At 59.9% G+C, this 43531-nt stretch carries 39 protein-coding genes and 1 pseudogene; 17 read left to right on the top strand and 23 right to left on the bottom strand.

From position 1 onward, the window contains the following. Window positions 1–131: 131 nt before the first annotated feature. The gene (locus AA309_RS32505) at window positions 132–2609 is read right to left on the bottom strand and encodes a helicase-related protein (protein ID WP_084731624.1); all 2478 of its coding nucleotides are present in this window, start codon (window positions 2607–2609) and stop codon (window positions 132–134) included. Window positions 2610–2925: 316 nt separating this feature from the next. Next, window positions 2926–5106, bottom strand: coding sequence for an SF1B family DNA helicase RecD2 (gene recD2 / locus AA309_RS24990; RefSeq protein ID WP_425286902.1), 2181 nt, complete (start codon window positions 5104–5106; stop codon window positions 2926–2928). A 320-nt stretch (window positions 5107–5426) separates the two neighbouring features. Between recD2 and AA309_RS24985 the strand changes: the two genes are divergently transcribed. Beyond that, on the top strand, window positions 5427–5771 hold the full coding sequence (locus tag AA309_RS24985; protein ID WP_150117741.1) for a hypothetical protein: 345 nt from the start codon (window positions 5427–5429) through the stop codon (window positions 5769–5771). Window positions 5772–5849: 78 nt separating this feature from the next. Continuing rightward, window positions 5850–6317, top strand: coding sequence for a cupin domain-containing protein (locus AA309_RS24980; RefSeq protein ID WP_047191740.1), 468 nt, complete (start codon window positions 5850–5852; stop codon window positions 6315–6317). 56 nt (window positions 6318–6373) lie between these two features. On the opposite strand, the gene AA309_RS24975 is transcribed toward AA309_RS24980, so the two are convergent. Next, window positions 6374–7708, bottom strand: a complete 1335-nt coding sequence (locus AA309_RS24975; protein WP_047191739.1) for a hypothetical protein — start codon at window positions 7706–7708, stop codon at window positions 6374–6376. A 651-nt stretch (window positions 7709–8359) separates the two neighbouring features. Here AA309_RS24975 and AA309_RS37850 point away from each other — a divergent pair. Next, on the top strand, window positions 8360–8617 hold the full coding sequence (locus tag AA309_RS37850) for a DUF6894 family protein (protein WP_047191738.1): 258 nt from the start codon (window positions 8360–8362) through the stop codon (window positions 8615–8617). 93 nt (window positions 8618–8710) lie between these two features. On the opposite strand, the gene AA309_RS34645 is transcribed toward AA309_RS37850, so the two are convergent. The 6 genes from AA309_RS34645 to AA309_RS24940 all read right to left on the bottom strand — a co-directional run bounded on the left by AA309_RS34645 (window position 8711) and on the right by AA309_RS24940 (window position 14374). Further along, window positions 8711–8959 carry a hypothetical protein gene (locus AA309_RS34645; RefSeq protein WP_150117740.1) on the bottom strand — a complete coding sequence of 83 codons (249 nt, stop codon included), beginning with the start codon at window positions 8957–8959 and terminating at the stop codon, window positions 8711–8713. 731 nt (window positions 8960–9690) lie between these two features. After that, window positions 9691–11217, bottom strand: a complete 1527-nt coding sequence (locus AA309_RS24960) for a tripartite tricarboxylate transporter permease (protein WP_047191736.1) — start codon at window positions 11215–11217, stop codon at window positions 9691–9693. Window positions 11218–11232: 15 nt separating this feature from the next. Next, window positions 11233–11706 carry a tripartite tricarboxylate transporter TctB family protein gene (locus AA309_RS32500; RefSeq protein ID WP_052954981.1) on the bottom strand — a complete coding sequence of 158 codons (474 nt, stop codon included), beginning with the start codon at window positions 11704–11706 and terminating at the stop codon, window positions 11233–11235. Beyond that, window positions 11703–12689 carry a Bug family tripartite tricarboxylate transporter substrate binding protein gene (locus AA309_RS32495; RefSeq protein WP_084731622.1) on the bottom strand — a complete coding sequence of 329 codons (987 nt, stop codon included), beginning with the start codon at window positions 12687–12689 and terminating at the stop codon, window positions 11703–11705. The genes AA309_RS32500 and AA309_RS32495 overlap by 4 nt, the downstream gene beginning before the upstream one ends. A gap of 96 nt (window positions 12690–12785) precedes the next feature. Next, window positions 12786–14159 (bottom strand): amidase, encoded by a 1374-nt coding sequence (locus AA309_RS24945; protein WP_047191735.1) that lies wholly within the window; start codon window positions 14157–14159, stop codon window positions 12786–12788. Further along, window positions 14156–14374 carry a hypothetical protein gene (locus AA309_RS24940; protein WP_047191734.1) on the bottom strand — a complete coding sequence of 73 codons (219 nt, stop codon included), beginning with the start codon at window positions 14372–14374 and terminating at the stop codon, window positions 14156–14158. The genes AA309_RS24945 and AA309_RS24940 overlap by 4 nt, the downstream gene beginning before the upstream one ends. 345 nt (window positions 14375–14719) lie before the next feature. Between AA309_RS24940 and AA309_RS24935 the strand changes: the two genes are divergently transcribed. After that, the gene (locus AA309_RS24935; RefSeq protein WP_047191733.1) at window positions 14720–15478 is read left to right on the top strand and encodes a sulfite exporter TauE/SafE family protein; all 759 of its coding nucleotides are present in this window, start codon (window positions 14720–14722) and stop codon (window positions 15476–15478) included. Window positions 15479–15508: 30 nt separating this feature from the next. On the opposite strand, the gene AA309_RS24930 is transcribed toward AA309_RS24935, so the two are convergent. From AA309_RS24930 to AA309_RS34640, 4 genes are all read right to left on the bottom strand, one after another. Beyond that, on the bottom strand, window positions 15509–16153 hold the full coding sequence (locus AA309_RS24930; RefSeq protein ID WP_052954979.1) for a flavin reductase family protein: 645 nt from the start codon (window positions 16151–16153) through the stop codon (window positions 15509–15511). A 108-nt stretch (window positions 16154–16261) separates the two neighbouring features. Beyond that, the gene (locus AA309_RS24925; protein WP_052954978.1) at window positions 16262–17158 is read right to left on the bottom strand and encodes a polysaccharide deacetylase family protein; all 897 of its coding nucleotides are present in this window, start codon (window positions 17156–17158) and stop codon (window positions 16262–16264) included. Window positions 17159–17209: 51 nt separating this feature from the next. Continuing rightward, window positions 17210–18658 carry an amidase gene (locus AA309_RS24920; RefSeq protein ID WP_047191730.1) on the bottom strand — a complete coding sequence of 483 codons (1449 nt, stop codon included), beginning with the start codon at window positions 18656–18658 and terminating at the stop codon, window positions 17210–17212. Next, window positions 18651–18908, bottom strand: a complete 258-nt coding sequence (locus tag AA309_RS34640) for a hypothetical protein (protein ID WP_150117739.1) — start codon at window positions 18906–18908, stop codon at window positions 18651–18653. The genes AA309_RS24920 and AA309_RS34640 overlap by 8 nt, the downstream gene beginning before the upstream one ends. A gap of 284 nt (window positions 18909–19192) precedes the next feature. Between AA309_RS34640 and AA309_RS24910 the strand changes: the two genes are divergently transcribed. Genes AA309_RS24910 through AA309_RS24895 form a run of 4 tightly spaced genes read left to right on the top strand, consistent with a single transcriptional unit; the run spans window position 19193 to window position 22972 of the window. Further along, a complete protein-coding gene (locus tag AA309_RS24910; RefSeq protein ID WP_047191728.1) occupies window positions 19193–20623 on the top strand; it encodes an amidohydrolase family protein in 1431 nt (476 codons plus the stop codon). After that, window positions 20614–20964: a hypothetical protein gene (locus AA309_RS35460; protein WP_047191727.1), complete on the top strand. Its 351-nt coding sequence runs from the start codon at window positions 20614–20616 to the stop codon at window positions 20962–20964. Before AA309_RS24910 ends, AA309_RS35460 begins: the two co-directional genes overlap by 10 nt. After that, entirely contained in the window at window positions 20961–21962 is a 1002-nt protein-coding gene (locus tag AA309_RS24900) for a CobW family GTP-binding protein (RefSeq protein WP_047191726.1), read from the top strand. The genes AA309_RS35460 and AA309_RS24900 overlap by 4 nt, the downstream gene beginning before the upstream one ends. Window positions 21963–21973: 11 nt before the next feature. Further along, complete coding sequence (locus tag AA309_RS24895) at window positions 21974–22972, top strand: asparaginase (protein ID WP_047191725.1); 999 nt, start codon at window positions 21974–21976, stop codon at window positions 22970–22972. A 74-nt stretch (window positions 22973–23046) separates the two neighbouring features. Here AA309_RS24895 and AA309_RS24890 read toward each other — a convergent pair whose 3' ends face one another. The 5 genes from AA309_RS24890 to AA309_RS24870 all read right to left on the bottom strand — a co-directional run bounded on the left by AA309_RS24890 (window position 23047) and on the right by AA309_RS24870 (window position 28885). Further along, window positions 23047–24459: a dihydroorotase gene (locus AA309_RS24890; protein ID WP_047191724.1), complete on the bottom strand. Its 1413-nt coding sequence runs from the start codon at window positions 24457–24459 to the stop codon at window positions 23047–23049. Between the two features lie 12 nt (window positions 24460–24471). Continuing rightward, on the bottom strand, window positions 24472–25839 hold the full coding sequence (locus tag AA309_RS24885) for an FAD-dependent oxidoreductase (protein ID WP_047191723.1): 1368 nt from the start codon (window positions 25837–25839) through the stop codon (window positions 24472–24474). Next, window positions 25836–27254 (bottom strand): MmgE/PrpD family protein, encoded by a 1419-nt coding sequence (locus AA309_RS24880; RefSeq protein ID WP_052954977.1) that lies wholly within the window; start codon window positions 27252–27254, stop codon window positions 25836–25838. The genes AA309_RS24885 and AA309_RS24880 overlap by 4 nt, the downstream gene beginning before the upstream one ends. A gap of 70 nt (window positions 27255–27324) precedes the next feature. Next, window positions 27325–28005, bottom strand: a complete 681-nt coding sequence (locus AA309_RS24875) for an isochorismatase family protein (protein ID WP_047191747.1) — start codon at window positions 28003–28005, stop codon at window positions 27325–27327. A 10-nt stretch (window positions 28006–28015) separates the two neighbouring features. Next, window positions 28016–28885 (bottom strand): isocitrate lyase/PEP mutase family protein, encoded by an 870-nt coding sequence (locus AA309_RS24870; protein WP_047191722.1) that lies wholly within the window; start codon window positions 28883–28885, stop codon window positions 28016–28018. A 242-nt stretch (window positions 28886–29127) separates the two neighbouring features. On the opposite strand from AA309_RS24870, the pseudogene AA309_RS36825 reads away from it, so the two are divergent. Together AA309_RS36825 and AA309_RS24865 are read left to right on the top strand one after the other, a co-directional pair. After that, window positions 29128–29541 (top strand): annotated as a pseudogene (locus AA309_RS36825) (transposase); the annotation flags it as partial. Between the two features lie 18 nt (window positions 29542–29559). Further along, window positions 29560–30513, top strand: coding sequence for a polysaccharide deacetylase family protein (locus tag AA309_RS24865; protein ID WP_244470488.1), 954 nt, complete (start codon window positions 29560–29562; stop codon window positions 30511–30513). A 62-nt stretch (window positions 30514–30575) separates the two neighbouring features. Here the strand turns inward: AA309_RS24865 and AA309_RS24860 are convergent, their stop codons facing one another. From AA309_RS24860 to AA309_RS24840, 5 genes are all read right to left on the bottom strand, one after another. Continuing rightward, complete coding sequence (locus AA309_RS24860; protein WP_047191721.1) at window positions 30576–31286, bottom strand: ABC transporter ATP-binding protein; 711 nt, start codon at window positions 31284–31286, stop codon at window positions 30576–30578. Next, window positions 31273–32046 (bottom strand): ABC transporter ATP-binding protein, encoded by a 774-nt coding sequence (locus tag AA309_RS24855; protein WP_047191720.1) that lies wholly within the window; start codon window positions 32044–32046, stop codon window positions 31273–31275. The genes AA309_RS24860 and AA309_RS24855 overlap by 14 nt, the downstream gene beginning before the upstream one ends. Further along, on the bottom strand, window positions 32043–33047 hold the full coding sequence (locus AA309_RS24850; RefSeq protein WP_084731614.1) for a branched-chain amino acid ABC transporter permease: 1005 nt from the start codon (window positions 33045–33047) through the stop codon (window positions 32043–32045). The genes AA309_RS24855 and AA309_RS24850 overlap by 4 nt, the downstream gene beginning before the upstream one ends. 32 nt (window positions 33048–33079) lie before the next feature. Further along, window positions 33080–33949 (bottom strand): branched-chain amino acid ABC transporter permease, encoded by an 870-nt coding sequence (locus tag AA309_RS24845; protein WP_047191744.1) that lies wholly within the window; start codon window positions 33947–33949, stop codon window positions 33080–33082. 82 nt (window positions 33950–34031) lie between these two features. Further along, window positions 34032–35213, bottom strand: a complete 1182-nt coding sequence (locus AA309_RS24840; protein ID WP_047191719.1) for an ABC transporter substrate-binding protein — start codon at window positions 35211–35213, stop codon at window positions 34032–34034. A gap of 174 nt (window positions 35214–35387) precedes the next feature. Here AA309_RS24840 and AA309_RS24835 point away from each other — a divergent pair, with 174 nt between their 5' ends. The 7 genes from AA309_RS24835 (at window position 35388) to AA309_RS24805 (ending at window position 43504) form a co-directional block, all read left to right on the top strand. Next, the gene (locus AA309_RS24835; RefSeq protein WP_047191718.1) at window positions 35388–36761 is read left to right on the top strand and encodes a nitroreductase family protein; all 1374 of its coding nucleotides are present in this window, start codon (window positions 35388–35390) and stop codon (window positions 36759–36761) included. Next, a complete protein-coding gene (locus AA309_RS24830) occupies window positions 36758–37690 on the top strand; it encodes a polysaccharide deacetylase family protein (protein WP_084731612.1) in 933 nt (310 codons plus the stop codon). The genes AA309_RS24835 and AA309_RS24830 overlap by 4 nt, the downstream gene beginning before the upstream one ends. Beyond that, the gene (locus AA309_RS24825) at window positions 37687–38646 is read left to right on the top strand and encodes a polysaccharide deacetylase family protein (RefSeq protein WP_047191716.1); all 960 of its coding nucleotides are present in this window, start codon (window positions 37687–37689) and stop codon (window positions 38644–38646) included. Before AA309_RS24830 ends, AA309_RS24825 begins: the two co-directional genes overlap by 4 nt. 11 nt (window positions 38647–38657) lie before the next feature. Further along, on the top strand, window positions 38658–40001 hold the full coding sequence (locus AA309_RS24820; protein ID WP_052954973.1) for an acyclic terpene utilization AtuA family protein: 1344 nt from the start codon (window positions 38658–38660) through the stop codon (window positions 39999–40001). Then, complete coding sequence (locus AA309_RS24815) at window positions 40001–40324, top strand: DUF4387 domain-containing protein (RefSeq protein ID WP_047191715.1); 324 nt, start codon at window positions 40001–40003, stop codon at window positions 40322–40324. Before AA309_RS24820 ends, AA309_RS24815 begins: the two co-directional genes overlap by 1 nt. 146 nt (window positions 40325–40470) lie before the next feature. After that, a complete protein-coding gene (locus tag AA309_RS24810; RefSeq protein WP_047191714.1) occupies window positions 40471–41784 on the top strand; it encodes an amidase in 1314 nt (437 codons plus the stop codon). Between the two features lie 328 nt (window positions 41785–42112). Next, the gene (locus tag AA309_RS24805) at window positions 42113–43504 is read left to right on the top strand and encodes an Asp-tRNA(Asn)/Glu-tRNA(Gln) amidotransferase GatCAB subunit A (protein ID WP_047191713.1); all 1392 of its coding nucleotides are present in this window, start codon (window positions 42113–42115) and stop codon (window positions 43502–43504) included. Window positions 43505–43531: the final 27 nt, after the last annotated feature.

The raw sequence follows: 43531 nt of genomic DNA, 5'->3' as shown, positions 1-43531 counted from the left end.
CAAATCCTGTCCCCGCAACCAACGACACTTGATGTCAATACTGAGGCCCCTCGCTCGGAAACTCCAGCGGGGGTTTTCGTCGTTCAAGGCCATGAAAAGCACGCTCCGTGGCGGGTTTGTGCGTTCGGCGGTTAGACCCGAGAGCGTTCTCGGCGTTCCTCGGTCTTGGAGCGGTTCTGCTTGTGTCGATCTTTCTTCAGCTCCGGCCTTCGGCCTTTGTGCTGCCGTTGCTTTTCATTCGCTCTCTTCCGGCGAGCGATCGAGGTCGCAGTCAGCTTCTCCTCGATCTTAGAATTCAGATCTGATCGCAAGTTGATGACGGATTCAACATCTTCGTAGACATGCGGATAACGCTGCGCTAGCCAAAGCCAAGTCGTTGCGATTTTCACCCTGGCCTCAAGCTTCAGAAGATCAGTGTGCAAACCGAAGTTTGGCGGTTGAACAAAACCATTCACAGCGTGCTGCCTGGCCCATTCGAGAAGAAGTTCGACAGCCATGCGCTCCCGGACTTCGACGGGAGCCATCGCATAGGATAGGCGATCCAGAATTGGCATATCCACCGTATCGAGGAGAAGCGCGAGCTCGATCATCTCCCCCATATCGGCCATGCGAAGGTCTGGATGGCCGGCCACGAGAGTGTCATTCAAGTGACGAAGAATGTGGCCGAGCCGGTCGGTCTGGAGAACCTCGCTCGCAGACATGACCGTCTCCTGATTAGGGCGCACATAGGCCTTGCCGCGAAGCTTTGCGCCCTCTCCTGTCAGTGCATTCGAGATGATACCTTCGGCACGTCCATAAGAGCCAGCCTCGGGAAGCGCAGTGACCAGTCCTTCGTCATGATGGCCGAAGCGCCCTGCTCTACCGGCAATCTGCTTGATCTCCATCGAAGTAAGCTGTCGTTCCTGGACACCATCGAACTTGCGGAGTGTCGAGAAAACAATTCTTCGAAGTGGACCGATATTGAGGCCCATTCCGATTGCATCTGTTGCGACGAGGATTTCCGCTTCGCCGTTGCGGAAGCGTGCAGCCTCGGCTCTGCGGACTTCCGGACCAAGGGCACCATAAACGGTCGCTACCGAGCGTCCTGACTGAACGAGCCGGGCGCGGAGTTCATGGACATTCGCACGCGAGAAGGCGATGACCGCGTCGCCCCTGGACAGCTTGCTGAGTTCGACAGGAGCACGCTCCACATGAAGCGGTCCCTTTCGTTTGAGGATCCTGATATCCAACGACTCTCCCGTCATTGCCAGGAGATGCTCGACGAGGGGGATCGCCTCAGGAGCTCCGGTCAGAACGACGAGGTGGGCCGGAGCCCCAACAACGGCCTGCGTCCACGCCCATCCTCGATTGGGATCACTGAGCATTTGCACCTCATCGATCACGCAGACATCGACGACCCGGTGCAGGTCCAGGGTCTCAATGGTACGGGCGACATGTGTCGCACCTTCGGGAAGAATGCGCTCTTCACCGGTGACCATACCGGCCGAGAAATCGCCCTCGCTCAAGCGCTCGTAATGCTCAAGCGCAAGGAGCCTCAAGGGTGAGAGGATCTCGGCTGTCTGAGCCTCTCCGGCCAATCGGAGAGCCTCGTGGGTCTTGCCTGAATTGGTCGGCCCGGCGAGGAAAACGAACTTGCGCTCCAGGGATCGGGCGACTGGGAAGATCGTGGCGTACCGCTCGTAACCGGACGCCTCCCGAATCTGAGCCTCACGCATGTGCCGGAGCCGCTTGGCGGAGGCTCTGGATCGGATGTCATCAAGTTTCTGACGGAGCCTGCGCCCGGCACCCGCAGGTCCGTGCTTGTCGGATCCATGGATCCGGTCGAGTTTTTCGAGGGCCGAACGGATGCCCCCAAGGATGGCTTGTCGCTCTTGGTCATCCTGATAGGCGGCCAGATAGGTATCGAGTTCGTCCCGCCAGCTCGCAACCTCCTGCTCGCATGCCTCATGCGTCGCATACCGCAATTCAGCCAACCGAGCCTCGAGGGCTTCGGCCGCGATCTTGATCTCGGTTGGCCCGACCCGGGCCGGCGACAGAACGACAGCAGCAACCTCCGGCGGCTCGGCAAAAGCGAACTCGACCAAAATCTCAGCCGGACCGCCATCTGGCAGGATCTGGATGTCCTTGCTGAAGACGGCTCGATAGCCGACAAATGCACGGTCAGACCCTGGTCCGGGGTTCCGCTGCTGTCGCTCCGTATCACGGTTGTTGCGATCGAGCCTGCGGATATCCTCGACGATATAAATCCCCGTATTCTTCCGAATGGGCGCCAGGATGCTCTGCCGACGCCGGTGGGAGATATCATCGACAGGGTTCACCAGCCTGCTCTCGTAATCTGCATCATTCCGGGCTTGCGCAGCGTTGCCGCGCCGGTCGTGCATATGGGCTTCATCCCGAGTCCGCCATGCAGGAACCTCCACCGCCAGCTTGGCGATGACCTCCGGGTCGAACATTCGAGTCTCGTATGTGCGCCCCGACTTTCGATATGTCTCCCGTCCTGCAATCGGGACAAGCCCAGCCTCGATCCACCTCTCGCATTCAGCGGCGCTGGCGAGAAGAAGCCCAGGTAGGTGATTGATGGTGACGAGATCTTTCGATTTCTTGGACATTCACAGATCCGACGGAAACGATCGGAACCGGGAGACGATACCCATACCTCGGCTCGCGGGGCGTAGCGCCGTCTCCCGGTTCCAGATTTGTCCTAGGACAAGAAGGGCGGAATAGGGACAGTTGGGAGATAACCACCTGCAGGTCCTGTTGTTCGATCAGAGCTGGAACCCTGTGCAAAGGGCGACTTTATGGAAAGAGCGGCTTCGGGCCAAGAAGCGCTCCCCTATCCCCAATAAGAGCTGATAACAGGTGCTGCCCCATGGGGCTTTGAGAGAACGGATACTTTGACGATCGGCGGCCTGCCCCTTGAGCCTGTCAGGCTGCTGCTATCCACTCCCGCAGTTTCGTCCAGCGCCTCTTCATCTGCCCGCCCCTTACCGCCATTGCCACAGCTTTCTTTTGGCCGACCAATACGACCAGACGTTTGCCTCGCGTAACGCCGGTGTAGAGCAGGTTGCGGGCCAGCATCGTGAAGTGCTGCGTGACGACAGGAATGATGACGGCGGGATACTCCGAGCCTTGCGACTTGTGGATCGTGGTCGCATACGCGGGCACCAGCGTGTCGAGTTCGCCAAACGGATATGAGACCTCCCGACCATCGAACGCCGCGATCAGCGCTCCCTCTTCGTCGTCGATCCGTACCACTGTCCCCAGATCGCCGTTGAAGACCTCCCGGTCATAGTCGTTCTGAGTTTCCATCACCCGATCTCCCGGCGAGAAGCGCCAGCCAAACCGCTCCACCCTGGACGCAGGATTGGGGTTGAGCACCTCCTGAAGCTGGATGTTGAGGTTGCGGGCACCGAGGACACCCCGATTCATCGGGCACAGCACCTGAATGTCCTTCATCGGATCAAGGCCGAAGCGGCGCGGAATTCGCTCCTTGATCATTTGGATGATCTTCGGCACACCTTCTTTGGGATCGTCGATTTCGACGAAGTAAAAGTCGCTCTCCTCGCCTGCCTTCGGCGGCTCGGGCATCTGACCTTTGTTGATGCGGTGTGCGTTCACCACGATCCGACTCTCGGCGGCCTGGCGGAAGACTTCTGTAAGCCGGGCAACCGGGATGCGATCCGAGCCGATGATGTCGGCCAGGACCTGCCCTGATCCAACGGACGGCAACTGGTCCACATCTCCCACCATGAGCAACCCGGCATGCGCTGGAATGGCCTTGGTCAGGGCATTCATGAGCGGGACATCCACCATGGAGGTCTCGTCCACCACGAGCAGATCGCAGTCGAGCGGGCTCTCCTCATTACGCGAGAAGCCGCCGTGTTCGGGGGCGATCTCCAGAAGGCGGTGGATGGTCTTCGCGTCCAGTCCGGTCTGCTCCGTCATCCGCTTCGCCGCCCGCCCGGTAGGGGCCGCCAACGCCACCTTGACGCCCTTCGCGACCAGGAGGCGCAGGATCGTATCCAGAAGGGTCGTCTTGCCGACTCCGGGACCGCCCGTCACGACTGCCACCTTGGAGCCGAGGACCAGCCTTAGAGCCTCCCGCTGTGAGGCCGCCAGGGTCTTGCCCGTGCGACCCTCCACCCATGGAATGGCACGTTCAAGGTCGATCTCGGGCCATGGGGGTGGACCGGACGCCCGCTCGATCAGCCGGGAGGCAATGGCCTGTTCGGCCAAGTAAAGCCCCCTCAGGAAAAGGCAGGTTTCAGTGCCGATCGTATCCGAGACGATCTCTCCCGTGGCAAGCTCCTCGACAATTGCCGTCCGGATCAGTTCTTGGTCAACATCAAGCAGTTGTCCTGCCAGCCGGGCCAGAGCCTCGATCGGCAGAGCGCAGTGTCCCTCGTCCGTGGCGGTCTGAAGTGCAAACGAGATACCGGCCCGGATGCGCTGTGAAGCCGTCTTCTCCATTCCGAGCTTGGCTGCAATGGCGTCGGCCGTTCTGAAGCCTATTCCCCGCACGTCCTTTGCGAGACGATACGGGTCCTCGGTCATGACCTGGACGGCGTCAAAGCCATAGGTCTTGAAGATGCGCACCGCTCGCGCCGTGCCGACGCCATGCGCGTGCAGGAAGATCATGATCTCCCGCACCGCCTTCTGCTCGGCCCAGCCTGCCACGATGCGGGAGGCCCGCAAAGGACCGATCCCCTGCACCTCGATCAGACGATCAGGACTGGCCTCTATGATCTCGAAGGTGTCCTTGCCAAAGGCTGCCACGATCCGCTTTGCCATCGCTGGTCCGATCCCGCGCATTTGTCCCGAGGCAAGATACTTCTCGATACCTTCGACGCCAGTTGGCGGGGTTGTCTTGAGCACCTCGGCCTTGAATTGAAGCCCGTGGGTGCGGTCGCTGATCCAAAGGCCGCTCGCCGTGATCCATTCTCCTGCCGAAACCGCAGGGGTGTGGCCGACCACTGTCACGAGGTCCCGCTTGCCTCGTGTATGTACCTTCAGGACAGCAAAGCCGTTTTCTGCATTGTGGAAGGTGACACGTTCGACCGAGCCCGCGAGGGTCTCCAAAACAGGTTTCTGATCAGCCTGTGGCATTCGGAACATCTGATGCATGCTGCTTGCTAGGGGGTCCCCAGCCTCTTCAAGTTGATCCGTGCACGATCTTGCTGACGAGGTGCTCTCCTCCGCTCACTCTTCCCCGCTTGGATGAGCCAGCACGGGCTCCGGGACCGTTCAGGGGGAGCCAGAGATAAGCAGCAAAATCGTGCAATTCCTTGACGTCCCTTATGTTCTATGTTTGTTCTTTTTGCGACAATCGTACAGGAGAGGCTAACCGGACCGTGATGAGTACAGGAACAAGGCGAAAGCTCACAGAGCCCAGCGCGACTGAGCAAGAGTTGAAGGATATGCAGCGGATGCTCGCGAAAGCCGAGCAGAAAATCAGAACGCTGCAAAACAAGATAGCTGGCCAGCAGCGAGAAATTCGTGATTTACGGGCGCAGGTTAAGCGCGAGGAGAACCTCATCGCCGAGCGGAGCGAACTCAAGGCCGAAATCACCGACCTTCGGATCGAGAACAAGGAACTGACCCGCGCCAACCGAGAGCACGTCGAGAGAAACGAAGCTCTGCAGGCTGAGAAAGAGAGGTTGAAAGCCGAAGCGAGGGCCCGGAGGTCGAATAGCCTGAGCGCAGGTGCGAGCCTTGGGAGAATCCCGCAGTCGTCAGTGACTCGACCTCTCCTTAAGCAGCAGACCTCCTGATCCCCGGAATTTCCCTTGTTCGCTGTCGGAGCGCCGCTACGCTGGGCTCTCCTGTATACTGCGGGGGAGAGCATAGACATGGACGACGGCGCTACTGACCATCGAAGCCTGTGGTTTCTTAACACCCACGTCACCATCCGCCTTTCGGCGCAGGAAGGTTCGGACGGCATCTCTGTGCTTGAGCATCGGGCTTCACAGGGAGACTCACCGCCTCTGCACATCCACCATGATGAGGACGAGATCTTCCACGTGCTCGAAGGAGACGTGCGCTACCGCGTGGGCGACCAGGAGCGCCGGGCCGGAGCGGGTGAGACGCTGCTTGCGCCCAAGGGCATTCCCCACACCTACAGGGTCGAGTCGGCTGAGGCCTGCATGCTCACGATCACGCGAGGCGAGTTCGAGAACTTCATCCGTGCGTTTGGACGGCCTGCCGAGCGAGAGGGACTGCCGGATCCATCTGGCCCTCCCACTCCTGAGCAGGCAGAGGCTCTTGCCCGCGCCTGTCGGCAATTTGGGATAGAACTCGTCGGCCCGCCCCTGTCGTGAGAAACGGGCGCATGTTCTTCCACCAGCGAGCCTCGGATGAAGCATGTCCTGCTTCATCATGCAGCCACATCCAAGGAGATGCCGCGGGCCTCTGCGAAAGCAATGAGAGCAGATTCGCCGTCGATACGACGACGCTGGTCGATGACCCAACCGTCGCCGTCCTGCACGACAATATAGCCCCGCGCCTGCAGACGGGAGACAAGAGTCTGAATGCCATTCGTCTCCGTCTTCGTGACCCCACGCTCCGCGATGAAACGCTCGATGGCAGCCTGAGCTGCTTGGGCGAGATCGACGGCGTCCGCACGGTTCGCCGGTTTGGCTCTGGCCTTGGCCTGAGCCATGACGCGCGCCGGATCCCGGCGTACCGATTTCCAGCCGCCCCGGCCAGACACCTGGGTGGGAGTTGAGTCTGCGCCTGGCTCCGGACGAGCCGCCACGGGTGTCTCCACCACGACGATCTTCGGTGTCGGAGGCGACGCAGGCGTCTGCATCTGACGAGGGACTGCAGCCTGAGACACGCCCTGCGCCGCAGGCACGACAGCCTTCTTGAGGGCAGGTTTGACGACTGCGCGCTTTGGTTTCTCCAAGGGGGATTTTCCATCCCGAACCGGGAGCCCGACATCTTTGGCCTTGCGTTTAGGTGGCGCTGCGGCTTCGGCCATTTTGGCTTCGACCTTCATCGGCTCCGCTTTCGCAATGCGCTCGGCTTGAGCATCGGCGATCCGCTTGCCGAGATCAGCAAGGCGCTGGTCGATCCGGCGCTTCTCGGCAATGGCGTCCATCGCAGCTCGCACCATGCCGGCCTCTGCCTCCGAGACTAAGCTCTTCAAGCGCTCGGCCAGCGTGGCCTCGAGGCGCTTGAGCGCGCGCTTGAGTGCCGCACGGGGGTCGATCGGCGCAGGGATCATCGGCGCGGGAACTGCCGCGAGCGCAGGGGCCGCCGCCCGTGCCCGCTCCCCTGCGGGCATGGCGGAAATCCTCTCCTGCGGTGCAGGTTTTGCATGGTGCACAGGCTTCCGTGTCAGGGGCTTCGCGGCTTTGGGTCTCGCCATTTCCGAGGCCGTGTTTTTTGCGAGCTTTGAGAGATCCCTGACGCCGATCAACCCGAGGTCCTGCATCTTCCAGCGAATCTGGGTGATCGTTCTCCCGAGTTCTTCCGCAATGCGCCTGTCCGTCATGGGCGGATCGGCTGACACCAACTCGCGCAGGCGCGTTACGCCCGCGTCGTCCCAGGGTTGATGGGGTTGGACAAGAGTGCCGATCTGGCGGGCCCTGGCATAGGTTGCAGGCACCGGCCTTCCGAGTTTCGCGGCGGTCACGGGGACCGGAACTTTCGCAGCCCTGTCACGGCGCAAGATATCGAGTTCTTCTTCAGTCCATACCCTGTTCACGGCAGGGTTCTCCTTCTCTCAGCGAGGCTGGGATCCGGCGACCCTGCATCACGACCGAATGGGGATGCGCAACGAAGGGAGGTCGCCGGGTCTAGCCGGCGACGATGAACGGTCAAGCCGGCTGTGAGGGGAAGAGCACCAATAACATGGTGCCGGTTGGTGTGGAGCTTGTCGCTTGGGGCGAGGGTGCGGATCCGAAACTGGATCGCTGCTCCTGTTCATGCTCTGGCAGACTGAGCCTGCTGGCGAAGCAAATGCTTCGCCATGCCGACCAGTGTGGTTTGACGAGATCGAGCTGCCAGTGCATGGAAAGGTTTCGAAGGGAAACGAGCCCGTTATGTAATCGGCTTTTTTCTGAAACTCAATAAAAGTTCCGCAAGTCCATCGAGACGATTAGGACCGACGGTCGTGCGCAACCTCGAACGCGATCCAAGCTTCGAATAGAGACACGATCCTCGTGCGGCAGAGCCTCCTGACGCCTGCATTGCAGGCATAAGGCAGCTGAAGTCCACTGCTCCCAAGTTGGGCCAGAGGGAACTCCTTCGCGTCCGTTCAACTGTGCTGGGCGATCAACTCCATCCAAAGAGTAGAGCTGATCGTTGGTCGCGTGTGTGAACTAATCCCTAAGAGCGGCTTACCCAAACCAGTTGAATGGTTAATATTCTTGCCATGCCCCGGTACAGATTTTTTGTCTCAAACCAGCAGGATCGCGTCAGATATCCGCGAAGTTTTGACCTGGCTGATGCCGACGTCGCGAAAGGCGTTGCGTTGCAAATAGCCAGAACCTTCGCTGAGGTCGTGCCGTATTGGGATGAGCTATCGGCTGACCAGCGGAATGACTTCGTGGTTGAGATTGTGGACGAGGCAGATCAAACGGTTCTAACGGTTCCCTTCGTGGGTACAAAATAGCAAGCGCTGAATGGGCGAGCGTAGCACGAGGCTCGGCCCAAGGCGTCATGCACCGGCGATGGACAGAGGATGCGACCATGGGAGGCTCGCCCCTCAGTGGTGATCGTCGTCAGGCGGCTGATCAGCCAGCCTCTTGATCTCGATCACCGCAGCCGTGACAAAGGCAGAGATGGCGATGAAGGTCACAATGATCGTGAGGGTTCCTTCCTGAACTCCTGGATTCATGCCGACCAGCGGGATCAGCAGCAACGCCGGGATGCCAAGGGTGATTGCGGCAAGGATGTAGACTAGGCTTGTTGATCCCCGATCCTCATGGCTCTCCGGCTCGACTTCATGAACCATGGGGTGATGCTGAGTTCGCTCCTGCTTCTGGTCGTCTCGCAACTCCATAGCTTCGCTGGGCTGGGATAAAGAGCTTGCAACGTCTTGATCGGGCTCCTTCGGAGCAAGACCCTCCGCGAATGCGACTGTCTGCACCTGTTGCTTGACTTCGTCTCTGTTCCTATTGTGTGGGCCTTGCTGATCCTCCCCACGCTGAATGCCCTCCGCAGTCAAGCTGGGGGCACTTGCGGGAGCGGCGTCCTGTGGCGGCGGAACGCTGGAGACAGTGTTTCCTTCTGCGCTTTCCATCACACCATTGAGTATCTCGGTGCTCAAGGGGGCCGGAACCATCTCCACCTTGCGTTTCGATGCCGGGCGCGGCTTGCGGGTGGCTGCTCTTGAGCGTGGCGAGCCATCCGCATCATTCCGTCGGTTTAGGTCATCAGTTTGGCTTGGGTGCTTCGGAGGTTTCCTCATAGCGGAATCAAGAGCAGATACCTTGGCGTTTTCATGACGTCAGGTTGAATATGGCGCTTTTAATCTGCTGACGAAGCCAAAGCGGTATCTCTATCGTGCTGTCGGCAGCCATGGCTGCCGACACGGTCGAGTTCTGGTTCAGCGAGCAACGCTCGTGTGATGCTGAGCGGGATCGAGCTGGTTCGCATGATACGTATAAGGACAGGCGAAGTACGTCTGTCACTCAGATCTCTCGCTCGCTCGCCAGTTCGAGTGGCTCGCCGCATGAATCGCCATCATTCGACATTGCCCAATGCTGTTCTCTTGAACCGGATGCCAGACAGCTTCTCGAGCAGCGCGCGCTGGAGCCCGAATGTCATGATGAACAACACAGCAATCCAAATCCCGACGGCAATCGGGCTGCTGTAGAACACGGAGATGTCTCCGAGGCTCATGAATAGTGCTTCCCGCAAATGCTTCTCGATCAAAGGCCCAAGCACCAAGCCCACCACCATAGGAGCCAGTTGGAATTCGAACATGCGCAGCACGTAGCCTATGCAGCCCAGAAGCAACAGCATGTGAAGATCCAGCATGCTGTTGCGTACGCTGTAGGAGCCGATCACGACTAAGATGAGGATCAAGGGTAGGAAGATGTGATGTGGAATTCGCAACAGGCTAACCCACAAACCGATCAGCGGAATGTTGAGAATCAGCAGCATCAGATTCCCGATAAACATCGAGACGATCACACCCCAGAAGACTTCGGGATGGTTGGTCAGCAGGAGCGGACCCGGCTGCACGCCATGCACCATCATGGCTGCCAGCATCAATGCGGTCACGGAGCCAAATGGGATTCCAAGGGAAAGCAGTGGTCCCATCGAGGAGGTTGCCGCCGCGTTGTTGGCCGTCTCGGGTCCAGCGACTCCCTCGATCGAGCCCTGGCCGATCTCGTCGCGATATTTCGAGACCGCTTTCTCCAAACGGTAGCTCGCGAAGCTCGACATGGTTGCGGATGGACCAGGCAGCAGCCCGAAGATGAACCCGATGATGGTACCGCGCCCATATGGAGCCCAGGCGCGCCGCATCTCATCGCGGGTCGGCAGCATCTCCCGTAGACCGACCCTGATCGGCTTTACCTGATGCTGGATCGTTTCGACGACGCTCATGATCTCCGCCAAGCCGTAAAGGCCCACCACGAGCGCTACTAGCTCGACGCCTTGCCTGAGATCGTTGAATCCCAACGTAAAGCGGTTCTGGGCCGTCACCTGCTCTTCGCCGATAGTGCTCAGCACTAGTCCGAGCGCCATCGGCAGGACACCGGCTGCCAGCGAGCCGCCCGACATCCGGGAGAGGATCAGAAGTCCGCCCGCCGTCAGCGCGAAAAACTCCGCCGGCCCGAACATGATGCCGAAATCGGCCATTGCCGGCGAGAACAGCATGACCCCGATCACCGAAGCCGTTCCGCCTAGGAACGAGCCTATCGCCACAACGGACAAGACGCCGCCCGCCCTTCCCTTCTTCGTAAGCTTGTACCCATCGATGCACGTCATCACTGACGCCGATTCACCCGGCATATTGATCAATATGGCAGTGGTGGATCCGCCATACTGCGCGCCGTAATACATACCCGCCATCATGATGAGGCCGGCGCTCGGGCTGAGCGAATATGTCACCGGCAGCAGCATGGCAATCCCAGCCACAGGTCCGAGCCCGGGCAGCACGCCGATCGCCGTGCCGGCCAGCGCGCCCAGGAATGCCGCCAGAAGATTCTGATAGGTCAGAACGACACTGAGACCGTATAGCAAACCATCTATGGCACTCATGACGGTCGATCCACGTTAGCTGAACAGCATACCGCGTGGCAGCGGCACTTTGAGCAGGTAGATAAATACCACGTACAGTGCCCCCGTTATTATCATCGAATACACGGCAATACGCGGCCATGGGAGGTTAGACAGGATGCGCATCAGCAATGCGCAGAACAGTGTGCTGCTGATCAGCTGGCCTGCCCACGGCAATAGGATAAAATAGCCCAGCAGCAGACCGATTAGGCTCAGCAGCCGCACAAGGTTCGTGCCTGCCGGGACAGCGATCTGCTCGGCCGGATCCATCGTCCAGCCCTCCCATAGGGCGGCTAGGCTGCCGAGCAGGAAAAGAGCGCCAGCAATGAGTGGGAAAACCGCCGCTCCGGGCTGCTCCAGTTGGCCGAGAGGCAACTGGAGCGCCATGCTGAGATACCCGGCGGCAAGGAATGTACCGATGCCGCCGATAGTGAGATATCCCTTACGCTTCTGGAGAGAAGCAGACATCATTTGGCGGCACTCTTCTTATCGAGCCACTCGATCAAGCCAACAAACTCATTTCTGAGTTCACCCAGCTCGGCAGAGACCTCATGGGGACTTTTCAAATCGAGCACGAAACCGTTTTTCTTAGTGAACTCCTTGAACTCCGGGCTCCGCACCGCTTCCTGCGAGGCCGCAACCAGCTTTTCTCGGACATCATTCGGCAACCCCTTCGGCGCGATCACGGAATAGCCGGATGGTATGGTGGCATTATAGCCTGCATCGGGGATCGACATTGCGTTCGGAACAGGCTCATACTTTCCTTTCGCAAACACTCCCAGCACCTTCAGCTTGCCGGCTTCAATCTGAGCGATCGTGTTTCCACCGTAACCGACAGCACCCTCGATCCGGCCGCCCATGACCGCCAGCAAGGCCTCGCCGCCACCGCCGGTGAATGGAACCGTTGTGATCTTCACATCGGCAGCGCGGTTGAACTGCTGGACCACCATGTCCGAGATCGACCGCACACCCGACACCCCGACCCGGATCTTGCCCGGGCTCTTCTTCACGTCGGCCAGGAACTCTTCGAACGTGTTCCATGGGGCATCCGGACGCACGACCAGCATGCCCGGCACGTCTGCGAGCTTCGTGATGATCTCGTAATCGTCGGTCGTTTTGTAGGCCAAGTCCTTGTTGACCAGCGGTTGATACATTAGCGCTGCGCTGTCGCCGAGGCCGATAGTGTAGCCGTCCGGATTGGCGCGCACGACAAGATTGGTGCCGATCGTCGCGGATCCGCCGGGCTTGTTTTCGACGTTGACGTTGCGGGACAGGGCTTTCTCCAGTTGGGCGGCGAAGGCGCGCGAGAGCGGATCGGAAGAGCCGCCCGGATTGAACGGGACGATGAAGGTGATGTCCCTGCTTGGATAGTCCTGCGCCTGGGCCGAAGGAGCCGCGGTCAGTACCAGCGCGGCCGCCAAGCCCTGAACAATTCGTCTTGCGACATGTCTCATATTTCTTCCTCCCTTTTCATAAGCTCTCCGAACGGAAGAGCTGTCGGTAAGCAAGTACCGCCCTTTTTTGGCAGGTCCCTTTCATGACCTTGAGCATCAACATGTCGAACCCGCGAAGGCTGGCGGCTTCATCGCTATCCAATCCGTGGCGCGCTCATACGCGGCCGCTACCCGGAAGACGACATCTTCCCGTTGCCGGGGCCCGATGAGCTGCATGGCGATGGGCATGCCTTGTTGCGAGAGCCCGCACATCATCGACAGTGCCGGATGTCCAGTCACGTTGAAAGGCGCGCGTGCGTGCTGGAGATAGTTTGTGGCGATAGCTTTCTCATCGTCGATCCTGCAGGCGGGATTCATGGCGTTGGCGGCGAGGAGAACATCAACTCTGCTGAACGCATCATCCACATCCTGCCGCAGCTTCGCGGCTAGCATTCTCGCCCGAATGTAGTTTTCCGATGTGATGAAAGCTCCGACCAGCAGTCGCTGCCGACTCAGCTTTCCGTATTTTTGCGGGTGCGCACGCATTGCCTCGCCATGGATCGACCAGCCCTCGGACGTGAGGATCGTTCGGCTGACGGCGGCGAAATCCTGAAGTGGCGGCAACTCGATATCTGTGACGATGGCACCGAGTTCTGCCAGCACACTCGCTGCTGTCTCGAGCGCAGCGGCGGTATCTGGCCCGGCAACATAATCCTGCTCATGAAATCTTCGCACGAAACCGATACGCATGCCGGTAATATCCCGGTCCAGCTGAGGTGAGGAACGCTCCCTGCCTGTAAGCACATCCAAAAGGAGAGAGACATCCTCGACACGCCTGCCCATCGGGCCGACATTATCCAAGGTCCAGGAGAGCGGAAAGACACCCTTGCGCGAGACCCGCTCATAGGTTGGCTTCAACCCGATGACTCCGCACGCACCCGCTGGGTTACGCACAGAACCTCCGGTGTCGGTCCCGAGGGCCAGGGGGAAGAAGCCAGCCGCAAGACCAGCTCCGGATCCAGATGACGATCCACCGGGGTGGTGATCCGGATTCCAAGGATTGCGTGCGGGGGGATAAGGAAGATCGAAGGAAGGCCCACCTATCGCAAACTCATGTGTCGCGACCTTGCCGAGAATGATCGCTCCGGCATCTCGCAGGCGCATTACGCATTCTGCATCCTCCCTGGAGATGTTGTCGGTCAGCATGCGGGAATGGCAGGTCGTCGGCAGACCCGCAACATCGATGATGTCTTTTATGCCGACCGGAACGCCATGAAGGGGACCGCGCTCCCGTCTGGCGAGGATGTTGGTCTCCGCTTCTTTTGCCTGCCGGAGGGCACCCTCCACATCGAGATGCACGAAGACGTTGATCCTCGCGTCGAGGCCCGAAATCCGTTCGAGCAGATGCTCGACGACGGTCACGGGCGACAGTTCGCGTGTCCGGTATGCCGAAGCCAGCTCTGTTGCCGAAAGCCATGCGATCTCGCTCATGGGTTCGGCTCCGGCACGAAAATCGCCCTGAGAAGCCGCTTCGGGATCTTCTGCTCTGAAATGGCTTTGTTGTATCGGACGGCCTGCTCCATCGCCATCAGCACGTCGTCGGGAAAGGCAGCAAAAACCGTCTCAAGGTTCGCGGCTTCGACCTGTGCGCGAGCTGGGTCCGGCCTCTTCTGCGCTCGCGCCGGATCCGTATCATGAGAACTCATCAAAATCTCCCGATCCTTGAGCCATGCATGAGAGGTAGAGGAGCATTGTCCAAGTCGAGTTCCTCTGCTGCCTGCTGCCAAGCATATATTTGAATTATCGGACCTCTTTTTCGACAGCACCAATCCCGGCGCCGGCTGTTGTCATGTTCGGATTGTAAAACCTGAGAAATAGCTGTCAACAGTTTACTGTAGTAAGTATAATGCTGCGAAATCTGGTTGGAGTGTCTCTGGATTTATAGCGGCGCGGCCACTTCGTTGGTCAGGATGTGACGTTGATTGCGCAGGGCCAGCGACGAATGCACGTTCGGAGCCCTGTTTCGACGTGGCGGAACCAAAATACGATCAATGTTGGATGTATCGCTCACATTCTACGCAGTTGCCATTCCAGCCGCGATGCTGGTGGGATTGGCGAAAGGAGGCCTGCCGGTCGTTGGGATGGTCAGCGTACCGCTTCTGGCGCTCGTCACGTCTCCGCTCGAAGCCGCCGGTCTGCTCCTCCCCATCTACGTCATCACGGACATGTTCGGGCTGTGGTTTTATCGCCGCGACTACGATCCCCGGAACCTGAAGATTCTTACCCCGGCAGCGATTGCCGGGGTCGGCGTTGGGTGGGCGACAGCGTCGTTTGTCACCGAAGCGTCCGTGGCCGTGCTCGTCGGAAGCGTCGGCATCGCATTTTGCCTCAACAACTGGCTGAGACGGCACGCGCCCATCAAGCCTCAGCCGGCCGATGTGGGGCGGGGCCTCTTCTGGGGGGCCCTATCGGGATTTACGAGCTTTGTTTCTCATGCCGGAGGACCGCCATATCAACTCTATGTGCTCCCCCAGAGGCTGGAAAAAATGATCTATGCGGGCACGACGACCATTCTGTTCGCAATCATCAACGCGACGAAGCTCGTGCCCTACTGGGCTCTCGGCCAGCTCTCGCCGGCGAGCCTGCGATCTTCAGCTCTTCTCGTTCCAGCCGGAATCCTGGCGACGCTTGTCGGTGTGCGGCTGGTTCGTATCATTCCGGAACGCGAGTTCTTCGTTGTTGTCCAGACTGGACTTCTCCTCCTTTCCCTCAGACTGACCTATCAAGGACTGTCTCACCTTCTGGGGTAAGACGGCATCCTTTGAGGCTGTGGCGCCGCATCACTCCCGATTTAAGGCGCGGTTCTCCTTAAGCCACTCGTCGTAGCTCAGACGTTTCATCTCGAACCGGTCACGCGTGCGCGTGTAAAGGGAAGCAAACAGGCGGCCGACAGGCCTGTAGGCGTCGATGTCGATCCGCAGCGTATCCGGGTCCATCAGGCCATCGCGCACGTGCATCATCATGACCTCTCCGATCGCGATCTTGCGCTGGGGCGCGACCTGGACCAACGCAATGCGCTTGCATTCCAAGGTCACTGGCGCTTCTACGACCCGCGACGCCTTCACCAGATCGCAGGGAGCGAGCGTCAGGCCGGCCATGTCGGCCTCATTGATCTCCTCTGGAAACTCGGTTGCGCAGATGTTCATCGCATTGGCGATGCCCTCGTCCACCAGGTTGATCGCGTATTCGCCGGTCTCCACGATGTTGAGCGTCGTGTCCTTGATCCTCCGGTCATGGTGGTCCTGAAGGCCCAGAATGACGACGGGCGGATCCTCGCCGAACATGTTGAAGAGGCTGTAAGGCGCGACATTGTCAATGCCAGCCGGAGAGCGGCTTGAGACCAGCGCGATCGGCCGCGGCACCACGACCGACGACATCACCTTATACTGGTCATTCGCCCCGAGACTGCGAATATCGATTTTCATGTGCATCCCTCCGCCGGCCGGGAATGGTACCGGCGTGCCAGAAGCCGGGAGTGCGCACTCCAGAGCTGGTCTTGGCGTGCGCGCGATGCGCAGGCGCGAAGCCTGCGGTTAATAGTCGTCACCGGGCACAGTGCCTTCGGGCAGGCCCTCGATGTGGCGGCTGATGTCGCCCGGACGGGTCAGCCAGACCTTGTCGCGGTGGCTTGCAATGTGTTCCAGCGCGCGGCGCAGCTCCCGGAGCCGGTAGGGCCGGCCGACGAGGAACGGATGCAGCGAGATCGGGAACACCAGCGGCCGGTCCTTCGACTGCTCCAGCATTTCGTCGAAGGTGCCAACGATCATGTCGGCGAATTCGGCCGAGCTGTAGCGGTACCAGACGAGAGCCCGGTTGTCGTTGTTCTCGATGGGATAGGGCATTAGCAGAATCCGCCCGGAGCGCGTCTTCGCCCAAACCGGCTGGTCATCCATCGTCCAGTCCATGGTGTAGCGGTAGCCGGCCTCCTGAAGGAGATCCAAGGTGTTATTGGAATTGGAGAGCCAAGGGCTCATCCAGCCGGTCGGCCTGATCCCCTCGTGCTTTTCGATGACGGAGGTACAGTCCTCGATGAGCTTGCGCTCCTCCTCTTCCGAGAGGCCTCCCTGCTCGTCCGAGTTGGTGATCCCGTGTCCGAGAATCTCGTCCTTGCGCGCGCGGATCCGCTCCATGATTTCGGGGCAATGCTCATAGACGGCGGTGTTGAGCTGATGCTCGACCGGGAGATCCAGCTTGTCAAAGAGATTCATGAGCCGCCAGAAGCCAACGCGGTTTCCGTAGTCGCGGAACGAATAGACGCTGTGGCTGTTGGCCTGGTCGGGCGGCGCGATGGCAGCGCCCTTGCCCTTGCCATAGCGGAATACCTCGATGTTCATGGCGATGTACACGGCAAGCCGCTTGCCGCCCGGCCAGTCGTAGACGGGCCGTGAATCGATGCTGGAATAGGCGTAGCGTCCATGATCTTCGAGCATACCCGGTTCTCCCAATTGTGCTGATGTCTAAGACGCCATGCCCCAGTGACGTCACTCCGCAGTGGCGCGGCTCGTCCGCTCCGCCACCGCAGGCGCTTGTCGATGAAAATCCGTCGCCGTTTGATAGGCATGCCCAACGACGAAGAGGCGCGCCTCCGCGAAGGGACGCCCGATCAGCTGAAATCCCATGGGCAAGCCGTCGCTCGAGAAGCCGCAGGGCAGATTGAGCGAGGGGAGACCCAATAGCGAGATCGGACGCGTGAACTGCGTCATGCCGCTGACGACTTCCAACACCCGCTCGCCGGTGGCGGCCTCGACGTCGGTATCCTCGATCCGTGGGACCGGGAAGGGAATGGTCGGCAGATGCAGGACGTCGATCCCATCCATCGTGTTATGGAGGAAATCGCGCGTGAAATGTGTACGCAGTCGCAGGGCATCGATGTACTGCGTGGCAGTAATTGCAAGACCGGCCTCGATCCGCACCCGCACATTGGAGGCGTAGTCCTGCGGCCGGCTTGCAAGCCACTGCCTGTGCATGGCGGCGGCTTCCGACTTGATGATCGTTTCGGCGGCGCTGTAGAGCGGCTTCAGGTCTGGATGCCGGGTGCGCTTAATCGTAGCGCCCAGGCGCTCCAGCACCCTCAGGCTCTCTTCCAGCGCGGCGCGGACCTCCGGGTGGACACTCGCCAGTGCCTCGTCACCGGGCACGCCGACCCGCAGGCCCTTCAGGTCCTGGTCGGCCCGAAACTCCGGGAGTGTGAAGGGCGGCTGATGAGCCGTGGTCGGATCGCGCGGATCAGGACCTGCGACGGCCTGGAAGATCAGAGCAGCGTCGCGCACGGTGCGGGCGAGAGGCCCGATATGGTCGAGGCTCCAGGAGCGCGCGACCGCGCCATGACGGCTGACCCGCCCGTATGTCGCCTTCAGGCCGACAAGGCCGTTGGCTGCGGCTGGCAGCCGGATCGATCCGCCGGTGTCGGAGCCGAGCGCCCCGTAGACGAGACGGGCGCCTACCGCCGTCCCCGAGCCGCTCGACGATCCGCCGGAAACCCGGTCCTGGTCATAGGCATTCCGGCAGGCGCCGTAATGGACATTGTGTCCCGTCGGTCCAGCCGCGAACTCCGACATGTGCAGTCCGCCCAGGTCCACCGCTCCCGCGGCGTCGAGCCGTTCCAGGACCGTCGATGTCTCTTCTGCCACACGATCCCGCAGGATCTTGGTTCCGCCGGTCGAGACATGGCCGGCGCGATCAAACATATCCTTATGCGCCAGCGGGATGCCATGCAGGGGGCCCCGGCTGTGGCCAGCCGCGAGTTCCCGGTCGCGCTCGTGCGCTGTCTCCAAGGCCTCTGCCGCATCGACGCGGATGAAACAGTTCAGTGTTCCATTCAGTGCCTCGATCCGACGCAGCGCGTTTTCGGTCAGCGCTACGCTGGTCACCCGCCCTTCGGCGATTGCAGCGGACGCTTGCGACAGGTCGAGCAGGTGCAGATTATTCATCGGCCTTCTCATCCATGAGCAGCACGGCGAAATGCGACGGCTCGTCATAGTAGGACAGGAGGCCGACATGGGCTGAGAGGTTGCCAGCAAGCCTTCCGGCCTCGACCGCGATCTCGGTTACACGCGTGCCTGTCCTGGGAACGCCCTGCAGATCGAGACTGGCGCGAGCCAGATCTTCCATCGCTCGTCCCCGCCCGTTCTGCTCGGCAGCCGATGCTGTTCGATCCTCGGCTCTGGATGATCCAGCCATCACCTACTCCATCATGTTGGGAATGAAGAGCACAATGCTTTGGTCAACTCGGTTGCGGTACCCGCGTGCCTGACTGTCTGTTAAACAAATTTGAACACTGAGCTGCTGCAGATTGTCAACAGTAGACTTACCACGTATCCTGAAGTCCGGCTGTGCTCGAATATGGCTGGACCCCGCCGACAGCTCATAGTGCAGCTGTCATAATCCTATGGGGTGGGCGCTCCTGCAGCCCCCTCTCCGGCATGCGGCTGGCTTAGCCGCAGTACGCAATTCGATGGAGTCTGATGTTGATCGACCTCGTAATCCGCTCAGACAAGGTGGCGACCTCCCATGGGGCCGGGGCCTATGACATTGCCATCTCCGGCGGCAGGATCGCCGCAGTCGCCGCGGCCGGCACGTTCGAAGCCGCCCCTGGCCTCCGTTTGATCGACGCCACGGGCAGGATCGTGATTCCAGGCGGGATCGATCCCCATGTCCACTGTGCTTGGCATGTTCCGAACCCGGACGGCACAGCGGGCCTCTCGGATCCCCCTCCTATCGTGAGCAAGGCCGCTCTCCACGGCGGCACCACGACAATCATCGATTTCGCCCGCTGGACACACGGCACCACGATCCGTGACACCATCGAGACGCGCGACAAGACCTGGATCGGACAGTGCTATTGCGACTACGCCTATCATGTCATGGTGGAAGGCACCCTCCCCGCCGATCTCTTCGGCCAGATCGCCGAGACCATCCAAGCGGGCTATCCGACGATCAAAATCTTCACCACCGACATCCGTCCGAGCACCCGTGGCCGGATGGTCAAGTTCGGCGACATCTGGGAGGTATTCAAGGTCATCGCTGCGAACGGCGGCATGGGCGTCATCCATGCGGAAGACAACGACATCGTCATGCACATGTATGACAAGCTGATCCGCGAAGGCCGCACCGGTTTCGCGAACATGGCCGAGGTGCACAACGCCCTGTCGGAGGACTTGTCCTTCCGGCGTGTCATCCGGCTTGCCGAGCAGGTGCCGGGAACTGCGCTCTACATGATGCATGTCAGCGCCGCCAGCGGCGTCGAGGCGATCCGCGCCGCAAGGGCAAGGCAGCTGCCGATTTACGGCGAATCGCTCCACCAATACATCATGTACACCAGCGAAGACTACAAGCGCGAGAACGGCCAGATCTATCACACCTATCCGTCCCTGAAGTCGAAGGAGGACCAGAACGCGCTCTGGGCGGGAACGCTCGACGGCACGATCAATGCCATCGCGACGGACGAAATCTGCTGCACCCTTGCCACCAAAACGCAAGGGAAGCGCATCGACGACACGACAGGCGGCAATGCCGGGGTCGAGCCGCGCGTGTCGCTGATGTACACGGAAATGGTCGAGCGGCGGAAATATTCGCTGGAGAGGTTCGTCGATCTCGTTTCCACCAATGCGGCGAAACTGATGGGACTTTATCCTCGCAAGGGCGCCATCGCCGCCGGCAGCGATGCCGACATCGTCATTCTCGATCCCGGGCTTCGCCGCGTGCTGCGGCGGGAAGAGCTCCATGAGGCCGATTATTCGCCCTGGGAGGGCCACGAGGTCGCCGTCTGGCCGTCGCTGACCATGCTTCGGGGCATGATCGTGATGGAGAACGGCGAGTTCTTCGGAGAGGCGACGGATGGAACATATCTTCCCCGCAAGATCTCCTCGGACATCCTGGCGGGCCCATGTCTCTGACGGACGACAGGGATCAGGCAGAGATCATGCAGGCGCTCCATGCGCTGCTGGCGGAGAGCCTCGTCCTCTGGGACGCCCGACACTGCGTGCAGCCATTGGACACCTCCTCGGCCATCGTTCTTTGCGACGAGACCGGAGCGCCTTTCGCCACCATCGAGCCTCACCGGCCGCAATCCGACCTGATCCGCTGGTCTGTCACTATCGTGGGTGGATGTTCCACTCCGCGCCCGCGGGCGTGCAGCTCAATTCTTGGTGTGCTCGAGACCGTCAGGGCGGCGCTCGACATTCCCCCGATGGAATCCTCCGCGATGCGGCTTGGCGTTTCTCCCGGTGCGGTATGATCCCGGTTACGCTTCTCACGGGGTTTTTAGGCAGCGGCAAGACGACGTTGTTGTCGCGCCTGCTGCGCGAGCCCGCCTTCTCGAAAGCCGCCGTGCTGATCAACGAGTTCGGCGAAATCGGGCTCGATCATGATCTCGTCGAGACCGGAGACGAAACCCTGATTGCTCTCAGCACCGGCTGCCTGTGCTGCCGGGTATCATCAAGTCTCGCCAAGACACTCGCACTTCTGGAGGCCCGCCGCTCAGCTGGAGAAATCAACTTCGATCGCGTCGTTATCGAAACCTCGGGGCTTGCCGACCCGGTGCCGATTCTCCAAGCGCTGGCTGGCGACCGGATGATTGCGTCGAGCTTCTTTGTCGATGGCGTGGTCACCACGGTCGATGTGATTTCCGGGGCTTCGACGATTGAGCGCTACGCCGAGGCCCGGCGGCAGGTCGCAATGGCCGACATGCTGCTCGTCACCAAGAAGGATGTGGCCGAAGGCGGCTTCAAAGACGTCGCAGCGACATTGGGAGCGATCAACCAGACGGCCCGCATCATGGATGCGCGCGACTGGAAAGGCGATCTCGTGCATCAGGCCGAGACTTCCCGCGGCGTGTTAAGCGCTTCCATGCAAACACTTTCGTTGCGCCTGAGACCTCATCGCCATAGCTACAACTTCTCGACCGTCTCGATCGTCAGCGATCGGCCTTTGTCCGCGCTGACACTGCCCCTGTTTCTCGAAGGGCTGGCGGCGCATCTCGGACCAAGACTGCTCCGCGCGAAGGGGCTGATCGCCATCCGGGAGTTGCCGGAGCAGCCGATGGCGATCCACTGCGTCCAGCACATGGTCCACAAGCCGATCTTTCTTCCCAGCTGGCCGTCAGCGGAGCGCCGATCCCGGATCATACTGATCGGCCACGAACTTCCGGAACGGTGGCCTGGCCTTCTGCTGGAAGCGCTCGAAGCAGAGGTCGCCAGCATTACAGGACCGGCAGAACCCACGATGCTCGCCTAGGAGGAAAAATCATGAGCAAGCCCAAGATCGCCGTCATCGGCACAGGGGGAACCATTTCGTCCATTAGCACCCACTCCCTTGAGGTGCTCGACTATCCCGAAACCGGCCGCAAGATGGAGCCTGCGGAGGCAATCGAGCGGGTGCCCGAAGCTGCGCAATTCGCAGAGCTGCTTCCCCTCCCTTTCCGCGCTGTCGGGAGCACCAAGATCGCGCCGGCAGACTGGCTGGAACTCGCACAGCTGATCACGAGGACGGCCCGCGAGCAGGCCGACATCAGCGGCTTCGTCATTCTGCACGGCACGGCCACACTGGAAGAAACCGCCTATTTCCTGAGCCTTGTGCTGAAGACCGACAAGCCCGTGGTTCTCGTGGGTGCTCAGCGCCCAGCCAGCGCCCTCAGTTCTGACGTGGGGATGAACCTCGTGTCGGCAGTGCGGACGGCGATCGACCCGCAGGCCGGGGGCAAGGGCGTGCTGATCGTGCTCAATGACGAGATCCACAGCGCACGCGACGCTTCGAAAACGTCCACTTACCGGCTGCAGACCTTCAAGAGCCGAGACTTTGGCCTGCTCGGTCACGTCGACGGCGATGGGGTATATTTCTACCGTGCACCGCTGCGGCGACACACGTTGGAATCCGCTTTCGACATCGCCAGGATCACCGAATTCCCGCGCGTGGATATCGTCTATTCCTACGCCGGCTCCGATGGCTGCGCGGTGGATGCTTTCGTCGCTGCGGGCACGCGCGGCCTCGTCTCCGCTGGCCTGCCGCCGGGACTGACAACGCCCCTCGAGCGCGAGTCGTTCGAAAAGGCCGCGCAGGCGGGCGTCCTGATCGTGCAGTCGAGCCGTGCCGGAAGCGGCCGCGTCGCCCGGCGCTCCTATCTGAAAGACAAGGCCATGATCGGAGCGGATAACCTAACCCCGCAGAAAGCGCGAATCCTCCTGGCGCTTGCGCTCACGCAGACGAGCAATCCCGACGAGGTGCAGACCCTTTTCGACACGCATTAAGGTACCAGGGGTGGCGGACCTGTCCTGTCCGCCACCCTTGCACGCTGCTCACCGAGATAACCTTCCCGCGACCTCTACCTGGCCGGGCTCCTTGGCAGATCGAGACGCCTGCGCACGTAACGGCCCGTCCCGCTTGCTCCGTCGACCAATGCGCCCTCTCGCAGAACTGGGCGTCCGCGGACGAAGGTATCGTTGATCCGCCCCCGGAAGGTCTCGCCTTCATAGATGGAATAACCGGCGCTCGACACGATGTCCGAACGTTCAAGGGTCCACGTCGCGTCGAGGTCGACCAGCGTGAGGTCAGCATCGAGGCCGGGAACGATGGCTCCCTTGGCGTGTCCTATCCCCATGATACGCGCAGGGTTCGTGGCCGTGACCTCGGCGATGCGCTCAAGTGAAAGCCCGCGGCGGTGATGTCCTTCGCTCAGCAGCACCGGCAGAAGCGTCTCAAGGCCGGGGCAGCCCGGTGACGCCGCCCAGACGCCACCCTCCTTCGAGGAGATGTCACGATGGACATGATCGGTTCCAACGGTATCCACTTCTCCGTCAATCAGTGCCCGCCACAGTCTCTCCCGGTCGGACGCCTCACGGAGCGGTGGATTGATCTTACCAATATCTCCGCCCGCCCAACCGATATCGTGAGTCAGATAATGGGGGCAGGTTTCGACGAAGACCTGCGCACCAGCCCGGCGATGACGCAAGGCGGCTTCGAGCGCTTCGGCGGAGGAGGTATGTACCACATAGAGTGGCGCGCCGGTCTGGGAGGCGATGTAGGCGGAGCGCTGGACGGCATCCGCCTCGACAAAAGGCGGACGGGTGGCGTTCCAGGTGGCAAGGCCGTTGCGGCCGTCCGGATCCTGCTTCTTCACCCGATCCCGTAGCACCCAGGCGATCTCAATCGTTTCCGGGTGAGGGCAAACCATGCCGCCATGCGCGGCAGCTGCCTCGCAGAGCCGGAAGAGAAACCCGTCGTCAATATCTGGCAAGCCGAGGCGCGCGCCCTCTCCACCCCGATTGTTCATGAAGATCTTGAAGCTCGGTGCTCCGTATTCGCCGACATAGCGCGGCACGCCAGCCAATTGCTCCTCGGTCGAGATGATGAAGTGATAGCCGAAATCGATCCGTGCACCCTGTTCCGTGACAGCAATCACCTCATCGAAGATTGCCTCGAAGGGGTCGGTCGCCATCAGATAAGGGATAAAGCAGGTCACACCGCCCTTGGCGGCAGCTGCCGTTTCGCGATCTGCATCGCCGGGCTCGCGTGGCCGCGAAATGTCCTTGCCGTGGCCGAGATGGAGATGGACGTCGATTGCACCGGGCATGACCACAAGTCCCCGTGCAGAGATGTTCTCGCGCGCGGGAGCGCTCTCGCCAGGCGAGAGTATCGCCGCGATGCGGCCGTCACGGATGGCGATGTCGCAGGCGGTCCGACCCTGGCCGGGCAAAATCGCCTCGCCGTCGCGGATGGTCAGATCATATTCCATCATGTTGTCTCCCTGTCATCGACCTTCGCGGATCTCGTGCGCGGCGGCGAGCCCTGCCAAGCGCCCAAGCGCCAGAGCGGAGAGGAGACCATTGCCAGATGCGTATCCGAGCGCTCCTTCCCGTCCGCTGATCCCAGCCGCCGCGCCACCGCCGGCGAACAGATTGCCAATCGCCGATCCGTCCGGCCTGAGCACTCGCCCGTCGGCATCGATCCGTAGGCCGCCCTGGGTGTGAAACAATCCCGGCACAACACGGCAGGCATAGAGCGGCGCGCGCAAGGGACCGGTGCCGAAATCCTTACGGCCGAACCGATCCGCCGTCGCGCCCGACGCCGCGGCGTTGTAGGCTTCCAGCTCCGATGCCAATGCACTTGGATCAAGGCCGTAGGCCTGTGCGATCTCCTCGGGTGTATCGGCTTTCTTCAGTCCGCCATACTTCGCAAGCTCGAGAAATTCCTCTTCGCCCGCTGCGATGTCGAAGATCTTCTGGTCGAATATCGCGTAGGCGTATTCGCCCTGCTCGAGCACGACGCGGGCAAAGCCGGAATAGCCGAGGCTCTCATCCCCGAAGCGGCGGGCATCCGCGCCGACAAGGAAGCCGCCCTTCTCGATAGTCGTCCAGGACAGGAGACTGCCATGGGGGTGAGCAACCGCCGCATAGCCCTGGTAGGCGGCCATGTTCGCCAAGTCGGCTCCGAGCTTCTCACCCCAGATTACCGCCTCGCCTGTCGAACCAAGTGCGCCAAAATACTGCGCGCCGGCGATTTCAGGGCAGAAGCGCTTCACGAGATCCGCGTTCGCGGCAAAGCCGTTCAGGGCGAGAATGGTCTTCTTCGCACGGATCTCGCTCACGCTGTCGCCAGTGTCGATGACCGCGCCCTTGACGACGTCGTCCTCGACAATGAGCTCGCGGGCGCTGTTCCCGACCGCAATCGGTACGCCACGCTGCTCGACCGCCGAGACGAGATCGTCGACAAGGTCTTGGCCGCGACGGGAGACGGGCGCATGCAGGCGCGGCACGGAATGGCCGATATGCTTGTAAGCCGTCACCAGCGTAATCCGCGCGCCCACTGTATCGACGAGCCATTCAACAGTCTCGGCCGAAACAGAGGCGAGCCGCCTCACCAGATCAAGGTCATCAGTTTCTTTGGCGATGGCCATCAAGTCGCGAACATAGGTTTCCGGATCATCGACAATGCCGGCTTCCCGCTGGAAGCGGCTGTTCGCCGCCGGCACAGAGCCAGTGGACAGGGAGGAGTTCCCTCCCGGCCGATCGAGTTTCTCGATGATCGCCGCCGAGGCTCCGGCGTCGTGAGCCGCGATCGCGGCCGCAAGACCACACGCGCCAGCGCCGATGATCAGGACATCGACATCCTCGTTCATGAAGCGTCTCCTCGAAGCATCTCTGCCGCAGAGGCGCGCCACGGACGGCGCAGTGCATCGGGCTCGCAGGCGACGATCGCCGCGAGCGTTTCTGCCATTCTGGGAAACGTATCGCCGGTCGTCTCAGACAGCTTTTCGAACAGCGTCGCCTGATCGAAGGGCTGATCGGCTCCGCCTCGCGCACTATCGCAGGCTGCCGTCCAGGTCTCGCCGTCGGAGAAGCGCCAAGAGATTCTCGCCGGACGATCCTTGGGCCAAGCCCCGATCTCGGGATGAGGCACAAGCCTGACACGCTGGCGCAAGGCGGCAATATCGGGATCCGAAAGTGTTGCGTCAGAGAACGCTTTCTGTCCTCCGGTTCCAACAACTGCCGATGCTGCGACCGCATGCGGCATCGAGAACTTCGCGGCGAGCGTCGTCCGTGGCTCGACGGTCGCGAGGGTCAAGCCGTGCGGATGAGTTTCGACGACGATCTCGAGAATGTCCGCGCTCCTGCGCCCGGATGCAGCGAGCTGGGCATGAAGGTCGAGCGTCGCCTCGATTGCGGAATGAGCATATTGGCAGCAGGCGAAGATCTTATGGTAGCCGCCCGCAACTCCCCAATGCTCGCCGAGCCTTTCCGTCAAGGCTTCAGGCACCCAGCCAGTGCCGAAGGTGCCGACAAACACGTCGTAAGCGGTCTCCGCCATCCCTCCGATGCCTGCCTCAGCCCAATCGACAGAGCGCAGACCGACCCAGCTTCCGGCTGACGTCCATGCATTGCGCACGAGCGCGCCTTCGATTGCATGATTGTAGGGGCCGGCGAAGGACATGCCCGCGGCGCCGCTTACGGCCGCAAGCAGGGTTGCGGCATCGGTCTTGCGGACCAAAGCCACGCCTGCGGCGGCACCGATCGCGGCGAAGGCTGCGTGCGGGTGAACGGTGAGCGTGGCGACGGGAAAGGCCCGCGCGATGCGGGTCGTGATCTCATAGGCAACGGCAAGGGAGGCCAGAACGCTCTCCACCGACGCGCTGCAGGCTTCGGCTTCCGCTAGAAGCGCGGGCAGCGCATAAGCGCCGGCGTGGCAGGGCACGCCTCGGAATCCCTCGTCCAACTCGCACCAGGTCGCGGCCATCCCGTTTGCCGCGGCAGCCGAATAGCGGTCGAGCCGCGATGCGCCCTTTGCAAACACCGTCGCCTCCGGGACTCTCGACGTTCGGGCCAATCCGGTCTGGACAGCGACGACCTGTGGCTCGGCCGCTCCGGCGACCATGGCGCCGAGATCATCCGCGAGGATAAGCGCCGCGCGGCGGCGGACTGGCTCCGGCAAGGGCGCCCTGACGGCCTCGGCAGCCCATGAGACCAGAGTGGAAAAGGCAACAGCCGAGCGCTGCCGTCTGGATTGATCGACTTGGTCGATATGGGGCTTCATCATAACCATCCTCAACGATCAGATCTTCTGGCGGCCCCCTACGCTCCGCCGAAATACCGCTCGTGTCGAAATGTCATTCGATGGCGTGCAGAGTCGCAAGGGCCTTCTCGGTGGGCATCACGTCCGCATATTTCGACGCCATGTCGAAGAGATTGACTGCGTGCGATGTCGCTGAACGATCGTAGACAGCATCCTCCGGGACCAGGACACGGAAATTGTACGCGAACGCATCGACAACGCTGCTGCGAACGCAGCCGCTTGTCGAACATCCGGTTACGACGAGGCTGTCGGCACCGAGATTGATGAGATAGCTCACGAGCGGCGTTCCGAAGAATGCGCTCGGATGCTTCTTCGGGAGGAGAATATCCTTATCCGAAGGCGCAATTTCAGCGACGAACTCGTATCCTTTGGAAGCAACATTCATGATCGCGGGCACCTTGTCGGACAGGCGACCGTAATCGAAGGACTCCTTGGGAGCGACGTGCGGATAGAGGACGGGCCACTGGCGCTCGCGAAACACATCAAGCACGCGCCTGATGTTGCCAACGGCTTTCCATGCCACTTCGCCGCACGAGGTAGGGAACTCCTCTATCGCTTCCCAGAACGGCTTTGGAGTCGTGCCGACCGTGCGATATTGGACATCGATGATGAGCAACGCCGGGCGCTTGCCGATGCCCGTCGCACGCCCGAATCCGGCCGCGTTGTAGGCGCGCTGCTCTTCTTCCGAGATGATTCCGTCCCAGGGTTTGGTCATGACAGGCTCCTCAAGCTTCTGCGCGATAGCGCGCCTCATGCGCATCCCATTGATCCTTGGCGACTGCGCGCTGGCGCTCCTCAAACGAGGCGAGAAGGTTTCCGACCGTGCCGAGCGAGCCTTCGTTCTTCAAGGCGCCGAGCACTTCATACGAGGCCTTGAGTGCTACCTGCAGGGCAGCATTGGCATAGAGCACAATCGAGAAGCCCATCTCGGCCAGCCTCTCGCGCCCAGGATCCGGCGTCTTTCCGCCATACACGATGTTGGCCACCTGCGGCATCGACAGCTCGCGGGGAATGCGAGCCAGCTCGTCGAGGCTCGTGGGTGCCTCGACAAAGGTGACATCCGCCCCAGCCTCGATATAGGCCCTCGCGCGGTCCATAGCCCGATCGAAGCCTTCGATGGCCCTGGCGTCGGTGCGGGCGATGATCTGAAGATCCTGATCCCGCCGGCTGTCGACGGCAGCTTTGATTTTCTGAACCATGTCGCCGACCGGGATAACTTCCTTGCCGCTGAAATGCCCGCATTTCTTCGGGAAGACCTGATCCTCGATCTGAATGCCGGACGCCCCTGCCCGCTCGAATGTCCGGATGGTTCGCACCATGTTGACGGCGTTTCCGAAACCGGTATCGGCATCGACGATGAGCGGCAGGGACACCGCGTCAGCAATCGTTGCGACAACCTCTGCCACTTCTGTCATTGTGGTCAAACCGATGTCGGGAGCGCCAAGGTGCATGTTTGCGACGCCTGCACCTGTCACGTAGACGGCCTCGAAACCGAGATCCTCAATAACCCGGGCGAACATTGCATTGGCAGCGCCAGGTATTGTAACGGCGGCACGCCGGTCCAGAATGCTTTTAAGCTTTTGTGTTGAATGCATAAACCATCCCGCCTCTAGCAGAACGAATAGCGACTGCCGGCGACCGACGGCTGCCGACCTAAATTCACCTTAGCGAGTTCATGTAAACTGTCAACAGTCTGTAGCGGCTCGCCCGAGCAGTTGTTGGATCGGTCTCTGGTGTCCGCCGTAATCGCTCAGGAGACAGATCGGCCGAGTTGAAGGCGGAAGAGGTCATGGTTCATCGTAGCATCTGAGGGAATGAAGATGAGACAGAACCAAGGCTGGCCAAGGAGTCGGGCGAGACGGTAGTGAAGGAGATCCGCCGCGCCCGCGCTAAGCACTACTCCGCCGACGGGAAGATCCGGATCGTGCTGGAGAACCTGCGCGGTGAGGACAGCGTCGCCGCGCTCTGCCGGCGCGAGGGCATGCTACCCAATGTGTGCTACCGCTGGTCCAAGGAGGCTCCTGGAGCCGACAAATGGCGCCTAGCGGATGACACCACTCGGGAGACCATCTCAGACGAGTTCGAGAGGCTGCGCCGGGAACCCACCCTGAAGGAGGTCGTGGCTGATCCGCCCCTGGAGAACCGCCTGCTCCGAAAGCATGTGCGAGGATGGGGAGGACTGCGCATGAGGTACCTGGCTTGCGAGAAGATCGAGATCATCCGCTTGGTCGAGCAGTACCATCTCCATGTTTCGTGTCGACAGTTGACCATGTTACTGCTGCGTGTCAACGTCCATCTGGGTTCTCACACTCGGAGGTTCGCCTTGCGTCTGCCCCACCACAATCGCTACCCGTTCTCTCCCATCCACAAGCGCCCGGTATACGAGTGGCCGAACGGCACACGACTGGCAGTGACGTTCTGCAACAACATCGAGGTTTTCGCCTACCGCGCTGGGCTCGGTTCCGACAGCGCCGCAGGAACGGCTCCGCAGAACCAGCGTAACTTCGCCTGGCGGGAATACGGCAATCGCGTTGGCTTGTGGTCCTATCTGGATCTGCTCGATGATTATGGGGTGCCGGGCTCGCATAATGTGAACTCGCTCGCGCTTGAGCTAAGTCCGGACATTGTGGAACGGATCAACGCCCGTGCCGGTGACGAGTACATCGCCCATGGCCGGACCAATGCCGAGCGGCAGGACGTGCTGTGGGAGGTCGACGAAGAGCGAATGATCGCCGAGTGCACGCAGTCCATCACGCGTATCACTGGACGAAAGCCGGAGGGCTGGATGGGTCCCTATCTGGCACAGTCGGACCGAACCCTCGATCTATTGAAGGAGGCAGGCTATTCCTACCAGTTGGACTGGCCTGCCGATGACCAGCCTTTCTGGATGAAGACACGGTCTGGTCCGATCCTGTCCGTGCCGTACCCGCTCGAGATCAATGACTCCCCAGCCTTAGTGTTTCGACAGCACAGCGGACGTGAATTCTCGGATATGGCGATCGATCAATTCGATGAGATGCTGGAGCGCTCCAAGCGCTATCCATTGGTCTTCGGCATCTCGGTTCATCCGTTCATCATTGGCCAACCATTCCGGATGCGCGCTTTTCGTTGGGCGATGGACCACATCCTGAAGCACCGCGATCAGATCTGGATCACTACCCCGGGCGAGATCGCTAAATTCGCAGCCCAGCTTCCATCCAACGTGCTTCCCCGGCCCGACTGACGGCCCGCGGGCCGTCTTCGCGGTGGCGCTCCTGGTCCGTTCCGCAACGGCCAGGTGGCCGGTCAAATTCCAAGATAAGCTCTCTGCACCCGGGGATCCTCGGCGATTTCTGCCGCTGGGCCCGTCATCGTCACACGACCGAGCTCAACGATCACTGCTTGATCGGCAATGGAGAGCGCCCAAGCGGCATTTTGCTCTGCAAGTATGATCGAGAGCTGCTCAGCCCTTTGGATCTCCTGCAGGACATCTCCAATGCGCTCCACGATAACGGGCGCAAGGCCAAGAGATGGCTCGTCCAACAGGAAGACTGATGGACGAGCCATCAAAGCCCGACCAATGGCAAGCATTTGCTGTTCGCCGCCGGAGAGGCTTCCAGCTCTTTGAGACGCTCGTTCTTTGAGCCGCGGAAAATAGCCAAAGACCCGCTGGAGATCCGCTTCGAACTCGCCGCCCTTTCGACTGTACGCACCAACCTTGAGATTCTCCAAAACGGACATCCCACCGAAGACGCGGCGCCCTTCCGGCGAATAGCCGATCCCGGCACGCACGATCTCGAAAGCAGGCATTTGCTTTATGCTTTTTCCCGCAAGCAGGATGTCTCCGACGGGATACTTCGCCAGACCCATAATCGCTTTCAACGTGCTGCTCTTGCCGGCGCCGTTCGAGCCCACGAGCGCAACGGTCTGCGCGCTCTCAAGGCGGAGAGACAACTCCTGGGTACCTACGATATTTCCGTATCGGACGCCGACGTTGCGCAACTCAAGCTTTGACATACCGGCGCCCCAAATAAGCCTCGATAACATTTGGATCGCTGAGAACGTCCTGCGGCAACCCGTGAGCAAGCTCCTGGCCATGATGAAGAACGAGAATCCGATCACACAGACCGGCCATAAACCGCATGTTGTGGTCTATGACGACCACGGAGATGCCCTCTGCTCTGATCTTTCTGATCGTGTCGCGGACATTGTCAGCCTCCGCCGCGCTCAATCCCGCCACTGGCTCATCCAGCATCAATAGCTTCGGCCATGCCATGAGCGAGATCGCCATCCCGAGCGTCTTCTGCGCACCGTAGGGCAAATCCGCAGCACGTACATTCCGCACCCGATGGAGATCTAGCCACTCCAGAACTTCAGCCACACGTGAGTCCGAGGCCTGCCGCATCTCGCCAGCCTTTGACGTCGAGAAGAACGAGTGAAAGAATCCTGGGTATCGCGCGAGATAGCTCCCGCGGCGGCAATTCTCCTCCACGGTGCAGTTACCGAAGACCGTCGTTGATTGGAAGGTGCGGGCGAGGCCATACTGCACCAGCTTGTGCGGAGGCTGACCTGTCACGTCGGTCCCCTGGAAGCGGACCTTGCCACTCGTAGGTTTCGTGACCCCGCTGACCAGGTTTACGGCGGTGCTCTTGCCGGCCCCGTTCGGCCCAATGATGCCGAAAATCTCTCCGGAAGAGACCGTGAAACTAAGATCGTTGACGGCCCTCAGCCCACCGAAGAAGCGGGAAAGTTTATGCACCTCAAGAAGCGGGCTCACTGCTCCCCCCTGCGATCGTGTGGAATCATGCGCCTAGCAACCCAGTCCTTCACGCCCACGACGCCTGCCGGTAAAAATGCCATGACGAGGATCAGGATCACGCCAAACATAATGTGCTGGAGTTGGACGTAGCCGCGCAGGAACTCAGGTACGAGCACAAGGAAGATGGCACCGAGCAAGGGCCCAACTAAGGTTTGCATGCCACCGATGACGTTCATGATCACGAGATTCAAAGACTCCAACGGTCCGAAATTCGGCGGGCTGATATAGCGCGCGTAGTGGGCAATCAACGCACCGGCGAAGCCAGCAAAGCCGCATGCTATGACGAAAATCATCACCTTGGTGCGGATGACCGGAACGCCGACGCACTCGGTGAGTTGCTCGGACTCGCGAATGGCATTCACAAAACGGCCGGTTTCTGAACTGAGGATGCGGCCACAAACGGCGACGCAAGCGGTCGCGGCGAGAAGAGCAAGGGCATAGAAGTACTTGGGCTCGGCGAAAACCGGAGCGGGCGCGGGGATTCCCGACAGTCCATTGGCTCCGCCGGTGATGCTCTGCCAGTCGACAAAGACCATTCGCAGGATTTCCCCGAACAGAAATGTGATTAGCACGAAGTATTTGCCTGTGAGCCTCAAAATGACCGGACCGATCATAAGACCTAGGCCCGCCGCCGCGAGCGTGCCTGCGACCAGACCACCCACAAACGGAAACCCCAGCTTCATCACCACGTTTGCGGACACGTAAGCTCCGACACCGATGAAGGCTGCATGGCACAATGAGACATGGCCAGTTCGAATGATGAGATGCAGACTGCTCGCGCCGATTGCTGCAAAACACACCAAGATGGCGATATGGTAGAAAAATCGCTCGTCGAGCAAGTAGGGCATGATTGCAAGGGCAGCGACGATGGCTATCCCACCTCCTATGAGGGCGGAGGACGTAGAGCGCCCCAGGCGAACTTTCGAGATTACGGGGACTGTTTCGGCGGTCGAGTTCATGTCGGATCCTGCGAATGGTTAGATGAACAATGCTACTCTGGCTTGCCCAGCAATCCCCACGGCCGAAAAATCAGAAGCAGAATGACGGCTCCGAAAGACGCGTATGACGCAACGGACCCGCCATAGAACGTGCCCAGGAAGCTCTCTGTAAAGCCCAATATCAGCCCTCCGAGCGCCGCACCCGGGATGCTGCCCATTCCTCCCAGAATGACCACGATGAATGCAACGAAGAGTGGGCGCTCCCCCATGAATGGCGACACAGCATAGACTTGCCCGTAGAGCGCTCCTGCAAGCGCGGCGAGCAGGATCGCCACAAAAAAGGCAACCCGGTAGATCTTGCGGGTATCGATCCCCTGGGTACCGGCGATCTCCACGTCTTGTGCAGCCGCCCGCATAGCCAAGCCGATACGGGTATGAACCATGAGGAAATAAAAAGCGCCGAGCGCGAGCGCTGAGACGCCGATAGTCACCAACCGGTCGATTGGAAGGATCACGCCGGCAAACCTCAGAATCCCGTCGAATGCGGCAGGGATATTGCGTTCAAACGCATCCCAGGTCAGCAGGGCCGAGTAGATCATCACGATGCTTAGCCCGAGCAGGCCGATCATGCTCTGAAACATCTTCTGGTAAAACCAGCGAAAAACGAGCCACTCCAGGAAGAGAGCTGGAATTGCTACAGCTAGCGGGGCAAGCAGAATGGCGGCCACCCATGGAAGACTGAACACCGCGTATAAATAGTACATCGCAAAGCCGCCCAGCATCGCGAATTCGCCGTGGGCAAAGTTTACAACGCGCATGATCCCGAAAAGCAGGGTGAATCCAAGGGCAACAAGGATGTAGATGGAGCTCAAACTCATCCCGTTTACGACAATCTGCCCCAGAATGGTTGGATTGGTCAGCATCGACAGCAAGGGCTGGTCTCCAAATGCAAGGACGCAACTGGCACAGCGCTTTCTCGCGCTGTGCCGCCTCGACAGGCAAGGATCAGTCGACGGAGAGAACGGCCCGGGTCACCGGCTTCCCGTTCTTCACCTCTACAACGTAGAACGGCAGAGCAAGTTGGTGATCGACCCCGTAGATCGCCTTTCCGGTCCAGCGCACGGGACCGTAGACCCCGGCATCGTATCCCGCCAACTTTTCAACTGCATCGCGAATCTTGGTGGTATCGTCGACAGTGTCCGCGCGACGTATCGCCTCGATAAGAATCTTGGTCGCGTTGTAGAACGCTGGCGTCTGGGAGTTGATGATACCCTTTCCATACTTGGCCGCGTATGCTTTCACGAAGGGCTGTGCCGAAGGTGCATCGAAATCGAACATTTCGTAGGAGATGAAGCCTTCAGAATGCTGGCCGGCCACCTCAATGATTTCGGGAACGGACGGCCCCCCCATTTGGTAAACGAGCTTGTCATATCCAATCTGGCGCGCCTGCTTGACCATCAGCCCCGCTTCTCCCGGGGCGTTGAAATTGATATCGAATCCGTCGATCCCCGCAGCCATGAGGCGCGTGATGAGAGGCGAAAACTCCTTCGAGCCGCGCTCATAATAATCCACCACGGTTTGAATGCCGTTGTCTTGGTAGAGCTTCACCAATGGCGGAGCGACGGACTGCCCGATCGCGTCGTTCGGCACGAGAATACCGACCTTGGTGACTTTCAGGTTCTCCTTGACCCATTTCATCATGCTGGGCGCATATTCCAGGTTCGTAAGAGTAAACCGGAAATTATAGGAAGCCTTGTGCTCATTATCGAGAATTTTCGGCGTATAGCCGTTTGACATTAGCAAAACTTTTTGAGGGGTTGTGACCTCCATGGCGCTGAGCACAGGATTGGAGCCTATCGGACCAACGATATATTTGACTTTATCTTGGAATACGAGCCGCTCAGCTGCAGTTTTGCCTCCTTGGCCAGTGTATTGATCGTCATACATCAGGAGTTCAAGGTTATAGTTCTTGCCGCCGACGCTCAATCCACCAGCCTGATTCACCTCGTCGATTGCGAGCTCGGCGCCCCGCTTGATGGCGAGACCCCACGCAGTGCCCCCGCCGGACAGGCTTCCGATCGCTCCAATCCTGAGCGTTTCAGCCGCGAGAGCAGTGCTGGAAACAGTCGCGATCGCGGCGGCTGCTGCTATTCCAGCTAAGGCGTTTCGCCTCGAGATCTTGATCATGTTATCCCTCTTCTGTTGTTTTCTAAGTGAATACTGCCAACCTTGGGCAGGCCGCTCACGTCTTGGGCAGAACTACAAGTCAAGATAGAAACTCAAAAAAAAGCTAGCGTCAACTGTCGACAGTATAGCAGCAAAAGGGGTATACTCCTCCGCCGGACAAGCGAGAGTTCACTGATGAACGCTACGATTGTGCCCATCGGGCCCCCTACTACTCCGCCGAGCGGCACCACTGATGCCGAGGCGGTTCTGTCATGGATCGCAAAGCGCTATTCCTGTCGAGAGTTCGACGGCTCGACTATCGACCCGGAGATTGTCGATGCGATAATCGAGAGTGGCCTTCAGGCACCTTCATCCTGCAATCAGCAGAATTGGCATTTCGTGGCGGTCAGCGATACCGCTATGAAGAAGCGCGCAAGGGAGATTTCCGGCGGCAACCACCACTTCGAATTCTGCTCGGTCCTCATTTACCTCTGCTTCCAGAAGGGCTGGACACACGACAAATTCTCTGTCGTACAGAGTGTTGCTGCCGCTTGTTACCAGATGATGATCAGCGCCCATCTGCGGGGCTACGCCAGCATCTGGAACGCTGGTATCGGCGACACGAAAGCGATAGCCAAGATGTTGGGAATACCGCCAACATTTGAAATCCAGGGCGCCCTGTGTATCGGGCTTCCCAAGCCAAACGCTCCCGCCGTTAAGGCTCCGCGCCGCCCGAGAGGTGAAGTTTGGTCCTGGAACAAATTCCAAAGACCGCACTACGCGATCTACCCGGCCAAACCAGCTCAGGAATATCCATTCTTCCGGATTACCAACAGCAAGAACCCATTCGCTGAATGGCGGCCCCGCATCTGGGGCTGGGATCGCGTGGCCGACTTCCGCGGGTACTCAGTCTGGGCAAAGTCCCCAATTGCGGGAGTCTACCGATCCCGCCGGCAGGGGGATGCGACTTCCGTTGAGGTTGGGCTCTTGAGTGATGTCCCGCCCGGCTCGCGCGTACTGGACGTCATGCCATGGGGCGGAACCCACACGACTGAACTGATCCGCAAGCTTGGTCCAGAGGTGGAAGTGGATGTCGCCGAGCTCGCGCAGGCAAATCTGAGCTTCATTCAGGAGCGTCTGCGACAGGAGGGGATCTCCCGTCCGGTCGGCGAGGTGACCATAAAGGATGGTCATATCCCGCTGGCATCGGACAGCACTGACGTTGTCACCATGTTCCAGGTGCTTGAGCACGCACCTGAGCCTGAGAAGCTCCTGGATGAGGTCCACCGTATTCTCAAGCCAGGAGGAACAGCGCTGATTTCCGTTCGTAACCTTCTTTCTCTCTACGGCTGGAGGTACTTGCGCACGGAGTCCAAAGCATCTGTCCCCAACCAGGGTCCGTTTGTTCCGATGACTGCCGGAAAGGTCCACGCGATGGTCACCCGTCGGTTCAGAATCGAGCGCGAGATCGGTATCTCATTGCGGGCGGAGGCCGACGCGGCGGTTTATGAAGGGCGCCTCACCCGTCGGATGTGCCGTCTCTTTGCCCTGCGTTTGGTAAAGCCATGACCATGGTTAGGAACCCGTCCCCTGCTCCAACGGGCGGCGATCGCGTGATCTACTCGCCCATCATCGCGCGCCCACATTTTGAATGGCCAGGAAACGCTCGAATAGCACTTTGGGTGGTGCCCAACATCGAGCACTATGAATATCTGCCGGACAAAGGCGTCCGAGATCCGTGGCCACGCACTCCGCATCCGGACGTGCTCGGTTATGGATTGCGGGATTACGGAAATCGCGTTGGGCTGTGGCGGATGTTCGACGTCATGGATCAATATGGCATCCGTTGTACAGCGTCCCTCAGCCTGGCCGTGTTCGACCATTACCCTGAGATTCTCGAGGCATGTGAGAAGCGGCGATGGGACGTGCTCGCCCATGGAATGTACAATACGAGATACCACTGGGATCTTGAGGAGGCTGCAGAGCGACGAGAGATCGAAGCCTGTGTTGCGGCCTATCGCCGGCACACCGGCAGACAACTGGCAGGCTGGTTCTCCCCGGCCGCAACGTTCACGATGAACACACCTGACCTCGTCGCAGAGGCAGGCATCAAGTACTACTGCGACTGGTTTCACGATGATCAGCCATTCCCGATCAAGGTGCGCTCGGGCAAGCTAATTACGATACCATACCAGATGGACATCAATGATGCGATGACATGGCGCCACCATATCGAGGCGGAGGATTTCGCTCGAATGGCCACGGACCACTTCGATTGCCTTTACCGTGAAGCAGAGGCTCACCCTCTGGTCATGTGCATTGCGCTTCACCCTTATCTGATGGGCCAGCCGCACAGGATCAAATACCTTGACCGGGCGCTCAACCATATTCTCTCGCATGAGAAGGTCTGGGTAGCGACAGGTGAGGAGATCGCCGACTGGTATATCGCGAATGCCCTTCCTTCCATCGAAGCTCATTTATCGGCGGACGCCCCATGACCGAACCCAAGCCGGGAATGGATCATCAGCTCTATCCGTTCTCACCGATCATCGATCGGCCGCCGCTGATTTGGCCGGGCAATGCGCGTTTGGCCGCAACCGTATTTCTGTATCTGGAGCACTGGGATCTTCTGCCCGAACCGGGCGCCATACGTGATCCACGGTTCCGCGATCATTACGGAGACTTTCGGCCAGACTATCGCACCTATACGTTACGGGAGTACGGCAACAGAATCGGTATCTTCCGGCTCCTCGAAGCGTTGGACAGGCTGCCGTTGAAAGTCACAGTAGCCGCCAATGTCTCTGCTCTTGACCGGTATCCGTACCTAATTGAGCAGTTGCTGGGCAGAGGCTATGAATTCGCTGCGCACGGGCATGACGCGACGCGAATGCTGACAAGCCGGCTAAACGAGGATGAGGAGCGCTCGTTTATTCAAACGTCGATCAACGCCATAACCAGTGTCACCGGTACGAGGCCTGAAGGGTGGATTAGTCAGGATTACTCCGAGTCCACCCGCACCCCAGCGCTGCTTGCCGAAGCGGGCCTGACCTATCTGGCTGATTGGCCCAATGACGATCAGCCGTACCTGATGAACGTCGGTCCTGGTAACGTCGGGCCCGAGATCGTGTCCATCCCCAACCAAGCAGAGTGGGACGACATCCAGTTGATGTGGCATCGCCGCGTCCTGTCGCCACGGTTTCCGAAGATTATCGACGACGTCCTCGAAACCCTTTCCGACGATGCTGCAAAATCCGGATCGGGCAGGTTCTTCGGTCTCCATCTGCATCCTTGGTTGTCCGGAATGCCGCATCGTGTCGCTTACGTAGTAGAGGCGATGGAAAGGATCGCACAGACTCGAAACGTGTGGTTCGCGAATGCCGCTGAGGTCGCGAAGCACGCCGAGGGACAATTGCAGGACGCACAGAATACGAAGAATGGGAGATGCATTCCTTGACTGAGTTTAGAATGATATCAACCAGTGGTCTTCTGGGTTACGGGTTTCCCGAGGCGTCCCTGAAGGCCGGTCTTCAGCGCGATCCTCACCTCATTGGTGTCGACGGCGGGAGCACGGATCCGGGGCCCTATTATCTCGGCTCCGGCAAGACTCTGAACTCGCGCTTCGCGATGAAGCGAGACATTGCGCTAATGCTTCGCGGCGCGCTCGCTCACCGGATCCCCCTTGTCATCGGCAGTTGTGGTGGCGCGGGTGGAGCTCCTCACCTCGCGACGGTGGTGGAGATCGTGCGGGAGCTCGCGCGGGAGGAAGGCCACCACTTCAAGATGGCGGTTATTCAGTCTGAACTACAGAAAGACACCGTACTGCGCTTCTTCGAAGGCGGTAACATGCGCCCGCTTCGAAACGCGCCGGACATCACGGCCGAGTCCATTGCCCGGGCGACACGCGTTGTCGGAATGATGGGGCCGGAACCCTACATGCGTGCGCTCGACAACGGCGCTCAGGTCATCTTGGGCGGTCGCACGAGCGACCCTGCGCCCTGGGCGGGAGCGGCTATCCGCGCGGGTCTTCCTCCTGCCCCATCCTGGTACGCGGGCAAGATGCTGGAATGCGGTGCCACTCCTTCGCTGCCGAAGGGCCACGACTGCCTTATCGTCACAGTGAGGGATGACTCCGTTGAGGCAGAGCCTCTAAACCCAATCCGCCGCTGCACACCGCTCTCAGTCGCGAACCACAGCCTCCATGAGAATTCGAGCCCCTGCGTGCATGTCGAACCAGGGGGCATTCTGGACACGACCGATTGTGTGTTTGAGGCTGTCAACGATCGTGCCGTCAGGATCTCCGGCATGAGTTGGCGCTCAATGCCTTACACTGTGAAACTCGAGGGCACTGAGCTGGTCGGCTTCCGCGCGATGACAATCTGCGGCACCCGTGATCCGATGCTGATCGGAAGATTTGACGAGTTTCTCGACTCGGTCCGAAAGGCAGTTGATGAGAAAGTCGGCGGCTTCGGTCTTACTCCGGACAAATACCGGTTGGTATTCCGCGTATACGGAAAGTCGGGCGTCATGGGCGAGATGGAGCCTGTGAAGTCCATCAACAGCCATGAACTGGGGATTCTCGTCGAGGCGCTCGCCGACACCCAGGAGATCGCCAATGCTGTGCTCGCATTCGCACGAGTCTCCTTGCTGCACACGGACTTTCCGGGCCGACTTTGCCGAGAAGGAAATATGGCATTTCCCTTCTCGCCCTCGGACGTCGAAATGGAGCCGCTCTATAGATTCAATATCTTCCACACAGTCACTCCGAAAGACCCGTGCGAACTGTTTCCAATCGAGTATGAGGTTATCTGATGGCTCGCATCGCCGACATCGCAACGGTCTGCAAAAGCAAGAATGCCGGGCCGTTCGAACTCACCATCGACATCGTTTTCGGGTCGCGGGAACTGTTCGAGAAAGTCGCTGCCACGGGCGTGGTGAATGCCAAGCTCTTTGCCAAGCTTTATGGCATTTCCGAAAGTGAGGTGCTGTTCACGCCCTACCCTGCTGGCAATGCCTTCAAGGCGACGATACCCCGACGCATCCCGTCAGGCGATGTTGGTGATACCGATATCTATGGTGCTCAACAGCATGCCCCGTTATTGGACGTAGACATTCCGCTTCCTGGCAACGCGTGAGGCCAGACTGGGACGCCGAGCCGGTCCAATTATCAAGGAGAACCTCAGCGCAGCGCACATGCTCTGCGTAGGCATACCCACCAAGGAGCATTGGAGACGCCCCAGCCCGTCAAATCCTTTTCGCCTTCTGCACAATTGGACCAGTCATGCAACCCAATCGTCTGACGCTCACCGAAGCAAGAGCCGCTATTGCGGAAGGATCGATTACAAGCGAGGACCTTGTTCGTGCGTGTCTTGCCCGCATCGCCGAGCGTGAGCCGGCCGTCCGTGCGTTCGCAGCCGTGAATGCCGAAGGGGCGTTGGCCGCGGCGCGGAATGCGGACAAGGCACTGTTGCTGAGTGACGGGCCGCTCGGACCCCTGCATGGTATCCCGGTTGGCATTAAGGACGTGATTGACACCGCAGATCTCCCGACCGAGCATAATTCAATTATCTATAAAGGATTCCGACCGGGACAGGATGCCGCCTGTGTTGCAACATTGAGGGCAGCAGGCGCCATTGTGCTGGGAAAGACAGAGACGATTGAGTTCGCGGCGCACGGGCGCAATGCTGTGACCCGCAATCCCCGCGACCTGTCGCGGACACCCGGCGGATCCTCCAGTGGCTCGGCGGCAGCCGTTGCGGACCAGATGATTCCAGTGGCTCTCGGGACCCAGACAGGAGGCTCTCTCATTCGCCCGGCGTCGTTCTGCGGGATTTTTGGGATGAAGCCGACGTTCGGAACCGTGAGCACCGAGGGGGCCAAGCGTTTCTCTTCCAGCCTTGACACTATTGGTTGGTACACACGCTCCTTGGAAGATCTCGCTCTGATTACGGAAGTATTCGAGGTTTCAGATGCGTCCCTTCCACCGCCACCACCGCTCCATTCCGTCAAACTCGCGTGGTGCCGGACTCCATATTGGGACCGCGCCACAGCCGGGATGCAGGCCACCTTTGAGGCGGCCGTAGCGGCATTGCGATCTGCTGGCGCCACTCTGACCGAGCTCGATCTTGGGGAAGCCTTTGCGGATGTGAACGACCTCAAAGAGCGGATCATGCGTGCGGAGGGGCGCGTCGCATTTTTGAATCTCCAGCGCACTGTGCCCCATCTACTGTCACCCGGCATTCGCGCCCGTATGGAACGGACTCAGGACAGGTTGCTGCTCTCCGCACTAGACCGTGCCGCATTGCTGCGAACGGAGTTCGACAGGGTCGCAGCGCCATTCGATGCGGTAATTACCCCGGCCGCGACGGGCATTGCTCCCGAGGGCTTGTCTTTCGCCGGAGATCCGATCTTCAATGGCATGTGGACGTTGCTGCATGTCCCTTGTATCACGCTGCCGCTCCTGGAGGAGTCGGGATTGCCCGTGGGTCTTCAACTCGTTGGCCCACGCTACAATGACGGTAAAATACTCGCCGCGGCCGCTACTGTCTGGGGCATTCTCAACTCCCCTGATCTCGATTCTCTAATTCGGCGCTGACGCAATGATCGACATCCCGCGTCACACAGATATCCTTGCAGCTTCGGCTATCACACTTGGCTGGAGCCTTGTCGTTGCCGCTGCTGGGTTCTTAACAACCATCGTTAGTAACGCGAACCTATAGTTCCATCATGAACCAAGATTTCTCTTCAGACGAAACCGTAAAGTTGATGGCACAGCTGGCCGGCCTGCAGAAAGCGCTGGAGGAATTTCCTGCCGACGTGGCGCTCGCGGTTCAAGACGCCGCCCACCTCGTGGCGCAGTTTACGGATCTAACAATGGATCCTGACGTGGAACCGTGGCCCCCGATGCGAGTGCGAGATAGCCGATGAAACAACCCTACTGGCTTTCTGCCACCGAGATGAGCGACGCCTTTCATGCACGCCATCTTTCGCCGGTCGAATTGCTGCAATCGCTGCTCCAGCGTATCGAGGCTGTCGACTCTAAGATCAATGCGTTTACATGTCTCGACGCGGAGATGGCCATGGCGCAGGCCCGTTTCGCCGAACAGGAAATGAGCCATGGCCGGTCGCGCGGCCCACTGCACGGCGTGCCAATCGCGATCAAGGATATTATCGATGTGGCTGGACTGCCAACGACCTGCCATTCGAAAATCCTGCTTGAGAACGCTCCAGCCGCTGATGCTTACGTCGTAAAAAGGTTGAGGCAGTGTGGGATGGTGATCCTAGGCAAGCTGGCGACCTGGGAATTCGCATTCGGGGGGCCATCTTTCGATCTTCCCTTTCCGCCTGCTCGCAACCCCTGGAACCTGGATCATCAGCCCGGCGGCTCCTCATCCGGATCGGGTGCAGGGCTTGCGGCGGGGCTGTTTCCCCTCGCGCTCGGCACTGATACCGGTGGCTCAGTCCGTCATCCATCGGCAGCATGCGGCGTTGTCGGGCTAAAGCCAACGTACGGATTGGTGTCTCGACAAGGGGTTTTCCCTCTGTCGTTCACGCTCGACAACGTCGGGCCAATGGCGCGCAACGTTGCTGACGTCGCAATGCTGCTCGGGTCTATAGTTGGCCACGATCCAGCCGATCCGTCCAGCGTTGCCGCTCTCGGAACGCGCTTCGATAACGATCTCGAACGTGGCGTCAACGGAATTCGAGTAGGCTTCGTGCGGAATTTTCACGAGACAGATCTGGAGGCCGATCCTGAAGTGACCGCTGCCCTTAATGACGCGGTCGGGGTATTGAGAAATCTAGGCGCCGACGTTCGCGATATACAGTTGCCGAGCCTCAAGGAGTTCGCAGCCGTAAACAGGATTATTCTTCACAGCGAGGCATGGTCCATTCATTCCACGTGGATGCAAAATCGACCAGGCGATTATGGACAGGCTGCCCGCCGAAGAATCATGGTGGGCGCCTTTATCTCTGCTGGTCACTATGTCGCTGCTCAGCGCCGCCGAAACCAGCTCATATCTGCGGTCGATGATGTATTTCGAGACGTCGACGTATTGCTGGCAGCAAATGCCCTGGATCCTGCTGCCGCATTCCCGACCCAGCCCCAAGAGGCTCCGGCGAATGTGCGGCAGGCGCGGACGCCTTTTAATGTGACGGGACACCCAGCGATTTCCGTTATGTCCGGCCTCTCGAAAAGCTCTTTACCCCTCTCAATGCAGTTGATTGGGCGTGCCTTCGATGAGGCATTATTGCTGAGAGTGGCGGCCGCTTATGAGCGTGCAACGAATTGGTCTTCACTGAAGCCAGCAATATGATTGACTCTGTGGCAAATCCTGACTGAA

This window comes from Microvirga vignae (genome assembly GCF_001017175.1).
GTDB classification, from domain to species: domain Bacteria; phylum Pseudomonadota; class Alphaproteobacteria; order Rhizobiales; family Beijerinckiaceae; genus Microvirga; species Microvirga vignae.
The sequence above is the reverse complement of the archived record's forward strand: the minus strand, read 5'-3'. Positions and strand labels throughout refer to the sequence as shown.

Excerpts from the sequence above, each read along its gene's own strand:
- AA309_RS24810 (WP_047191714.1), top strand. The coding sequence starts at position 40,471 with ATGCAACCCAATCGTCTGACGCTCACCGAAGCAAGAGCCGCTATTGCG.
- AA309_RS24980 (WP_047191740.1), top strand. The coding sequence starts at position 5,850 with ATGGACGACGGCGCTACTGACCATCGAAGCCTGTGGTTTCTTAACACC.
- AA309_RS24875 (WP_047191747.1), bottom strand. The coding sequence starts at position 28,005 with ATGACCAAACCCTGGGACGGAATCATCTCGGAAGAAGAGCAGCGCGCC.
- AA309_RS24930 (WP_052954979.1), bottom strand. The coding sequence starts at position 16,153 with ATGAAAATCGATATTCGCAGTCTCGGGGCGAATGACCAGTATAAGGTG.
- recD2 (WP_425286902.1), bottom strand. The coding sequence starts at position 5,106 with ATGCCACAGGCTGATCAGAAACCTGTTTTGGAGACCCTCGCGGGCTCG.
- AA309_RS24945 (WP_047191735.1), bottom strand. The coding sequence starts at position 14,159 with ATGAGCGAGATCGCATGGCTTTCGGCAACAGAGCTGGCTTCGGCATAC.
- AA309_RS32505 (WP_084731624.1), bottom strand. The coding sequence starts at position 2,609 with ATGTCCAAGAAATCGAAAGATCTCGTCACCATCAATCACCTACCTGGG.
- AA309_RS24940 (WP_047191734.1), bottom strand. The coding sequence starts at position 14,374 with ATGAGTTCTCATGATACGGATCCGGCGCGAGCGCAGAAGAGGCCGGAC.
- AA309_RS24830 (WP_084731612.1), top strand. The coding sequence starts at position 36,758 with ATGACCATGGTTAGGAACCCGTCCCCTGCTCCAACGGGCGGCGATCGC.
- AA309_RS24850 (WP_084731614.1), bottom strand. The coding sequence starts at position 33,047 with ATGAACTCGACCGCCGAAACAGTCCCCGTAATCTCGAAAGTTCGCCTG.
- AA309_RS24845 (WP_047191744.1), bottom strand. The coding sequence starts at position 33,949 with ATGCTGACCAATCCAACCATTCTGGGGCAGATTGTCGTAAACGGGATG.
- AA309_RS32500 (WP_052954981.1), bottom strand. The coding sequence starts at position 11,706 with ATGATGTCTGCTTCTCTCCAGAAGCGTAAGGGATATCTCACTATCGGC.
- AA309_RS24920 (WP_047191730.1), bottom strand. The coding sequence starts at position 18,658 with ATGAATAATCTGCACCTGCTCGACCTGTCGCAAGCGTCCGCTGCAATC.
- AA309_RS24895 (WP_047191725.1), top strand. The coding sequence starts at position 21,974 with ATGAGCAAGCCCAAGATCGCCGTCATCGGCACAGGGGGAACCATTTCG.
- AA309_RS24835 (WP_047191718.1), top strand. The coding sequence starts at position 35,388 with ATGAACGCTACGATTGTGCCCATCGGGCCCCCTACTACTCCGCCGAGC.
- AA309_RS24900 (WP_047191726.1), top strand. The coding sequence starts at position 20,961 with ATGATCCCGGTTACGCTTCTCACGGGGTTTTTAGGCAGCGGCAAGACG.
- AA309_RS24885 (WP_047191723.1), bottom strand. The coding sequence starts at position 25,839 with ATGAACGAGGATGTCGATGTCCTGATCATCGGCGCTGGCGCGTGTGGT.
- AA309_RS24880 (WP_052954977.1), bottom strand. The coding sequence starts at position 27,254 with ATGATGAAGCCCCATATCGACCAAGTCGATCAATCCAGACGGCAGCGC.
- AA309_RS24815 (WP_047191715.1), top strand. The coding sequence starts at position 40,001 with ATGGCTCGCATCGCCGACATCGCAACGGTCTGCAAAAGCAAGAATGCC.
- AA309_RS24825 (WP_047191716.1), top strand. The coding sequence starts at position 37,687 with ATGACCGAACCCAAGCCGGGAATGGATCATCAGCTCTATCCGTTCTCA.
- AA309_RS24860 (WP_047191721.1), bottom strand. The coding sequence starts at position 31,286 with ATGTCAAAGCTTGAGTTGCGCAACGTCGGCGTCCGATACGGAAATATC.
- AA309_RS35460 (WP_047191727.1), top strand. The coding sequence starts at position 20,614 with ATGTCTCTGACGGACGACAGGGATCAGGCAGAGATCATGCAGGCGCTC.
- AA309_RS24865 (WP_244470488.1), top strand. The coding sequence starts at position 29,560 with ATGTTACTGCTGCGTGTCAACGTCCATCTGGGTTCTCACACTCGGAGG.
- AA309_RS24870 (WP_047191722.1), bottom strand. The coding sequence starts at position 28,885 with ATGCATTCAACACAAAAGCTTAAAAGCATTCTGGACCGGCGTGCCGCC.
- AA309_RS34645 (WP_150117740.1), bottom strand. The coding sequence starts at position 8,959 with ATGGTTCATGAAGTCGAGCCGGAGAGCCATGAGGATCGGGGATCAACA.
- AA309_RS24910 (WP_047191728.1), top strand. The coding sequence starts at position 19,193 with ATGTTGATCGACCTCGTAATCCGCTCAGACAAGGTGGCGACCTCCCAT.
- AA309_RS24890 (WP_047191724.1), bottom strand. The coding sequence starts at position 24,459 with ATGATGGAATATGATCTGACCATCCGCGACGGCGAGGCGATTTTGCCC.
- AA309_RS24960 (WP_047191736.1), bottom strand. The coding sequence starts at position 11,217 with ATGAGTGCCATAGATGGTTTGCTATACGGTCTCAGTGTCGTTCTGACC.
- AA309_RS32495 (WP_084731622.1), bottom strand. The coding sequence starts at position 12,689 with ATGAGACATGTCGCAAGACGAATTGTTCAGGGCTTGGCGGCCGCGCTG.
- AA309_RS24935 (WP_047191733.1), top strand. The coding sequence starts at position 14,720 with ATGTTGGATGTATCGCTCACATTCTACGCAGTTGCCATTCCAGCCGCG.
- AA309_RS24985 (WP_150117741.1), top strand. The coding sequence starts at position 5,427 with ATGCTCGCGAAAGCCGAGCAGAAAATCAGAACGCTGCAAAACAAGATA.
- AA309_RS24925 (WP_052954978.1), bottom strand. The coding sequence starts at position 17,158 with ATGCTCGAAGATCATGGACGCTACGCCTATTCCAGCATCGATTCACGG.
- AA309_RS34640 (WP_150117739.1), bottom strand. The coding sequence starts at position 18,908 with ATGGCTGGATCATCCAGAGCCGAGGATCGAACAGCATCGGCTGCCGAG.
- AA309_RS37850 (WP_047191738.1), top strand. The coding sequence starts at position 8,360 with ATGGTTAATATTCTTGCCATGCCCCGGTACAGATTTTTTGTCTCAAAC.
- AA309_RS24840 (WP_047191719.1), bottom strand. The coding sequence starts at position 35,213 with ATGATCAAGATCTCGAGGCGAAACGCCTTAGCTGGAATAGCAGCAGCC.
- AA309_RS24805 (WP_047191713.1), top strand. The coding sequence starts at position 42,113 with ATGAAACAACCCTACTGGCTTTCTGCCACCGAGATGAGCGACGCCTTT.
- AA309_RS24820 (WP_052954973.1), top strand. The coding sequence starts at position 38,658 with ATGATATCAACCAGTGGTCTTCTGGGTTACGGGTTTCCCGAGGCGTCC.